The organism is Prevotella merdae (assembly GCF_900290275.1).
Classification (GTDB): domain Bacteria; phylum Bacteroidota; class Bacteroidia; order Bacteroidales; family Bacteroidaceae; genus Prevotella; species Prevotella merdae.
Genome location: NZ_LT985324.1, coordinates 944,386 through 1,002,056, shown reverse-complemented (window position 1 = coordinate 1,002,056; position 57,671 = coordinate 944,386). Strand labels below are relative to the sequence as shown.

General features: G+C 44.7%; 45 protein-coding genes and 1 pseudogene (1 of these 46 running past the window's edge). 23 read left to right on the top strand and 23 right to left on the bottom strand.

Annotated features, from left to right (window positions below):
• The 6 genes in view from atpB to C9991_RS10710 are tightly spaced (at most 55 nt apart) and all read left to right on the top strand, a layout consistent with a single transcriptional unit that may run on beyond the window.
• Window positions 1-137: the 3' end of a F0F1 ATP synthase subunit A gene (gene atpB, locus C9991_RS10735; RefSeq protein WP_106812504.1), read on the top strand. 919 nt of this gene lie to the left of the window's left edge; only the last 137 of its 1,056 coding nucleotides appear in the window; the start codon falls outside the window, past its left edge; its stop codon occupies window positions 135-137.
• Between the two features lie 55 nt (window positions 138-192).
• A complete protein-coding gene (gene atpE / locus C9991_RS10730) occupies window positions 193-435 on the top strand; it encodes an ATP synthase F0 subunit C (RefSeq protein WP_094879854.1) in 243 nt (80 codons plus the stop codon).
• 50 nt (window positions 436-485) lie between these two features.
• Window positions 486-1,004, top strand: a complete 519-nt coding sequence (atpF, locus tag C9991_RS10725; protein WP_106812503.1) for a F0F1 ATP synthase subunit B — start codon at window positions 486-488, stop codon at window positions 1,002-1,004.
• Window positions 1,005-1,013: 9 nt separating this feature from the next.
• Complete coding sequence (locus C9991_RS10720; RefSeq protein WP_106812502.1) at window positions 1,014-1,547, top strand: F0F1 ATP synthase subunit delta; 534 nt, start codon at window positions 1,014-1,016, stop codon at window positions 1,545-1,547.
• An 18-nt stretch (window positions 1,548-1,565) separates the two neighbouring features.
• A complete protein-coding gene (gene atpA, locus C9991_RS10715) occupies window positions 1,566-3,152 on the top strand; it encodes a F0F1 ATP synthase subunit alpha (RefSeq protein ID WP_106812501.1) in 1,587 nt (528 codons plus the stop codon).
• 6 nt (window positions 3,153-3,158) lie between these two features.
• Window positions 3,159-4,130 (top strand): F0F1 ATP synthase subunit gamma, encoded by a 972-nt coding sequence (locus C9991_RS10710; RefSeq protein WP_106812500.1) that lies wholly within the window; start codon window positions 3,159-3,161, stop codon window positions 4,128-4,130.
• A 68-nt stretch (window positions 4,131-4,198) separates the two neighbouring features.
• On the opposite strand, the gene C9991_RS10705 is transcribed toward C9991_RS10710, so the two are convergent.
• The 4 genes from C9991_RS10705 to C9991_RS10685 form a co-directional block, all read right to left on the bottom strand.
• A complete protein-coding gene (locus C9991_RS10705; RefSeq protein ID WP_232823312.1) occupies window positions 4,199-5,485 on the bottom strand; it encodes a serpin family protein in 1,287 nt (428 codons plus the stop codon).
• A 104-nt stretch (window positions 5,486-5,589) separates the two neighbouring features.
• Entirely contained in the window at window positions 5,590-5,847 is a 258-nt protein-coding gene (locus tag C9991_RS10700; protein ID WP_106812499.1) for a hypothetical protein, read from the bottom strand.
• A gap of 826 nt (window positions 5,848-6,673) precedes the next feature.
• Window positions 6,674-7,960: a Na+/H+ antiporter NhaC family protein gene (locus C9991_RS10690; RefSeq protein ID WP_106812497.1), complete on the bottom strand. Its 1,287-nt coding sequence runs from the start codon at window positions 7,958-7,960 to the stop codon at window positions 6,674-6,676.
• A gap of 36 nt (window positions 7,961-7,996) precedes the next feature.
• A complete protein-coding gene (locus C9991_RS10685; RefSeq protein ID WP_106812496.1) occupies window positions 7,997-9,058 on the bottom strand; it encodes a LacI family DNA-binding transcriptional regulator in 1,062 nt (353 codons plus the stop codon).
• A gap of 201 nt (window positions 9,059-9,259) precedes the next feature.
• On the opposite strand from C9991_RS10685, the gene C9991_RS10680 reads away from it, so the two are divergent.
• The 8 genes from C9991_RS10680 to C9991_RS10645 all read left to right on the top strand — a co-directional run bounded on the left by C9991_RS10680 (window position 9,260) and on the right by C9991_RS10645 (window position 21,698).
• Entirely contained in the window at window positions 9,260-12,784 is a 3,525-nt protein-coding gene (locus C9991_RS10680) for a sensor histidine kinase (protein ID WP_106812495.1), read from the top strand.
• A 156-nt stretch (window positions 12,785-12,940) separates the two neighbouring features.
• On the top strand, window positions 12,941-13,834 hold the full coding sequence (locus C9991_RS10675) for a serine O-acetyltransferase (protein WP_106812494.1): 894 nt from the start codon (window positions 12,941-12,943) through the stop codon (window positions 13,832-13,834).
• Window positions 13,835-13,870: 36 nt separating this feature from the next.
• Window positions 13,871-15,406, top strand: a complete 1,536-nt coding sequence (locus C9991_RS10670; protein WP_106812493.1) for a THUMP domain-containing protein — start codon at window positions 13,871-13,873, stop codon at window positions 15,404-15,406.
• Entirely contained in the window at window positions 15,396-17,618 is a 2,223-nt protein-coding gene (locus tag C9991_RS10665; RefSeq protein ID WP_106812492.1) for a S9 family peptidase, read from the top strand. Before C9991_RS10670 ends, C9991_RS10665 begins: the two co-directional genes overlap by 11 nt.
• A 114-nt stretch (window positions 17,619-17,732) precedes the next feature.
• The gene (gene purD, locus C9991_RS10660; protein ID WP_106812491.1) at window positions 17,733-19,001 is read left to right on the top strand and encodes a phosphoribosylamine--glycine ligase; all 1,269 of its coding nucleotides are present in this window, start codon (window positions 17,733-17,735) and stop codon (window positions 18,999-19,001) included.
• Between the two features lie 124 nt (window positions 19,002-19,125).
• Window positions 19,126-20,058 carry a hypothetical protein gene (locus C9991_RS10655; protein WP_232823311.1) on the top strand — a complete coding sequence of 311 codons (933 nt, stop codon included), beginning with the start codon at window positions 19,126-19,128 and terminating at the stop codon, window positions 20,056-20,058.
• The gene (locus C9991_RS10650; RefSeq protein ID WP_106812490.1) at window positions 20,043-20,495 is read left to right on the top strand and encodes a YqaA family protein; all 453 of its coding nucleotides are present in this window, start codon (window positions 20,043-20,045) and stop codon (window positions 20,493-20,495) included. The genes C9991_RS10655 and C9991_RS10650 overlap by 16 nt, the downstream gene beginning before the upstream one ends.
• A gap of 807 nt (window positions 20,496-21,302) precedes the next feature.
• Window positions 21,303-21,698: a hypothetical protein gene (locus tag C9991_RS10645; protein WP_198643788.1), complete on the top strand. Its 396-nt coding sequence runs from the start codon at window positions 21,303-21,305 to the stop codon at window positions 21,696-21,698.
• Between the two features lie 365 nt (window positions 21,699-22,063).
• On the opposite strand, the gene C9991_RS10635 is transcribed toward C9991_RS10645, so the two are convergent.
• The 14 genes from C9991_RS10635 to fusA2 form a co-directional block, all read right to left on the bottom strand.
• A complete protein-coding gene (locus C9991_RS10635; protein WP_106812487.1) occupies window positions 22,064-24,625 on the bottom strand; it encodes a TonB-dependent receptor in 2,562 nt (853 codons plus the stop codon).
• Window positions 24,619-25,506 carry a GLPGLI family protein gene (locus C9991_RS10630; RefSeq protein ID WP_106812486.1) on the bottom strand — a complete coding sequence of 296 codons (888 nt, stop codon included), beginning with the start codon at window positions 25,504-25,506 and terminating at the stop codon, window positions 24,619-24,621. The genes C9991_RS10635 and C9991_RS10630 overlap by 7 nt, the downstream gene beginning before the upstream one ends.
• 435 nt (window positions 25,507-25,941) lie before the next feature.
• Window positions 25,942-26,988 (bottom strand): beta-carotene 15,15'-monooxygenase, encoded by a 1,047-nt coding sequence (locus C9991_RS10625; RefSeq protein ID WP_106812485.1) that lies wholly within the window; start codon window positions 26,986-26,988, stop codon window positions 25,942-25,944.
• A gap of 138 nt (window positions 26,989-27,126) precedes the next feature.
• Window positions 27,127-29,070 carry a peptidase U32 family protein gene (locus C9991_RS10620; RefSeq protein WP_106812484.1) on the bottom strand — a complete coding sequence of 648 codons (1,944 nt, stop codon included), beginning with the start codon at window positions 29,068-29,070 and terminating at the stop codon, window positions 27,127-27,129.
• A gap of 18 nt (window positions 29,071-29,088) precedes the next feature.
• Window positions 29,089-30,006 (bottom strand): homoserine O-acetyltransferase MetA, encoded by a 918-nt coding sequence (gene metA, locus C9991_RS10615; RefSeq protein WP_106812483.1) that lies wholly within the window; start codon window positions 30,004-30,006, stop codon window positions 29,089-29,091.
• 67 nt (window positions 30,007-30,073) lie between these two features.
• Window positions 30,074-31,909, bottom strand: coding sequence for an SLC13 family permease (locus C9991_RS10610; RefSeq protein ID WP_106812482.1), 1,836 nt, complete (start codon window positions 31,907-31,909; stop codon window positions 30,074-30,076).
• A gap of 21 nt (window positions 31,910-31,930) precedes the next feature.
• Window positions 31,931-32,395: a peroxiredoxin gene (locus C9991_RS10605; RefSeq protein ID WP_106812481.1), complete on the bottom strand. Its 465-nt coding sequence runs from the start codon at window positions 32,393-32,395 to the stop codon at window positions 31,931-31,933.
• Between the two features lie 129 nt (window positions 32,396-32,524).
• The gene (locus C9991_RS10600) at window positions 32,525-33,700 is read right to left on the bottom strand and encodes a glycerate kinase family protein (protein WP_106812480.1); all 1,176 of its coding nucleotides are present in this window, start codon (window positions 33,698-33,700) and stop codon (window positions 32,525-32,527) included.
• Between the two features lie 106 nt (window positions 33,701-33,806).
• Window positions 33,807-35,441, bottom strand: coding sequence for an ABC-F family ATP-binding cassette domain-containing protein (locus C9991_RS10595; protein WP_106812479.1), 1,635 nt, complete (start codon window positions 35,439-35,441; stop codon window positions 33,807-33,809).
• A 428-nt stretch (window positions 35,442-35,869) separates the two neighbouring features.
• Window positions 35,870-37,156: a double zinc ribbon domain-containing protein gene (locus tag C9991_RS10590; protein WP_106812478.1), complete on the bottom strand. Its 1,287-nt coding sequence runs from the start codon at window positions 37,154-37,156 to the stop codon at window positions 35,870-35,872.
• A gap of 65 nt (window positions 37,157-37,221) precedes the next feature.
• Window positions 37,222-37,911 carry a glycoside hydrolase family 25 protein gene (locus C9991_RS10585; RefSeq protein ID WP_106812477.1) on the bottom strand — a complete coding sequence of 230 codons (690 nt, stop codon included), beginning with the start codon at window positions 37,909-37,911 and terminating at the stop codon, window positions 37,222-37,224.
• A gap of 299 nt (window positions 37,912-38,210) precedes the next feature.
• Entirely contained in the window at window positions 38,211-39,203 is a 993-nt protein-coding gene (locus tag C9991_RS10580; RefSeq protein ID WP_106812476.1) for an ISAon1 family transposase, read from the bottom strand.
• Window positions 39,169-39,558 (bottom strand): ISAon1 family transposase N-terminal region protein, encoded by a 390-nt coding sequence (locus C9991_RS10575; protein WP_106812475.1) that lies wholly within the window; start codon window positions 39,556-39,558, stop codon window positions 39,169-39,171. The genes C9991_RS10580 and C9991_RS10575 overlap by 35 nt, the downstream gene beginning before the upstream one ends.
• A 278-nt stretch (window positions 39,559-39,836) precedes the next feature.
• On the bottom strand, window positions 39,837-41,996 hold the full coding sequence (gene fusA2, locus C9991_RS10570) for an elongation factor G2 (RefSeq protein ID WP_106812474.1): 2,160 nt from the start codon (window positions 41,994-41,996) through the stop codon (window positions 39,837-39,839).
• 206 nt (window positions 41,997-42,202) lie between these two features.
• Between fusA2 and hemW the strand changes: the two genes are divergently transcribed.
• Window positions 42,203-43,330 carry a radical SAM family heme chaperone HemW gene (gene hemW / locus C9991_RS10565; protein WP_106812473.1) on the top strand — a complete coding sequence of 376 codons (1,128 nt, stop codon included), beginning with the start codon at window positions 42,203-42,205 and terminating at the stop codon, window positions 43,328-43,330.
• A gap of 703 nt (window positions 43,331-44,033) precedes the next feature.
• Here the strand turns inward: hemW and C9991_RS10560 are convergent.
• Complete coding sequence (locus tag C9991_RS10560; protein ID WP_106810849.1) at window positions 44,034-45,059, bottom strand: IS110 family RNA-guided transposase; 1,026 nt, start codon at window positions 45,057-45,059, stop codon at window positions 44,034-44,036.
• 758 nt (window positions 45,060-45,817) lie between these two features.
• Between C9991_RS10560 and C9991_RS10555 the strand changes: the two genes are divergently transcribed.
• Window positions 45,818-46,189, top strand: coding sequence for an N-acetylmuramoyl-L-alanine amidase (locus C9991_RS10555; RefSeq protein ID WP_106812472.1), 372 nt, complete (start codon window positions 45,818-45,820; stop codon window positions 46,187-46,189).
• 54 nt (window positions 46,190-46,243) lie between these two features.
• On the opposite strand, the gene C9991_RS10550 is transcribed toward C9991_RS10555, so the two are convergent.
• Both C9991_RS10550 and C9991_RS10545 read right to left on the bottom strand, forming a co-directional pair.
• On the bottom strand, window positions 46,244-47,125 hold the full coding sequence (locus C9991_RS10550) for a hypothetical protein (RefSeq protein WP_157949448.1): 882 nt from the start codon (window positions 47,123-47,125) through the stop codon (window positions 46,244-46,246).
• A gap of 428 nt (window positions 47,126-47,553) precedes the next feature.
• The gene (locus tag C9991_RS10545) at window positions 47,554-47,781 is read right to left on the bottom strand and encodes a DUF6722 family protein (protein WP_232823310.1); all 228 of its coding nucleotides are present in this window, start codon (window positions 47,779-47,781) and stop codon (window positions 47,554-47,556) included.
• A 382-nt stretch (window positions 47,782-48,163) separates the two neighbouring features.
• Here C9991_RS10545 and C9991_RS10540 point away from each other — a divergent pair, with 382 nt between their 5' ends.
• The 7 genes and pseudogenes from C9991_RS10540 to C9991_RS10510 all read left to right on the top strand — a co-directional run.
• Entirely contained in the window at window positions 48,164-48,934 is a 771-nt protein-coding gene (locus tag C9991_RS10540) for an RNA methyltransferase (protein ID WP_106812470.1), read from the top strand.
• Between the two features lie 40 nt (window positions 48,935-48,974).
• Window positions 48,975-49,811: a hypothetical protein gene (locus C9991_RS10535; protein WP_157949447.1), complete on the top strand. Its 837-nt coding sequence runs from the start codon at window positions 48,975-48,977 to the stop codon at window positions 49,809-49,811.
• Between the two features lie 17 nt (window positions 49,812-49,828).
• Window positions 49,829-50,914 carry a bifunctional histidinol-phosphatase/imidazoleglycerol-phosphate dehydratase HisB gene (hisB, locus tag C9991_RS10530; protein WP_106812468.1) on the top strand — a complete coding sequence of 362 codons (1,086 nt, stop codon included), beginning with the start codon at window positions 49,829-49,831 and terminating at the stop codon, window positions 50,912-50,914.
• A 5-nt stretch (window positions 50,915-50,919) separates the two neighbouring features.
• Complete coding sequence (locus C9991_RS10525) at window positions 50,920-51,300, top strand: 2-amino-4-hydroxy-6-hydroxymethyldihydropteridine diphosphokinase (RefSeq protein ID WP_106812467.1); 381 nt, start codon at window positions 50,920-50,922, stop codon at window positions 51,298-51,300.
• A gap of 138 nt (window positions 51,301-51,438) precedes the next feature.
• Window positions 51,439-52,848 (top strand): M64 family metallopeptidase, encoded by a 1,410-nt coding sequence (locus C9991_RS10520; RefSeq protein WP_106812466.1) that lies wholly within the window; start codon window positions 51,439-51,441, stop codon window positions 52,846-52,848.
• Window positions 52,849-53,409, top strand: coding sequence for a tetratricopeptide repeat protein (locus tag C9991_RS10515; RefSeq protein ID WP_106812465.1), 561 nt, complete (start codon window positions 52,849-52,851; stop codon window positions 53,407-53,409).
• Between the two features lie 51 nt (window positions 53,410-53,460).
• Window positions 53,461-54,792, top strand: a pseudogene (locus tag C9991_RS10510) (Clp protease N-terminal domain-containing protein); the annotation flags it as partial.
• A gap of 839 nt (window positions 54,793-55,631) precedes the next feature.
• On the opposite strand, the gene pyk reads toward C9991_RS10510, so the two are convergent.
• On the bottom strand, window positions 55,632-57,083 hold the full coding sequence (gene pyk, locus C9991_RS10505; RefSeq protein ID WP_106812463.1) for a pyruvate kinase: 1,452 nt from the start codon (window positions 57,081-57,083) through the stop codon (window positions 55,632-55,634).
• A gap of 108 nt (window positions 57,084-57,191) precedes the next feature.
• Complete coding sequence (locus C9991_RS10500) at window positions 57,192-57,650, bottom strand: hypothetical protein (protein ID WP_106812462.1); 459 nt, start codon at window positions 57,648-57,650, stop codon at window positions 57,192-57,194.
• Window positions 57,651-57,671 lie beyond the last annotated feature (21 nt).

Below are 57,671 nucleotides of genomic sequence, written 5' to 3'. Positions count from 1 at the left end.
ACCTCGTAAGTGCTATAATGATGCTCTTCATGAACTGTCTTGAAGTGCTTGTGGCATTCATTCAGGCTTATGTCTTCACTTTGTTGAGCGCCGTGTTCATCGGTCTTGCCCAGAAGGAAGAGGAGGCTGAGGCTTAATAAACAAATAGATTAAACAACAAAAAAAATAACAACTAAAAAATTTTAAACAACTATGATTATTTCATCACTTTTGGCTGCTGAAGGTCTGGCACAGCTGGGCTGCGGTCTTGGAGCAGGTATTGCAGTTATTGGCGCAGGTTTGGGTATTGGCAAGATTGGCGGTAGCGCCATGGATGCTATTGCACGTCAGCCTGAGGCTTCTGGCAAGATTCAGACAAACATGATTCTTACCTCTGCTTTCGTTGAGGGTTGTGCATTGTTCGCTATCGTAGCTTGTGCGTTCCTTATCAAGTAAGGTGTCGTGCTCTTACGTAATAGGAACACAGAGTTCGTAAAATATTGCAAATGGATTTTAGTACATTGCCATCAATATTAACTCCTGACCTTGGACTCCTCTTCTGGATGCTTCTGGCATTCTTAGTAGTGTTCTTCGTGCTCGCCAAGTTCGGCTTCCCCGCTATTATCGTTATGGTAGACAAGCGCAAGAAGTACATCGACGAGAGTCTGTCCAAGGCGCAGAAGGCTGCTTCCCAACTTGAGAATATCAAGCAGGAAAGTGAGTCTATGCTTCAGGAAGCACGAGAGAAGCAAGCCATTATTCTAAAAGAGGCTGCATCTACTCGTGAAGCTATCGTGGCACAGGCTCAGGAGAAAGCTCGTGAGGAAAGCGCCCGCATCATTAATGATGCTAAGGCAGAGATTGAAAGCCAGAAACAGGCTGCAATCAGCGAGATTCGCCAGCAGGTAGCTGCGTTGAGTGTTGAGATTTCGGAGAAGGTCTTGCGCCAGAAACTCGGCACTGATAAGGCACAGATGGATTATATTAACCAGATGCTTGATGAAGTTACAGCTAATAATAAATAAGTATAAGCTATGGATTTAGGATTAATATCGGTCAGATATGCGCGTGCCTTGCTAAAGGCTGGCATTGAGGCTAAGGAGGCAGACAAGGTGTATGCAGATATGCAGACTCTTGTCCATAGCTACTCCACAACGCCTGCACTGAGGGTTACGATAGATAATCCCATGCTCTCGAAGAAGCAGAAGGAGAGTCTGCTCCTCACGGCATCAGCTGGAGGAACGTGCGACTTAACGAAGCGTTTTGTAGCCCTTGTGCTTAAAGAAGACCGTGAGAGTATCATGCAATTCATTGCCAACTCGTTTGTTACTCTGTACAGAAAGCATAACAATCTAATCAGTGCTAAACTAACGACTGCTTGCCCCATCGACTCTAACACAGAGAAGAAGATGCGACAGTTGGTTGAGGGAAGGACAAATGGCACAGTTGAGTTCCAGACCGAGGTTAATCCTAATATAATAGGTGGATTCGTGCTCGAATATGACACCTATCGTATGGATGCCAGCGTGAAGAGACAGCTCAACACCATTCTGTCACAGCTTAATTAATTAACTTTAAAAAAGTATATGTCAGATAAAATAAAACCAAGCGAAGTGTCACAGGTGCTTCTCGAACAACTTCAAGGCATTAACAATAGCCAGAAGTTTGACGAGGTAGGAACCGTGCTTGAGGTCAGCGATGGTGTAGCTCGTATATATGGTCTGCGCAATGCTGAAGCCAACGAACTTCTCGAATTTGAGAATGGCACCATGGCAATCGTTATGAACCTTGAGGAGGACAACGTAGGTTGTGTGCTCCTTGGTTCTACTGAGGGCATTAAGGAGGGCATGGTTGTTAAGCGTACCAAGCGTATCGCTTCTATACGCGTAAACGACAATATGCTCGGACGTGTCATCAACCCTCTTGGTCAGGCAATTGACGGCAAGGGTGAGATAGACATGACTGGTGCTTTTGAGATGCCGCTTGACCGTAAGGCTCCAGGTGTTATCTATCGTCAGCCGGTTAAGGAGCCATTACAGACAGGCTTGAAATCGGTTGACTCGATGATTCCTATCGGTCGTGGTCAGCGTGAGCTTATTATTGGTGACCGTCAGACTGGTAAGACGGCTATTGCCGTAGATACCATTATCAATCAGAAGAGTTTCTACGAAGCAGGTAAGCCAGTTTACTGTATTTACGTAGCCATTGGTCAGAAGGCTTCTACTGTTGCAGCTCTTGTTGAGAACTTGAAGCAGCACGGCGCAATGCCTTACACAATAATTGTGGCTGCTACTGCTGCCGATCCTGCAGCTATGCAGTATTATGCACCATTTGCAGGTGCTGCTATTGGCGAATATTTCCGCGATCGTGGTTATTCGGCACTTGTAGTATACGATGACCTTTCTAAGCAGGCTGTTGCTTATCGTGAGGTATCTTTGATTCTTCGTCGTCCTTCAGGACGTGAGGCTTATCCTGGTGATGTGTTCTATTTGCATTCACGTTTGTTGGAGCGTGCAGCACGTATCAACGATCAGCAAGAGGTAGCCGAGCAGATGAACGACCTGCCAGAATGTATGAAGGGTCATGTAAAGGGTGGTGGTTCTTTGACAGCCCTTCCTATCATCGAGACTCAGGCTGGTGACGTTTCTGCCTATATTCCTACCAATGTAATTTCTATTACAGATGGTCAGATTTACCTTGAGAGTGACCTCTTTAACCAGGGTTTCCGTCCTGCTGTTAACGTTGGTATCTCGGTATCGCGTGTAGGTGGCTCGGCTCAGATAAAGAGTATGAAGAAGGTAGCTGGTACATTGAAGATAGATATGGCTCAGTATCGTGAGCTTGAGGCTTTCTCAAAGTTCTCAAGTGATATGGATGCCGTTACAGCCATGACTATCGACCGTGGTCGTAAGAACAACCAACTTCTTATCCAACCACAGTATAGTCCGATGCCAGTAGGTGAGCAGATTGCCATAATCTATTGTGGAACTCACGGTTTGATGCATAACGTGCCAGTAGAGAAGGTACGTGAGTGTCAGGAGACTTTCCTCGATAAGATGCGCTCACAGCATGCAGATGTCATAGATACTTTGGCAAGTGGTAAGATTGACGATTCGCTAACAGCTGTTCTCGAACAGACTATGGCTGATGTAGCAGGTCAGTATAAAAAGTAATAGCTTATGCCGTCGCTCAAAGAAATCAAAAACAGACTCACATCGGTCAACAGTACACGTAAGATTACGAGTGCTATGAAGATGGTGGCTTCTTCCAAGCTCCATCATGCCCAGCAGATGATTGAGAACATGCTTCCCTACGAGACGATGCTTGAGCATATCCTCAAGACTTTTCTCGCTTCAGAGGCAGATGCTACAACCGTATTCAATGTTGAGCGTCCTGTGAAGCGTGTAGCTTTGGTGGTATATGCTTCCAACAGTAGTTTGTGTGGAGGATTCAATGCAAATGTCATTCGTCTGCTTCAGCATATTGTTGACGAGTATTCTGAGAAATTGGGCAAGGACAATATTATTGTCTACCCAATAGGACGAAAGGTTGCTGAGAAGACGGCTAAAATGGGGCTTCATGTGGCTGGCGATTTTACTGGTCTTGCCGAAAAGCCAAACGTGAAGCAATGTATTGAAATAGCCCGTGAGATAGGGCAGAAGTTTGTAAGTGGTGAGATAGATCGTGTAGAGATGATTTATCATCATTTCAAGAGTGCAGGATCGCAGATACTTACTCGCAAGAACTTCCTTCCTATTGACATTACCGAGGAGTTGAAGCGCGACCGATCTCGCGACCTTAACTCTACGGTAACCTCAAAAGAGGCGCAAGAGTATCTTAAGAAAAAAGCTTCTGTACAGGAACAAAAGCAAGAGGATAATGTTCGTCCGCTCAACGATAACTTCATTGTTGAGCCTGACATGAATACAGTTCTCTCACAGCTTATCCCTAAGTACTTGCATTTGATGCTTTACACAGCTCTGCTCGACAGTATAGCCAGTGAGCATGCCGCTCGTATGGTAGCAATGCAGACAGCTACTGACAATGCCGACGAGATTCTTCGTGAGCTTAATCTTCAGTACAACAAAAGCCGTCAGCAGGCTATTACTAACGAATTGCTTGACATTGTGGGTGGTAGTGTTAACAGCTAAAACACACAACAGTATAAACAAAAATAGTGACAACCAATTGGTTGTCACTATTTTTGTTTAAATACTATTTATAGATTATCGCCTGTATATTGACCGATAAAGAATATAGCTCCGGTATGACGTTCGGTTATTAAGTAAACAAAGGGATGATCGGCATGAAATTCGACTCTTCGTGGTTGTTCAGATGGAAATGCCGACATCATCATTACACCAGCTGTAACTGCTGCAGCTTTTGTTCCTTCCTCGCTTACCTCAATCTTTGCCTTTTGGAGCATAGATGATATGAACATTGGTGTGTCGGATATCTTACTAAAGTCAGCCTGGCTTGATATAAACATAGAAGGCGCACCAAGGTTGGATATAGGTTTGTTGAGCTGAGTTTCGGTAGAGGTACTGAATCGAGGCAATTTCAAATCAACGATACACTTCTCCATCTTGTTATTCAACTCAGACAGTTTTTCAGCGTTAAGCTTTTCCATTATCTCGGTTGTTGACTTGCCGTTGTGTGGAAGAATAACCGTCATATTATATGTGCCGTTGCCATAAGGCAGGTTAATGGCAGAGAAATCCTCCTGTTCGACAAAGTCGAACTTAGCGTTTTGATGCATCATATCCACACGCTTTATATCACGTGTATAACCTTTAAATGGCTCTTTCTTGGTGTCGTTCTTGTCGAATTTCTTATCCCATGTACCATTGAAGTAGATGGCATTCATAATAACAGCGATAGCGTTTGGGTTAAGCTGATTTATGATTGAAGGAATCATACCATTAGTTTGTTTGTCACACCAATTGTTGATTCGTTTAAGAGCGTCGCCTGCAAAATTCATACTCTCAACTTGCGCGTTGTATGTTTGCGACATAGCCTGCTTATACTTATCCTTTATGCTTATTTGCTGGTTTACAGCGATGCAGTTGGCAATGTTTACAGTAGTCTGCTTGTCGAGAGTTGAAGCAGTATTGATAATTGCCTTGTAAGCCTCGTTCAAAGTTTCTAACGAAACATCGTTCATGCCCAATGTTTTCATTATCTCTGTCTGAGTGTTTCCTTCAGCACCATTGGCAAGCATACCCATAAGATATGCCACGCTTAGAGGAGACACAACTTTAGAGTCCATTCCAGCCTGAGTGCGGAACAGATTAAGTGCAAAAGTATTTCCTTTGTTCACAGCCGAAAGTTGTTCGTCAGACAGTATAAGATAGCTGTTATCCATATCTTCCATGTTTTGAATATTATCTGGCTTTACCACGACATTATCTTTTTGTACTTTGTTAGATGATGCACACGAAGTGATAGCTAAAGCCGTAAGACCTATCATAGTGGTAGTCTTTACACTGTTTTTATTAATCTTCATATCCTTATTATGTTTATATTATATCTATTGTTTGCTTTATAGTAAAATACGACAGCAGATATTTTATTGTATGATATGATAAGTAATTAACATTATTTTGTTTTCTACTCTTCCAGATTAGACAGGCTGCTTGCAAAACGATGCAAGAAATTGGATGAAGCCTCAACAGGTGCGAAGAAGAAGTACTTCATGCAATTCTTTACCGTCTTCATCATTGCTTTCGAGTTGTTGGCAAGGAAGATAGTTGATTTCTGACTTATCTTCCATTCCTCAATGTCAATACGTATTGGTTTCTCCAATGCTTCGATAGCTATTTTATGGGCACTTGGTTCCATCTTGTTCACGAAAGGAATCTCATCCATTTCAAATCCAAAGATATCAATAAGAACTGCATCTTATACATATTCCACTCCGCAGGCGACGCAATACAATTTGGTCTCAGCAACAACACTGTTATAGTAATAAAACAGTCAACATCTATTTTTATTTTTACTTTCTCTGCTGCACACCTGCTTTTTCTTCTGACAGCTCCTTTATCATATTTCCTCACATTCGCTTNTCAATAAGAATGCTTCCTTCAAGTTGCGCCATACGTGTTAGGTTTAGCTTGCGTAACCAATTTTCCAATTTAACAAAATCGATTTTGTCACCATCCACCCTAAGATAGATGCCAATTCGGAGTATTGTAGCAAAAGACAAACCGTATGTCATGGTACATTCTGTTGCTTGCACGATGATGTCAAGCATATTAAGAGTCTCTACAGAAGCATCTGTCGATTGAGGCTCATTTTCTCTTATGCGTTTAAGACGAGCATTAAGAAAGCCGTTGCACATATGTGAAAGGCCTGCATCAGGAAGCTGTACAGAAGGTCTTGACCCCGTGGTTTGAGACTTGATGCCATAGCCTTCTTCATCCAATATCTTCTTGTATTTAAGTATAATGTCTTGTGGGATAAGCGCCTCGTTCTCCTTGTTTTTAGCAATACCATCAAAGATGACACCAACAACATTGTGAATATTGGCAATATGAAATATCACCTCCCACTTAAACTTAGACATTGGCTCTATAACCTCGTTTTCGCCGAAAGCGCCAAGTCGCAACAGTCGTAGAAAGTTTCTCTTAATAATATTCATGTCGGTACATTATTATTAATGTGGTTTTCTTTTTTTTGCGCCTTTGCGCCAAACTTATGAGTATCTTCTAGGCAGACGCAATAAAATAGCAGACACAACGCATATGGCAAGTACGAAAGGGTAGTACAAGTAAGGAATTATGTTTACCGGATTAACCTTTGACAGTCCTGATGCCATCAGCATTTGTGCTCCATATGGTATAATAGCTTGCATGCAGCACGAGCATGTGTCAAGCAGACTGGCAGTCTTTCGACGGTCAAGTCCATACTTCTCGCCAATACGCTTTGCAATATTTCCAACAGATATTATGGCCACAGTATTGTTTGCTGTGCAGATGTCAATTACAGCCACCAGTAGACCTATTACAGCTTCGGCACCACGTTTGCCTTTTATGCGCGAAGATATAGATTCTATGATATATTCTACACCTCCCTTGCTTTTTACTATCTCGAACAAACCACCGGCAAGCATGGTTACAATAATAAGTTCGCCCATACCCATAATGCCGTCTCCCATAGAGTGCATCCAGTCAAATAAGTTAGTGGTTCCTGTTGCAATACCAACAATACCAGTTAATGAAATGCCTAAAACAAGTACAGTCATAACATCAAGCCCGGCTATTGCAGTTATAAGTACAGCAAAGTAGGGAATCACCTTCACAATATTGGCCCCATGAGTGCAAGTATTGGTATGCAGGTCGGTTCCTAAAAATGTGTATATGGCAAGAGTAATGATAGCAGCAGGCAAAGTGATGAAGAAGTTGACACGGAACTTGTCTTTCATACTGCATCCCTGCGAACTTGTGGCAGCTATCGTTGTATCAGAAATAAATGAAAGGTTGTCGCCAAAGAAAGCTCCGCCCACTACTATTGCAGTTAGAAGTGCAGAACTCATACCCGTAGATTGTGCAAGTCCTGCGGCAATAGGTACAAGGGCAACAATAGTGCCTACACTTGTACCTATCGACAGACTGATAAAACACGTTGCAAGAAACAATCCTGGCAACAACATATTGTCTGGAAGTATAGACAGCATAACGTTTACCGTAGCGTCTACAGCTCCTATCATTTTTGCGGCATTGGCAAAGGCTCCAGCAAGAATAAAGATCCACAACATCAGCATTATGTTGCGAGCGCTGGCACCACGGCTAAATGTGTCAATGCTGTTTTTAAGACCCTTGCCATATGCAGCCATGCCTACAGCATAGATACTTGATAGCATAAAGGCCACGCTGATGGGCATTTTATAGAAGTCGCCTGCCACTATAGATGTGACAAGATATATAAAAATAAACACCAGTAGCGGACTAAGTGCCAGAAATCCTTTCTTGTTGTTTGCCATAATTTATAAAGAGCTAATTTGTAAACGAATCACAGTCTACAACTGTGTACGTCGATAGAAGTCTACATTTTCTTTTGTGAGCAATTCTATAGGCATATAGTTTACTGGTTGCACCTTCTTGCGTAGCACGATAGCTTTAAACAAAGTGTCAACACAGCTATATCCTTGTTGATATCCATGCTGGGCGATAAGGAAAGAGATGCTGTCTTGACGCAGACATTCAGCATTCTTTGCAACCATGTCATATCCCATAATCTGTATGTCGCGAATATTGTTGCGCAGCAAGTACTCGCCTATAATATGAGCTTTAGAATTGAGCGTTATGCAATGGTGCACATCAGGATGCTTCTCAAAGAACTCCTTAATCATGCTGTCGTATTCGCTTCGTGTTCCTTTGAATGGGATGCAGAACTCTGTGATTTTGATATTAGGGAAGTGGTCGTGCATATAGTGACGAAATCCAACCTCTCTGTTTACCTGCTGCTTACTTGTAACGCGTCCGTCCTTTATTTGTTTAAATAGCATTATCTCCTTTTGGTTAGAAGCTATAAGCATAAGCATCTTTGCTGCGAAATAGCCACTACAGAAAGAATCTTGTCCAAAGAAAGACAGAGGCTTAAGGTCTGGCATATAAGAGTCGAGCATGATAAATGGAATCTGTAGCTCGTGCAGTTTGTCTGTGAATTCTCTTGTTACTTCGATTTCGGCAGGGACAATAATCACTCCATTAGGATTAGAACTAAGACATTCTTTGTATTTTTCGATGAAAGAAGCATTGTTGAATCGCTCGTAATACAGCAGTTTCACATCGATATGAAAGTCGCGTCTCACGTCAATTGCTTTTTTTACGCCTTGTTCTATTTCCTCCCAATAAGCTTCCGATTCATGTTGGGGTAGAAGCATATTGAATACATATGACTTGTTGTAAGCCAATGCGCTGGCATAGACATTCGGCTGATAATTCATCTCTTTTAGTGCTTCTTCAACCTTTTCTCTTGCTGGTTTTGAAACATTAGGACGGTTGTGCAGCACTCTGTCTACGGTACCTACAGAGACCCCTGCTCTTTCTGCGATGTCTTTAATTCTTATTTTCTCCATTTACTATTGACGAGGTTCACTTGGTTATTTTGATTAATTTTGCTTGCAAAGGTACGACAAAAACTTGAATTGTGTGAATGCACAGCCTATTTTTTGTGGCTTTAACATAAAAATATTTACATCTAATTATTGAGGTTGATGTTTTTTGTATATCTTTGTAATCATTAATTGCCAAGTACTTATTTTATATATATTGATATAATGGGTAAACACGTACAACCTTCACGTTATGTACATATACTTTTAATGTTGCTTTTGTTGGGCACATTTACTGCATGTGGACCTGATAATATCAGGCCAAAAGTAAACCGCCTTAACGACGCAGCCTATTCTTATCATTATCGCAGCCTTGATTCTACACAGCATTTTGCTTCTCAGGCTTTGGCTATGTCGGCTTCGTATCCTAATGGCAAGGCCGAAGCGCTTAACAATCTCGCTTTTGTAAATATAGTTAGGATGAATTATGCCAAGGCCGACACAATGCTTAACGAGGTGCTTCAAAACACAGACAATCAGCTTGAGTTGTTGGTTGCCAATGTACAGCTTATGCGATTGTGCCAACGCCGTTCCGAGAACAAGAACTTTTATCATTACACCCAACAGGCGCAAGAGTGTATGAGGCGTCTTCAAGAAGATGAGAACTTGCTTGATGCACGTCAGCAACGTCGTCTTGTATACGCAAAATCCGAATATTCCATAGTGTTTTCTACCTACCTTTATTATGTAGGCCAACATCTTAAATCTTCAGAGGTTTTGTCGGAGATTGACCCAGTCGGACCTATTGTTAAGGATACTGCCCAACTGCTTGCTTACTATTATAATATAGGTGCCGGAGGAGTGCTTAACGCACGTTCTCATGATGAACTTATGCAGTCGGAATTTGATTATCTTATGCGTTGCTATCTACTGTCGCGCCAATATAATTACAACTTTTGGGAGGCCAACTCCATGCAGGCTATAAGCGAACATCTACAAGTGTACAGCGATAGACGTAAGCTTATGCAAAACAACGTGCAAGAGATTGATTACTTAAATGTATATATGATGCCAGACAGTTTGCTGGCTGGTAACCTTGCCCAGCGTGCTCTTGAGATATTCGAGCAATATGGCGATGTTTATCAAACAGCAGGTGCATGGCGTACCTTGTCTGAGGCCTATCGCTCGATATCCGATTATCAATCGGCTTTAGTGTGTTTGGAGAATGCCTTAAAGCGAGATACAGCCATTAATGCGGCTCCTGATTTGGTGGCCTCTATACGTGAGCAGTTAAGCATAGTGTATGCTGCAATCGACAATAAGGCACAAAGCGACTATAATCGCAATATCTACCTTGACTTACAAGACTACTCTCGACAAGATCGATTCTTGGAGGCTCGTGCCGAACAACTTAATGTCTCATTACGACAGCTTGACATGATGATAGTTGCCGTTATAGTAATTATTGTCCTCATTGTGGTTATGCTCGTCTATTTTGGTTATTGGCGACACAAGCACAACAATGTACCTTCAATAGACGAATTAAGGAAGCCTCTTGACGAGTGGAAAAAGGATAGCCTGAAGCGAATAGAAAGCCTGAAGGATGCTGTTGAAGAAACAAAAGAGGACACATTAGTAAGTGCCAATAAACTAAACCGTCTTAGAGAGCGCAATATAGAACAACGCGCCAAGGTGTGGCTTGCCTCTACGGTAACGCCATTAATTAGTCGTATGCAACGCGAGATAGCAACCCTTAGATTGGTTGGACGTTCGGAAAAGCGTAAGGCATGTATGGACTACATAATGCAACTCTTAGACTCAATAGACGCAAGCAACAGACAATTGACTCATTGGATACAACTGAAGCAAGGCGATTTTCAACTACGTGTGGAGAGTTTCTGCCTTGCCCAACTGTTTGAGATGTTAAAGCAGAACTCTATGACATTCAGATTGCACGGAATTGATTTGGACGTAAAAAGTACCGATTCTGTCGTTAAGGCAGACCGCGTACTTACATTGTTCATGCTCAATACTATGGTTGAAAACGCTCGCCGTTATACTCCCTCTGGTGGTGTCGTTTCTGTTTCTTCTGTTGATACAGATGAATATGTGGAAATATCTATAGCCGATAACGGTTGTGGTATGACAGACGAGCAGGCGAGTGATGTTTTTAAGCATAAGTTGATAAACGACACTACCAATACAGACACAGAACATGGACATGGTTTTGGATTGATCAACTGCAAGGGAATTATCGAAAAGTATCGCAAGCTTAGTGCCATCTTTAAAGTATGTACCATTGGTGTAGAAAGCAAGATAGGTGTAGGTAGCCGATTCTATTTTCGCTTGCCAAAAGGAATTGTCCGTATAGCTATTGTTGCCATAATGCTTGCAGGAGGCTCGCAATTGTTTGCCAACAATATTGAAAAGAAAGAATTGGCCACAGCTCGTGCTAATGCTTTTGCCGATAGTGCATATTTCTCTAATGTAAAAGGAAATTACATGCGGACAATATCGTTTGCCGATAGCTGTTTGCATTACCTCAATCAATCGTATGCCATGGCGCATCCTGCTGCAACAAGAAAGTCAAAGTTGCTTCGGCTCAATGGCGATTATCCAGCAAAGGCAGCCGAACTGACATGGCTGCGTGATAGCGCGAAAGTTGATTTCAACATAATCCTCGATATTCGTAACGAGACAGCTGTGGCCGCTCTTGCCTTGCACAAATGGAACTTGTACAATTACAACAATACTGTTTACACTCAGCTGTTTAGAGAGGTTAGTGCCGACAACACTTTGGCATCGTATGTCTATACTATGCAGAAGGCCAACAACAACCGCAACATAGCCATTATTATGCTTGTTGCCTTGTTACTTGGCATATTCCCGGCATATTATCTTCTGTATTATCGTCAACGTATGCATCTGCATTTGTATATAGACCAAATCAACTCTATAAACAATGTGCTAAAGGATAAGCATACCACAACCGACTATAAATTGCATAAGATAGATGAGATATGGAAACTTAACGGGCAAGATGCCAAAAACGATGCTTTGTCGTATACAGCAAAAAAATGTCCAAAAGTGTTTTTGTCACTTTTTAATGAGATACGTTCTTGCCTTGAAGAGGATAATAAGCTTGTTGGCAAACTGGCAGACGCGCAAAATGATGCTTCCGATCAATTGCGCCGTGTAGAAATGGATAGTGACAGATTGTATGTGTCGTGTAATGTACTTGACAATTGCTTGTCGTCGTTGAAGCACGAAACCATGTATTATCCTTCACGCCTAAAACAATTAATTGCGTCAGAGGATTCGACGGTAGATGATAATGTTCTTGCCGAACTGGCTGAATATTACAAAACCCTGTATACAACTCTGATTTCGCATGCCGCAAATGTGTTGAATACCGCCGGTACGCTTGCTGCTCCAAATGTGTCCATCAACTTGCTGCTTGCCATTCTTCGTAAAAAGAATAAGGGCAAAAAACCAAAGATAGTAGAGCGTGAAACGGCCGACAACTATATAGATGTAGACATAATATTGGATTCATTGTACGCAATATCGCCTGTTGGCTTGTTCTCGTCGTTAACCCCAGATGTCGACTTCCTTGTTTGCTGTCAAATAATGCGCGACTTGGGAGAATATACCGGGGCGCGGGCATGTGGTATATCCGCACGTTCGGATAACGGTACATTGCTTGTTTCGCTTAAAATGCCAAGCGCCATATGGCAAGGTGTGCGTTAGCGATTAAATAAAAAGAAATGTAATAATTTGGACAATTATGTGCGATTTCTTGATTATTATTAGTAATTTTGTGCCATAAAAGTTAAGCTATAGCTTTTGTTGCCCCATTACCAATATAGACAGGGAGAAACTTATTGAAAATTCGAACAGAAACAAATGAGTGACAATAACTTAATGCAAACGCTCGCCACAACGGTGGACAAGTTGTCCAACCCCCAATCTTTTAAGGGGCTATTCCATCCGCATCGTGACGGCAATCCTTTACCTTCGGGGAAAATCCTCGAAGAGATAGTTATGTTGTTAAGGGCGATTCTTTTTCCTGGCTACTATGGCAATTCTTCGGTTAACATACATACGCTTCATTATCATATAGGTGTAGATGTGGAACGACTCTACCACTTGTTGAGTCAACAGATTCAGGCTGGATTATGTTTTATGGAATATAATGCTGACGATAAGTGCAATTGCAATATCAAGCAAATTGCCCACAAACTGTCGTCGCAACTTATTGAGCGACTACCAGCTATACGCGAGGTGTTAAGTACTGATGTAATTGCGGCTTTCAACGGCGACCCAGCTGCCGAAAGCACAAGTGAGGTAATATCTTGCTATCCTATAATCAAGACCTTGACCAACTATCGTGTAGCACATGAGCTGGCGTTGCTTGGTGTGCCTCTAATTCCAAGAATGCTGACAGAGCTTGCACATTCTGAAACAGGTATAGACATACATCCTAACGCAAGGATAGGAAAGTATTTCACAATAGACCATGGCACGGGTGTTGTGATAGGTGCAACATGTGTTATTGGTGATAATGTGAAAATATACCAGGGTGTTACGCTTGGCGCAAAGAGCTTTCCGCTTGATGCGGAAGGCAATCCTATAAAAGGAATTCCACGTCATCCAATTATCGGCAACAACGTTATTATATATGCCAATGCCACGGTTCTTGGACGTATAACAATTGGCAACGGGTGTGTAATAGGCGCAAACATGTGGGTTACTGAAGACATGCAGGCCGACACTATTAAACGATGTGAAACAACATAGCATTAGATAAAGAAAATAAAACAGTTTACTAAAAATATGAATGATTTTGAACTTATTGCCAAGACCTTTATGGGCCTGGAGCCCGTCCTGGCAAAAGAACTTACACAGATTGGTGCTAATAATGTGCAGATTGGTAGACGTATGGTTTCGTTTACCGGTGACAAGGAGATGATGTATCGCGCTAATTTCCAGCTTCATACTGCAATACGTATTCTTAAACCTATTGCCAAATTCAAGGCTGCTTCTGCCGATGATGTCTATGAAGAAATTAAGAAGATAGACTGGAGCCAGTATATCGAGAAGGGAAAAACATTCTCGGTTGACTCTGTTGTTTATTCGGAGGAGTTTAGAAATTCGCGCTTTGTGACATATAAGGTTAAGGATGCCATTGTCGACCAGTTCCGCGAGAAGACTGGCACACGTCCAAATATCTCAGTAAGCAACCCTGATATTCGTCTAAATATTCATATAGCCGAGACTGCCGCAACACTATCACTCGACTCAAGTGGCGAGTCGCTTCATCGTCGCGGCTATCGTCAGGAGTCTGTTGAGGCTCCTCTCAACGAGGTGCTTGCTGCCGGTATGATATTGATGACTGGTTGGAAGGGTGAGACCGATTTCATCGATCCGATGTGTGGCTCAGGTACATTGGCTATCGAGGCTGCGCTTATTGCACGCAACATGAGCCCGGGTGTATTCCGCAAGGAGTTTGCTTTTGAGAAGTGGCCCGACTTTGATGCCGAGTTGTTTGACACTATTTATAATGACGACTCTCAGGAGCGTGAGTTTACACACCATATATATGGCTACGACATTGATATGAAGGCTGTAAATACAGCTCGTCTTAATGTTCGTGCTGCTGGTCTTTCTAAGGACATTACTATCGATTGTGCCGACTTCAAGGACTTTACCAAGCCTGCCGAGAAGAGTATACTCGTTGTAAATCCTCCTTATGGCGAACGTATCTCGACACCTAACCTCCTTAATACATACAAGATGATTGGCGAGCGTCTTAAGCACGCCTTCATGGGCAACGAGGCATGGGTTCTAAGCTATCGTCAGGAGTGTTTCGAGGCTATTGGTCTTAAGCCTTCAATCAAGATACCTGTATTCAACGGTTCGCTCGAATGCGAGTTCCGCAAGTACAGCATCTTTGATGGCACCATGAAGGAGTTCCGTCAAGAGGGTGGTATCGTTAAGACAGAGGATGAGAAACGCCAGATGGCCGAGAAGCATCGCTTTAAGAAGAACCGTGAGTTTAAAAAACGTCTTGATGAGGATGCAGAGAATGCCGAGGCAGATATTCGCTCATTCAAGTTCCGTTCTTTTGAGCGTCGCAAGGATAACGACGATAGACGTGGCTCATTTGGTGGCAAGCGCTTTAACCGTGATGAGGAGAAATCGTTTGGAGGCAAGCGCTTCGATCGTGATGAGGAGAAATCATTCGGCAAGCGTGGTGGCAAGTCATTCGGACGTGGACGTGATGGAGAAAAATCGTTTGGCAAGGGATTTAAAGGCGACCGTAAGGGTGGCAGAGGTTTCAATAAAAAAGGTTTTGACGATGAAGATTAAGTATCTATCAACACTATTGTTTGGCTTGTTTGCGTCGCTAACTGTTAGCGCACAACAGCTAAAGGAGTTCACTCTCGAAGACTTGAACTTTGGTGGACATAACTATTACAACATGGTTCCTAAGTCTCGCTATTGCACATGGTGGGGCGACCAGCTTGTGCGCCTTGAAGGCAACGCTTGCTATATAGTGAACAAGACCAACGGCAAGGAGACAAAACTCTTTGACAAGAGCGAAATAAACCAATGGATTGCTCCTACACGTTCCATTAAGGTTAATTCGCTTGGTGGTGCCAAGTTCCCATATGCCGACAAGTCGGTTGTGGTATTGCGCGATGGAGCTAACATCTATACCGTTGACTTCAATAAGCATAGTCTTGTAAGCGAGACTGAGATTGCCGATGGCGACAATCTGCTTGAGAGCAACTACAAGAGTGGCGCTATGGCTATCCTTCGTGACAACAATCTTTACGTGCGTCGTGGTGTCAAGGAGTGGCAACTCTCTAAGGATGGTTCACGCGAGATTGTATACGGACAGAGTGTTCATCGCGACGAGTTTGGCATCCATAAAGGCACTTTCTTCAGCAACGACGGCACTAAGCTTGCCTTCTATCGTATGGACCAGTCGATGGTGGTTGACTATCCTCAGGTAACTATCCCAGAGATAGATTATTTCAATCATCCAGAAACTCAGACTTGCAGCGCCGTAGCTGCTCCTGACAAATATCCTATGACTGGTGAGACATCGCACGAGGTTACTGTTGGCGTGTTCGACTCGGCTACCGGCAAGACAATATATCTTAAGGCTGGCAATCCTAAGGACCGCTACTTCACCAATATCTCATGGAGCCCAGACGACAAGACGATATATATGTTCGAGCTTAATCGCGACCAGAACGACTGCCGTCTTGTTAGCTACAACGCTACTACAGGCGAAAAGACTGGCGAGCTATATCGCGAAACCGACGAGAAGTATGTTGAGCCACAGCATCCTATAATGTTCTTGCCATGGGACAACAGCCAGTTTATAATGCAGAGCCAGAAGGATGGTTACAACCACCTTTATCTTTGCACTCTTGGCAAGCATGGCAGCCGCATGGCCCACAACACAGAGTCGCTTGATATCAAGCAGCTTACATCTGGCAAGTGGGTTGTGATGGAAGTACTTGGCTTTAACGCCAAGCGCAAGAGCATCATCATTGCCTCTAACGAGATTAATCCAATCCAGCGCAACCTCTTTGCCGTTGATGTTAAGACAGGCAAGCGCACTCGTGTAGACGAGACTGGCAATGGTTGGCATAATGGATTGTTGAGTGAGAGCGGAGCATTTGTATTCGACAAATACTCTTCGCCTGATGTTCCCAACAATATCGCTATTGTGAATACCGAGAATGGCAAAAAGCTTAGCTACTTCCATGCTGAGGATCCTTGGAAGGGATACAATGTTCCTGAGTATTCGTGCGGAACTGTTAAGGCTGCTGACGGCGAAACCGACCTTTACTGGCGTATGGTGAAGCCTACTAACTTCGACCCTAAGAAGAAGTATCCTACTATAATATATGTATATGGTGGACCTCACGCTCATAATGTTGACGCTCGTTGGCATTACTCTTCACGCTCATGGGAGACATACATGGCACAGAATGGCTATCTGCTCTTTATTCTCGACAACCGTGGTTCGGAGAATCGTGGCAAGGCATTTGAGCAGGCTACATTCCGCCAGCTTGGTCAGGAGGAGATGAAGGACCAGATGAAAGGTGTGGAATACTTGAAGACTCTGCCTTATGTTGATGCCGACCGCATTGGTGTACATGGATGGAGCTTTGGTGGCTTTATGACTATCTCGCTTATGACCAACTATCCCGATGTGTTTAAGGTTGGTGTAGCTGGTGGTCCAGTTATCGATTGGCATTGGTACGAGGTGATGTATGGCGAACGCTATATGGATACTCCTCAGACAAATCCAGAGGGTTACAAGAAGACATCATTGCTATACAAGGCAAAGGACCTCAAGGGTAAGTTGCAGATTATCACAGGCTACAACGACGCAACTGTTGTACCTCAACATTGCCTCACATTCATCAAGGCATGTATTGCAGCTGGCACACAGCCCGACTTCTTTGTCTATCCTGGCGAACCGCACAACATGCGCGGACATCAGAGCACTCATTTGCACGAGCGCATAAGCCAGTATTTCTTCGATTATCTGAAGTAAGGCTTTTATAATTAATATCAATAAAAAAAACTCAAGCGGCACACACTCTACTCTCCTCCCTATGTGGAGGAGTAGGGGGTGGGGCTACTGTTTAACATAAAAACAATATAAGAGATGAAAGTTCTTTTGTTGGGAAGTGGCGGCAGAGAGCACGCCTTGGCATGGAAGATCGCCCAAAGCGACAAGTGTGAAAAACTATACATTGCTCCCGGTAATGCCGGAACAGCAGAGGTAGGCGAGAACGTTGACATCAAGGCTGATGATTTTGAAGCTTTGAAACAATTCTGCGTTGATAATGCCATTGATATGGTTGTTGTAGGCCCAGAGGATCCATTGGTTAAGGGTGTATATGACGATTTCTGCGACGACGAGCGCACAAAGAACATTCCTGTTATAGGTCCGTCAAAAGCTGGTGCTGTGCTTGAAGGCAGCAAGGACTTTGCCAAGCGTTTTATGATGCGCCACAATATCCCTACTGCTAAGTATGAGACATTCGACGGCACAACACTTGAGGAGGGACTTAAGTTCCTTGAAACTCTCAAGGCTCCTTATGTGCTTAAGGCCGACGGTTTGTGTGCTGGCAAGGGCGTGCTTATTGTTCCTACTCTTGAGGAGGCTAAGAAGGAGCTTAAGGATATGCTTGGCGGTATGTTTGGCAACGCTTCTGCCCGCGTGGTTATTGAGGAGTTCCTCAGCGGTATTGAATGTTCGGTATTTGTGTTGACCGACGGCAAGAACTATAAGATATTGCCAGAGGCTAAGGACTACAAGCGCATTGGCGAGCACGATACTGGCTTGAATACTGGTGGTATGGGTAGCGTTACTCCAGTACCTTTTGCCGATGAGGCTTGGATGAAGAAGGTAGACGATCGTATTATCCGTCCTACAGTAGAGGGATTGGCCCAGGAAGGCATCGACTATAAGGGCTTTATCTTCTTTGGTTTGATTAATGTTGAAGGCGAGCCTATGGTTATCGAGTATAACTGTCGTATGGGCGACCCAGAAACCGAGAGCGTTATGCTTCGCCTTAAGAGTGATATAGTAGACCTTTTTGAGGGCGTTGCCGCAGGCGACCTCGATAAGCGAGAGATAGAATTTGACCCACGTGCTGCTGTATGCGTTATGCTTGTAAGCGGTGGCTATCCAGAGGCTTACAAGAAGGGCTTTGTAATTAATGGTCTCGACAAGGTTGAAGGTTCTGTTGTATTCCACTCGGGTACAGCCCTTAAGGATGGCAATGTAGTAACCAATGGCGGTCGTGTTATTGCTGTAAGCTCTTATGGCAAGGATAAGGCCGAGGCTCTTGCAAAGTCGTTTGAGGAGGCTCGCAAGATAGAGTTCGAGGGCAAGTACTTCCGTCGTGATATTGGTCAGGACCTATAAGCGAGAGCTAATAGACATCTAATTGACAACCCATTATCTTGGGTGAAGTAATATAAATGTCGGGCTTACCACTAACACATGTTGGTGGAGCCTGACTATTTTTTTTAAATATAAACGGAAAATAATGATAGTAAAGCGATTTCAAAACCATGTGGCCGAAAGCCGTATAGCATTACCCTTAACAGGTGTTTATGCGTTTTTGGTATGTGCAGCAGGAGGATTGTTTGCCGATAAACTGTGGTTGCAGTTTGGCTTGCTTGCCATTTCCTCTTTCCTGATAATGTTGCTCAACAATTCAAATGCGCTCATACGTATCTATAGTCGTATGGTATCTTGTTCGTTTCTTGCTCTTGCTGTAATGTCGCATTTCTTGTTTGTTGACATTCGTTGCGGCATAGTGCAGTCATGTTTCATATCCTTCTATCTATTCCTGTTTAGCGCCTATCAGGATAATAGGGCTATTGGACGTGTGTTTTATGCTTTCATGATGCTTGGCATAGCAAGCGTGTTCTTTGTACAGATTCTTTATCTTGTGCCCGTAGCATGGATATTGTTGTGTACAAATATAATGATAAGAAACCTCAGAGCCTTTTTTGCTTCGATTTTAGGAATAGTAGTGCCTTATTGGTTTGTTGGTGCCTATTACATATATTGCGGACAAATGGATTACATTCCAAACCATTTCCAGGAACTCATTCAGTTTGACAGTATAATGGAATGGACCACTATGCCATTGTCGCATATTGTTACAGCCTCGTATGTAGCTATATTGTCGGTTATGGGTATGATTCATTTCCGCTTGAACAATTACAAGGACAAGATACGTACACGTATGTTGTTTGAGATTTTTTCTGTAATGGCTATATGTTCGATAGTGTTCATTATCTTGCAGCCTCAACATATCGACTTTCTGCTGGCGTTGCTCATAGTTAGCAGCTCGCCAATGATTGGACATTACATAGCGTTGACGAATACTCGCATTACCAACATCTCGTTTTATATAATATTGATACTTACAGTTATACTGACTTTTATAAATATATGGATGCCATTCTAAGTTGTCTTGTTGATTGGGGCTATTGGGGAATGTTGTTGTCGGCATTTCTTGCCGGAAGTTTCTTCCCGTTTAGTAGCGAGGCCGTTATGGTGGGTTTGCAAGCTGCAGGTTTAGAGCCGTTGCCATTGGTAATATATGGAACTATAGGCAATGTGCTTGGCTCGATGTTCAACTATGGAGTAGGACGCATGGGCCGACTTGATTGGATTGAGCGTTATCTGCACGTCAAGAAAGAAAGTCTTGATAAGGCACAGCGTTTTGTAGGCGGTCGTGGAGCCTGGATGGGATTCTTTGCCTTCTTGCCAATTCTTGGAAGTGCCATCACAATATTGCTCGGATTGATGAAGGCTAATATCGTTATCTCAATTACAAGTATTAGTATCGGAAAGTTACTGCGCTATTTGTTGTTGGTGTATGGAGCTTCGTTTGTAGTTTAAATTCATGCTTGTTCTGAATACAATTCATGCTTGTTCTGAATCTATGCCATCAGTTAAAACTTTTGCAATCGACATAAAATTTGGGCTGAATCTTCTCACGAGGTTTCAGCCCTTTTTGTTATCTTTGTTTTTCGAAAATGAAAAATAATTGGTTCATCCGATATTTTGAGTGATACAAGCTGGAGTTTATCGTGGAGGTTGGTACCTTGATGTTCGTGTAATGGACGTATAAATTATAGCTCGTATAATGAACGTATAATTTTACTTGTAGTTCTTTTGTATGTAGTTCCCACAGAACGCACAGACCACACAGAAGCCTACGGGCTTTAAGCTTTTCGAATCCACAGAATGGCCTACGCTTCGCGATGCAAGAATCCACAGAAATGATTGCTTGCGCCACCATAGGCAGCGGACCATGCTTAACCTCGGCGATGCTACACAAGCAATCAATTCTGTGCCTTCTGTCGTATGACGCGCAGCGTCTATACGCTCTGTGGATTCCAAAACCTTAGGTCCTAGGCTTCTGTGTGGTCTGTGCGTTCTGTGGGAACTACAAGCAAAGGAGACACAAGTACAAGAGCCTCTCCCCGATAAAACTGCAATTTACAATTCTATCACTCCAAATATCGGATGAACCAAATAATTTCGCTATACTGATAACCGAAGGTTTTCGTTAAGCCAGATGAGCAGAGCTAAGTTTACTTAAGCTCTGCCATGGCGAGAAAACATGCCATGAAATGGAACGATCTAAACTTAAACCAAAGGTCAAGTAGATTACAGATGACGATGTGGAGTCTAATTGAGGAAATGAATAGAGATTCATCTGATTCTTCTGATAATCAGTTAACTCAGAAAAATCCTTATTCGAAAAAACAAGCTGAAATGAATAGAGATTCATCTGATTCTTCTGATAATCAGTTAACTCAGAAAAATCCGTATTCGGAAAATCAAGAGGAAATGAATAGAGATTCTTCTGATAATCAGATAAATCAGAAAAATCCTTATTCGAAAAAACAAGAGGAAATGAATAGAGATTCATCTGATTCTTCTGATAATCAGTTAAATCAGAAAAATCCGTATTCGAAAAAACAAGAGGAAATGAATAGAGATTCATCTGATTCTTCTGATAATCAGTTAAATCAGAAAAATCCGTATTCGGAAAAAATGCTCCATTACCCGAAAATATTCCTCCCAAAGGAGTGAGTTTCTCAGATTTAATCTGTATCTTCGCCATGTCATATCAGAGTTTTGCTTGTTTCCTTTTCGCAACATCAAGATAAGTGAAAATAGTGTTACGGAATTGGGGTAAGAAAGAACAATAATTTTGCAAGAACAATGCTTTATTATGGAAGAAGATAAAATAAGAAACCTGCAAGTTCTTTTTAATATATCCCTACCCAACGATTGGCAATCGTTATCCGACATCCAACACCACTTTTTCCAGCTCGTCATCGTGTCACCCAAAAATCTTCGTCAAAGAGTTTTGCTATTTTCTGATGTCTTGCCATCAGCATTGTTTGGGTGTAAATCTCCTTGTTCAGAGGTAGCCATTATCATAGGCCTTTTTCTTAATATTTAAACCGTAGCGAAATCATAAACTCACGACCACGCAGCGGTACGCGGTAGTATTGAAAATTGGCTCTTTGATAAAGCGAAACTTCGTAGTCTTTGCGGTTAAACAGATTGTTGATATTTGCGCTTGCAGACCAGCGAGAATTGAAATCGTAGCGCATACCGGCATTCAAAAAACTGTTAACAGAGTAATGGTTACGGACTATTTCGAAGACCGATTGCGAAAAGTCGGCATACAGCCGGAGTTTACTGATAGGATAGAAATCCATTGTTAAGGAATAATAGGCATTTTTCAGCAGATTGTCAGTTGCGGAGAAGACATCAGGCTTTTTCCAACTGATATTTCCTGCCATGGTGAGTTTGGGCTGGAACCATGTCAGTCCGCTCCATTGCGCCGTGACCGAAGCATGCAAGGCATGATAGCGCAGATAATCTTCCACCTCGTTTTGAGACACAAACTCCTTATTATATGAATAATTGGTCTGTCCGCTCAAATTGATGTGGGCATCGCGAAAGTTCTTACGACATGATAGTGCCATGCTCCATGTAGTTTTCGTGCGGTCGTTCCACACTGGAACAAAGAGCGTATAATCGGGCATATAAATACTTTTGAGATAATGGTCGGAAGTACTGCGCGTCCAGCCGACATAAACATTCCACGAAAAGAGCGTGATGGTGTTCAGATACGACAGACGGAGATTCGCCAACGCGACACGCTGCACCGAAAGGCTGTCAATGCCTGTCGTAAATGTACGATAGTTGTTCATCATCGTTCCATTGAACCAAGGATCGGCGTTTGAAGCATTTTGGTTATAGGCTACCGAGGTTTCCATTCGCAATAGATAACTAATTTGTTGAGTGAAATCGAGCGAAGGAGAGAAAAGAACTTTTTGGTCTTTTTCTTTTCGCCAGCCACAGCGGTAAATGGTATATTCCACAGGAAGAAGTAGTTCGACGTTTCCACCGCTCCACTGAATTTGATACGATGGTTCGAGTGTGTGCAGCCAATAGGACGAAGTAGCCGTCTGTTGGGTATCGTGTAGTCGGTTGTGCTTGTATTCTATAATGTAACCCAACGTCAAGGGATTGCCCGCTATATCGAAAGCCGTGGAAAGCCGGTGGCGCATAAACCAATGATTCAGATAATAGCTCTGCCGTTTGTATTCGTTATCTGCTGTCCAATAATCAGAAAGTCGCTCGCGCGTCTGATAGGTACGCACAATGGAAGCCAAACTATAGACACGACTTGGAGTGGTCAGGTTGACATTGGCGACATTCTGAATAAAATAAGGTTTGCGATGTATGTCCTCTCCCAAAGAGCCTAAATTGGTTACATTTTGATTATAGGAGCTGACATCCTGCCATTGCCCCGAAAGAATGTTCTCCACGTACACCTTCTTGCCATTCAATTCGTAACGCACCTGTCCTTTTACTACATCTTCACAGCTCTTTTGCCTATTGTTTTCGTAAATACTGATTGTGTCGGCCGCATAATACTCGCATCGGGTGCTATCCTCACGGTTTTCTCCTTCGTGGTTGTAAAGCAGATTGAAACGTAAAGTGGAATAAGGAGTGAAAGCGTGCATATAATTCAGTCCGGCAAAATAGGAACGGTTGTTCAAGTAATAAATAGGTGAAATGGGTGGACGGCGGGTTGTAGTAGAATAGAGGAAAGGAGCAGGCAATTGCTCTTGTGCATAAATGCCCGTAAAGTTCGACATGCCATTTTGCAAGCTGCGCAATGAGGCACCTCTGTTGTTTAAGGCTCCGGTAAATAATACTTGATTCTTCTTTGCCACTTGAATCCCTGTCAGACTACCGTCCCATATAGCAGGCGTTCCTCCGGCTCCCACTTCTGCGTCACCAAAAGGACGCATTTTATAGTTCTTTTTTAACCTTATATTGAGTGTCGCATGATTACTATGAATTTTTCCTTCCAAGGCACGGATGGGCTGATTATTTTCCATAACCTGAATCGTAGATACGGCCTCAGCTGGCATATTCTGAGTGGCTTGGTTATATTGATCACCCATAAGGTCTAATCCCTCAATGTTCAGTTTATTGATGCTGCTACCCTGATACAGAATTTGTCCTGAAGTCGTCACTTCAATACCCGGCATGCGTTTTAGCACATCCTCAATGCTATAGTCCTCTTTCTGACGAAAAGACTCTACATAATAGTCAAGCGTATCTTTTTTACGAGTTATAGGGGCCTCTTTCACTACAACTTCATCAAGCTCATAAGGCTTTTTTTCTAACTGAACGGTATATTGATATTTATCCTTTTGAACTGAAATAATTTGTGTGGCATAGCCCATTTTCGAGAATGTCAGTTTATTTACATTCTTCTTGTATTGCAAATGAAATTGTCCGTTGCTTTGGGTGATACCATAAGCCAGTAAAGAATCCGTGGCACTTAATGCCTTACATAATACATTAGCAATGCCGATGCCTTCTGTATTCGTAACAATACCCTTAAAAACGACTTCTGTTTCCTGCGCCCATACAGACAAAGGAAACAGAAATAGCATAAATAATATTTTAAAATTCTTTACCATTGTAATTCAAGCATATTACTGGGACGTTTCGGGTTGTTTGCTTCCGGAGTAACCATTTGGCCATTCTTTTCGACCCTTACCTTGTAAATCTCAATACTCAGATTATCAAAATCCTCAATATCATTCCGATAACCGGTCAGGGCATTCTCGCGTGTGGTTACAATCAAATCTTTGATATACCTTTTTTTATAAAGATACATGTCACTGTATTGAGGCATCTTTCCGACCCCGTTATTCGTAAAAATCCAATTGCGACCTTCATCATGGATTTCCATGATCAGCCCAGGCAATCCTGTAAAAAGATAAGGTCCGTAAGGAAGTGCTATCGTTTCGGTGTACCATGCAATATAATTTCGACCGGCAAAAGAACAAGTGGCCTTTTTACAAGCTCTTTGATTTATTATAGAGTCCCCGGATACCAATTGCCAGTCCATTTGAGGCGTTGGGTAAGTGTACTCGTAGCTTCGCAATACATCGTAAGTCTGCACCGTGGTTTTTTGTTCTTCTAAATCAGTTAGCGTAACAAAGAAAAAAGTCCATTTTTTAATAGCTTGCATCCATTCTTCACGAGCCTTTTGGTCCTTTTTATTTTGTTTGCTACTGGCTAAATAGTCATTTATTGAATCGAATGCCAATCGATTATAATCACTAAAAAGTAAGTGCTTATCTGAAACCATCAATACTGTTTGCGCTTCAGTATAATCATCCAACTTGGTAGAATCTTTGCGGAACTTTAATTCATAAAATACTCCCAACTTGGCATGATCAACAACACTCCTCTTTGATTTCTCATAAAAATCGCCACTCTCACTATATAGCCTTTGAGCCTTAATCGTGGTCGAACATAATAATATCGTAATAAATAAAACAAGGAATCTCATTCTATTATTAATTATAATTTTAATGAATTATTTCTGCAAAATTAGTATATTTCTCTTAAAACGCCAACTATTCATATCTTATATTTTATAGATGAACACAAAACGTTCCATAAAAACATCTGATAACCTGAGTTCGGGATAAGAAAGCCTTGCTCTAATTGGCTTAATAAGGCGTAGATAATAAATATATTCGATTTTTGCTTAGAGGTTAATGTATTTCTGCTTAGAGGCTAATGTATCTTTGCTTAGAGGCAAATGTATCTATGCTTGCTATCAAATGAATCTTTGCTTGCTATCAAATGAATCTATGCTTGCTATCAAATGAACCTTTGCTTGCTGTAAAATGAAAATATGGTTGCATTCAAAGGCATTTTAAAATAAATCCCCACTACCAGTCTCTTGCTTGAGATAAGCTGGTAGTGGGGATTGCTTTTCTTATTCATTTATTGTGCCGCATTTCTTGCATATTCCCTTTTTCTTCATCTTGGCGCCACACTTGCCGCAAGAATACTTGTAATAGTTATTGTGTACATAATGCTTAATGGCATAAACAAAATAGGCAATAAGCAGCAAGTAGCCTATATAATATAAGGTGGTTATGCTGTAGATGATGTAATTGCCTGCGCAAACGGCTCCCAAGCCACATAGATAGAGTGTGGCATGCGATGCTGACAGTTTATGAAGCACATCGTCCACGGTGGCTATCATTATTATTACTATCGACCATACCGAAATGAGAAATACTGATATAATCGTTGGCACAGCAAACGGATTAAGCGAGGGATGATAGTAGAAGTGTCGCCATGTTTCGGGTGCAAACATCTGTATACTCGAATAGAATGTTGCTGCTGTGGCCACGGTTAGGGCAAGCAGAGTGGGGTAGAACGAGTCTATATCGTTGAAATGTACCGCCTTTACATGTTTCTGCCTTATGCTGTGTACCAGGTAGCTCATAGCTATTACGCTTATGATGATAAGGAACACAAGCAAATGGGTGTCTGAGAAGGTGGAGATAAACTGCGATATGGGATCGTCGGGCACGACATTTGGCAAAAGCTTGCTTTCGTGTATCCATCCGAAGGTATATTGGTCGCGCGCCAGTTGCACCCAAACCGAATCTACCGGATCGTTCTTTAGCAAACGTATGTCTACAACTACAAGTCGATTGCCTTTCTTTACAAAGAAGGAGTCGGTAGGCAGACCGTTCAGCAATTCTTCGGGTTGTTGGCGAAGCAAAGCCAGCGAGTCGGCCTTTACCATGAAGTTATAGTTCTGCGCATAATGATGACTTTGGTAGAATGCGCTCATGTTGTCGTATGTAGTAGAGTCTGAGTCGGCCACCTGATTGTCTGCATACGTAGCCGACGGTTTTGCCACATATGCGTCATGATGACGTACTGTGGTATGATAGCAGCTTGTAAGTGTAAGGATTACTACAATTACAGCTACTACTCTCGACATTATTTTCTTGACTTCTCTCATACGATTTTCTACTATTGTCCGTTAAATTCCATCCATCGTAGATGGATTAACTTCTTCTTAACTTCCTCTTAACTTCTTCTTAACTTCCTCTTAACTTCCCCTTAACTTCTTCTTAACTTCCTCGTTGGGTTTATAGACTTAGTCTTGTGCATAAACCTCCATTTGGCATTTTGCACAGTTAAATACCAGTTTCACCTGTCTTCCGTCCGATGATTCCAGCAACAGAGGCTCCTTCCATGTAGGCTGTTTGCCTCCGCGTTTTACGCAGTATCCCATAGCATATCTCAGACAATATCGACATGTCATCAGAGGCGTGTTAGCATGTGGTGTGCCATATGTCTTTGTACCAGGACGAGCGCCATCAGTCAGCTCGAATGCGGCTGCTGCGTGCTTTACGCCATGCTCCTCGTAGAAAGCTTCGGCACGATGGTTAGCCACGTTGGCTGCATTTATCTTGCTTGCGTCAATATATTGAGCCTTGGCATCGTTGTTATTGGGCTTGCAATTCGTGTTTATTTGTCGGGCTGTTGTGTTTGGCGTGTCTATAGGTTGTTGCTCTATCTTTGCCAACACCTCGCGTCGTAAGGTAGCAAGCTTGCTTGAAGGTATAAACAGATTGCCAACACCATTAGTAAGCTTTGTCTTTCGTGGGCGGAACAGAGTGTTGCCCATCTTCTCGAGTTGTCGGATTATGTTCTCGCTCTGAGGTTTCTGGGCCTCTTGCAATGGCTCGTCAAGCACAACAAAAGCCTTGCGTCCTGCCTCGTCCTCAGCATCAAGTACAATCTTTCCGCAATCAACACCAATGTTCAGGTCTATATCAAGCTTTCGTTCAGCCGTCTTGCTTTCCATAGCACGCTCAAACACGATGTCGTTGTTACGATAAAGAGCCATTCCTGCTTTCAATTCCTCGGGCATAGATAGAGGAAATAGGCGGTTGTTCTCGACACGGTTTACGCGGAAGCCATGCAACTTATGGTCGGGTGTGAAGAAGCACAATCCGTCGCCATTGGCAAATATGGCTGTACCCGCCACATTGAACGAACCGCGTCTTATCTCCTTAACATATCCTACATATTCGCCCATAGCCTTAGGAGTGTCAAACGATGAGATGTCTTCGCGACGCCCATCAAGGAAGTAATGTGTAAAGCCACGGTTGAAGGTCTTGTCTAAGTTGGGCGTAAATGTATATTCCACCCTTCCTTTAGAGCTGCGGCAATACTGTTCGGGATGTTTCGCTATTATGCTGTTGAGATGTTGGCTGTATGCAGCCACCACATTCTTTACATAAGCGGCATCCTTCAGTCGGCCCTCAATCTTTAATGATGTGGCTCCTGCTGCTATGATGTCTTCCAGTCGGTCCAACTGGTTCATATCCTTAAGCGACAGCAAATGGCTTGCCTTGCGTATTGTGTTTCCGCTACTGTCTTTCAAGTCGAAAGCCAATCGGCAGAACTGAGCACACTCGCCACGGTTGGCGCTACGACCGAAACAATGGTGCGAGGCATAGCATGCTCCCGAATAACTTACACACAAAGCTCCATGCACAAACACCTCAAGCTCGGTATTAGGCACAGCCTTGTGTATTTGCTTTATCTCGTCTATAGACAGCTCGCGTGCCAATACCACACGGCTAAACCCAATGCTTGTTAGCCAAGCTGCTTTATCTGCCGAGCGATTGTCTGTCTGAGTACTTGCATGCAACTCAGGCATTCTCGATCCTTGCATCTCGGGCTCGGCTGCTATTTCTTTCATCATTTCCACCACAGCCATGTCTTGCACAAGGATAGCATCCACGCCAGCCTTTACTATGTGTCGCAATAGCTGTTTGGCATTGGCAAGCTCGTGCTCGTATACTATGGTGTTTACGGTTACGTACACCTTTGCTCCAAACTGATGGGCATAGGCTGCAAGTTGGGTTATGTCTTCTATACTGTTGCCCGCAGCCTGTCGCGCACCAAACTCATTTGCGCCTATGTATACAGCATCGGCGCCATGGTCAATGGCAATAATGCCTTGCTCAAGGTTTTTGGCAGGAGCAAGGAGTTCGATAGGGCGGGGTAGGTTGTTGCTTGAATTCATAATGTATGAAACTTGTTTTTATCCAATCTCCTCAATGTTATACGGAGTCTCCTGATAAATGTAATAGTTTATCCAGTTGCTGAACAACAGATTGGCATGCGCTCTCCACGTAACGTTTGGAGCCTTTTGCGGGTCGTTGTCTCTATAGTAGTTCTTTGGCATGTCCACGTCGTCGCGCTTGCCAAGGTCTCTACGATATTCGCTGTCAAGAGTGTAAGGCGAGTACTCCATATGTCCGGTAACAAATATCTGGCGTCCGCCTCGGGCCATAACTATGCTTACACCACTCTCGGGCGATTCTGCCACAATCTCAAGTTCGTTATGTTTCTCAATATCCTCGCGTCTAACCTCTGTATGTCGGCTATGAGGCATATAGAACACGTCGTCGAATCCGCGGAACAGAGGAATCTGTGGTTGTAGCGTGTGTTGCTGGAAGATGCCGAACATCTTCTTAGGCAACTGATATTTTGGCACGCCATAATGATAGTACAATCCAGCCTGTGCAGCCCAGCAAATGTACATGGTGCTCGTAACGTGTGTGTTGGCCCATGCGAATATCTTGGATATTTCGTTCCAATACTCCACATCCTCAAACTCCAGATGCTCGATAGGCGCTCCAGTTATAATCATACCATCAAACTTCTCCTTCTCCAGCACATCAAAGTCCTTGTAGAACATCATCATGTGCTCTATCGGAGTGTTCTTGGATGTATGACTCTTAAGCTTCATAAAGTAGATCTCCATCTGAAGCGGCGTGTTGGACAACAGGCGCACAAGGTCGGTCTCTGTTGTTATCTTCAGAGGCATAAGGTTAAGTATCACGATACGTAGCGGACGAATGTCCTGGCTCGTAGCGCGCGAGTCGTCCATCACAAATATGTTTTCCTTTTTAAGGAGTTCTATTGCGGGGAGTTTATCTGGTAATCTTAATGGCATATGTTAATTAACTTGTTATTTTTTTATTCCATGCAAAGTTACGCATTTATATTTGCATAGCGCATATTTAGAATGGGAAAATAAGAGGCAGCACACCTATCATTACCAATCCCATAATTATCTGCAACGGCAATCCCACCTTGATGTAGTCCATAAACGAGTAGCCGCCTGCCTGCATCACGAGCGCGTTGGGAGGAGTAGAGAATGGCGATGCAAAGCACATGCTTGCTCCAAGCGTAACGGCAAAGAGCATAGGGTAGGGGCTTACGCCTATTGCCGCAGCCGAGGTCAGGGCTATGGGCGACATAAGTACAGCTGTGGCTGTATTGCTGATGAACATCGTAAGGAGAGACGTGGTGAAATAGATGCCCGCAAGCAAGGCATACGGACTTGCCTGCCCCAGATTGTCGGCCAGCAAACTTGCCACCATTGCCGAGGCTCCTGTCTTCTCCAGAGCTACCGACATAGGCAACATGGCCGCGATAAGCACAATGCTCTCCCAGTTTATTGTCTTGTAGGCTGCCTCTACCGAGCGTATACAACCCGTTATTACCATAAGCAATCCGGCTATCATAACGGCCGTAACGGGAGCTACGGGGATGAAGTCGAACACCATAGTCAATATCATTAGCAACATTATGGCTGCTGCAAGCGGAGCTTTATAGTCGAGTGTAACGCGCGACGCCTCGTCTAACGGCTGCCCCATAACCACAATACCGTCGGCAACATCGGCTATTCGCGAGATGTTCTTCCATTTGCCTTGTATCAGAATTATGTCGCCCTGACGGAATTTCATGTCGGCAATTCCTTCTGTTATATAGTTGTCGCCACGGCGCACGCCAAGCGCGTTAACGTTATAAAGGCGTCGCAATCCGGTTTCCTTTAGAGTCTTGCCGCACAATCTTGAGTTGTGCATTAACACCACCTCGGCAATACCTATGTCGTAGAATGCCAATTGCTCGCTGGTCTTGTCCAGCTTCATGTCGGCAGCAAACTTTGTTGCTTGTTCTGGGTCGCCACTTACGTATACTATATCGTTCTCTACAAGCTTGGTGTCTGGTCCGGCAAGTCGTTGTTCCACCTCTTTCATTAGTGGCGAACGTGGCTGCTTTATGCGTCTAACCTCAAGTACGGTAAGTCCGTAGCGATGATGAATGTCCAGTTCGGCAAGTGTCTTCTCGTAGGCAATCGACTGCTTGCCTACGGTAAATACCGACAGATTGCCTTTGAGATTATACTCCTCCATCAGGTCGTCGAGCGACTTGCCACGTTTTTTGCCTTGCTCGCCGTCGGCTGCTTGCTTGCTGCCGTTAAGCAATCGCTTGCTAAGGGGCAACAGCACCACGATACCAACTATAATGCACACAATACCAACGGGCAGAAAACTGAAGAACTTCAATGGTTCGAAGCCATAATCGGTAAGAGCTTCCTGTATTACAAGGTTGGGCGGCGTACCAATAAGCGTAAGCATGCCGCCCATGCTGCTTGCAAAGGCAAGGGGCATAAGCAAGCGACTTGCGCGCATCTTTGCCTTCTGCGCCAAGCTTACCACGATAGGCATCATAAGAGCCACCGTACCCGTATTGCTAACAAAGGCTCCAATAACGGCTGTAACAACCATCAGCAATAGGAACAAGCCCAGTTCGCTGTCGCCTGCAAGGGTCATCAGCTTGCCTGATGCTTTCTTGGCAAGTCCGGTCTGTACAATAGCGCCTCCCACTACAAACAATCCCACCATCATTATCACCACCGAGTTGGAAAATCCCGACAGGGCTTCTTGCGGCGTGAGTATTCCGGTGAGCAGTAGGGCGACAAGGGCGCATAGCGCAACGAGGTCGGAGCGAACTTTGCCCATGGCGAAGAACACAGCCGAAAGGGCGAGAATAATGAGAGTAATTGTCATAATTATTAGTAATGTGGTTTATTATTCTGCTTTAATGGCATTCAGTATTTGCTCCGCATGAATCTTTGTCTTTATTTCCTTCGGAGTAAAAATTCTTTCTATTATGCCTTCCTCGTTTACCAGATATGTTGTGCGCAGAATGCCAACGGTCTTTCTGCCACAAGTCACCTTCTCGCCCCAACATCCAAGCGCCTGCAACAGAGTAGTCTCGGTGTCGGCAATAAGCGGAAACTCCAGCCCTTTGGCTTCGGCAAACTTCTTCTGCAGAGCCTGCTTGTCCTTGCTCACGCCAATAATATCGTATCCTGCTGCAGCCAGCTCGTCCTTATGTGCTTGTAGCGAGCAAGCCTCGGCTGTGCATCCGCTGGTGTTGGCCTTAGGATAACTGTAAAGCACAATCTTGCGACCGCGATAGTCGCTTGCCTTAATCTCGCGTCCGTCCTGGTCTATGCCAAGTATCTCTGGTATTCTTTCTCCAATTTCCATAGTTTTCTTTTTTTATATGGTTTATTATATAGCTAATTTAAATTCCACACTCTTTACAGATACACGTATTCTAAGCAACATGCCAAACGTTATCATTACAGCCATGATGATGTACGACTGTTCGTTCTATTAATCCTTGTTCGTTTTATTAATATTTCGGTTTGTCCTAATTATCTGCAAATATATAAAAAATATGGCAGATAAGAAAGCGGTTATATTCTTTTTTGCCACGTCTGGTTGCATAAGTACAGATAGCGGACGGTTGTCGTTCTCGTTAATGCTCCTCACAAGGTCAAAGTTCTTTGCCAGTTCTCCCGTTCTGTCGTCTATGGCGCCCGACAGCAGCCATACCGGCACACCCGCTTTCTTGCAACGCTTAAGCACACCATGCGGAACCTTGCCCATCATGGTTTGTTGGTCCGATTTGCCCTCGCCAGTAATTACAAGGTCGGCATCCTTTATTGCCACGTCAAAGTTGGCAAGGTCAAGCACAATGTCTATGCCAGAGTTTAGCTCGGCATTAAGATAGGCAAGGAGAGCATAGCCCAAACCGCCTGCCGCGCCTGCTCCAGGGTGGTTTGCAAGTTCGGGTGTGGCAAGTCCTGCTTGTTCGGTTTCTTTGGCAAAGGTTCGCAGCTGCTCGTCAAGCCACAACACTTGCTCTTTTGTGGCTCCCTTTTGTGGCGCAAATACGTGTGCAGCCCCGTTATCGCCGTATAGTGGATTGTTTACGTCGCATGCCACAATCAACTTGCATTTTTGCACAAGACATTCGTGACCTTTTTGCATAAGGTTTCCGTGGTCATTATGATAAATATTCTTGTGGTTCTTTTTCTCAAGACAACCCTTATCCCTTAGTGCTTCAACCATTCCGCGCCCGCCATCGCAAGTGGCACTTCCGCCAATGCCCATTACAATCTTTTGGCATCCTCGCTTTAAGGCGTCGGCCACCATTTCACCCACGCCATAGGTAGTGGTTTTAGTAGGGTCGCGTTGGTCTATAGGCACAAGCATCAGCCCGCTTGCCGTAGCCATTTCCATATAGGCAGTCTTGCCGTCCATAGACATGGCATATTCAGCCTTAAGCTTCGTCATAAGCGGTCCGTGTACATCTATTGACACGCTCTGCGTAGGCAATATCTGCTGTACGCATTTCACCAATCCTTCGCCACCATCGCTCAACGCAATCTCAACAACATTTGCCCCTGGCAATACCGTTCGTATTCCTTTTGAGGCAGCCTTACAGGCCTCGTGTGCCGAGATGCAGCCCTTGAAGGAGTCGAAGGCTACAACAACCTTTTTCATATCGTACCTCCTACATTTCACTTAGCAATTGGATTTTTCACTTTTCCCTTTTCACATTTCACTTTTCACTTAGCAATTGGATTTTTCACTTTTCCCTCTTCACTTTTCACTTTTTTTCTAGTTCCTGCAGACTCTCCATTTTCTTCGATTCCAGGAACTCGTAGATTCCGCACAAGTGTTCGCGCACCTTGCCATGTCCAAACTCGTACACCTTGCTTACAAGTCCGTCGAGGAAGTCGCGGTCGTGGCTTACCACTATCAAGGTGCCGTCAAAGTCCATAAGTGCCTGCTTCAGCACGTCCTTAGTCTTTAGGTCGAGGTGATTGGTAGGCTCGTCGAGTATCAGTAGGTTTACGGGTTCCAACAGCAGCTTTAGTATAGCAAGACGTGTGCGTTCGCCTCCCGACAACACCTTAACCTTCTTAGTAGAGTCCTCGCCACCAAACATAAATGCGCCCAGCAGATCGCGTATCTTGTTGCGAATCTCGCCCTTGGCCACGTCGTCGATGGTCTGGAAAACGGTCAACTCGCCATCCAGTAACGAAGCCTGGTTCTGCGCAAAATATCCTATCTGTACGTTATGTCCCAGCTCCAGTTTGCCCTGGTTATGCAACTGTCCCATGATGCATTTCACGAGAGTCGACTTACCCTCGCCGTTTCTGCCAACAAAGGCAATCTTGTCGCCACGCTCCACAGTAAGGTTCACGCCGCCGAATATCTGCTTGCCGTCGAAAGCCATGGCCACGTCGCTCAACTGAACGGGGTAGGCTCCGCTTCGCGGACTTGGCGGGAATTTAAGTCTTAGGTGACTTGTGTCCTCCTCGTCTACCTCAATCAGCTCCAGTTTCTCAAGCATCTTCACGCGGCTTTGCACCTGAAAGGTCTTAGAGTAGGTGCCCTTGAATCGCTCGATAAAGTCCTTTGTCTCGGCAATCATCTTCTGCTGCTCCTCATACTTCTTCATCTGTTGTTCGCGTCGTTCCTTGCGCAGTTCCAGATACTGGCTGTATGTAGTCTTGTAGTCGTAAATGCGGCCCATGGTCACCTCGATGGTTCGTGTGGTGATGTTGTCCACAAACTTACGGTCGTGACTAATTACTACCACAGCCTTTGAGCTGTTGATGATAAAGTCCTCAAGCCATCCTATCGACTCGATGTCCAGGTGGTTGGTAGGCTCGTCGAGCAGAAGCACGTCGGGCGATTTAAGCAGCAGCTTGGCCAGTTCTATTCGCATGTGCCAACCTCCCGAGAACTCGCTTGTAGGGCGATTGAAGTCCTTACGCTCGAATCCCAAGCCCAGCAACGTCTTCTCCACGTCCTCCTCAAAGTGTGTCATGTCTATGGCATAGAATTTCTCTGATAAGCTCGACACCTTCTCTATCAGCTGCATGTATTCGTCGCTCTCGTAGTCGGTACGTGTTGTAAGCTCATTGTTTATGCGGTCTATCTCGGCCTGAATCTCGTGCAGATGAGCAAATGCCTGGCACGTCTCGTCGAACACGGTACGTCCGTCTTCGGTCATAAGGTGCTGGGGCAGATAGGCCACTACACAATCCTTAGGAGCCGAAACCGAGCCGCGTGTAGGCTTGCGCACGCCTGCTATAATTTTCAGCAACGTGCTCTTGCCAGCTCCATTCTTGCCCATAAGTGCTATACGGTCCTTCTCGTTTATTTGGAAGGAAATGTCCTTGAATAGGGTGGTTCCGCCAAACTCGACGGTAAGTCCATCAACTGTAATCATATTGTTCTGTGATTGTCGTTTTTGATTTTTATGCAAAGATAATGCAAATCGAATGCAGAATATCAAGCTTGCTTGAATATTTTGCTGAGATGCAGCTTATCTTCTGCAAAGATACTAATAAAATCACAAATAATCTCCATTACCTTTGTCGCATCAATCATTAAAATACTAATATTATGGCTTATTCTGACGGAACGCATGTTTGTTTAGAGTGTGGCGACATTTGGCGCGAATAATAATATTTCTTGAATTCAGCATGAACAATAAGGGGATTTATTCCTCGGGTTCAGCATGAACAATAGGGCGATTGAGTACATAGATTTATAATAATAAAATGCCCTATTTATCATAATGGTGATTACGATTATTTAAAAATAGCCCGTTAGCTGATTATGTTTAATCAGCCAACGAGCTATAATTATTTTGTTTTATTCAGCAAGTCTTATCATGTTGAAGTCTGATATTCTGCCTTCATTATTCAATGTAGATGTAATTTTATATCTTACCTCAGTTGCGTTGTCGTCTTGACCAACAATGGTTTGAATTGCCGAGAAAGCCACCGAGTATTCGTATTGGTTGGCTCCCACATTCTTTTTGTTTATTGTGTAGTCGCCAAGCGATTTCCAAGCCATCGACTTCACATCGCTCTTGTAGATTTTATGCATAAACGTTACTACGTCGCTTCTTGTGGCGTTGGTTTTTCCAAGGAAATTGGTCAACAACGGATTAACGAAACTTGTCAAGGCTTCCTCGTCCTTGTCGCCCAAACTCTTTAAGAATCCGCCGTAGATGCTGTTTACCATCAGACGTTCCTCGGGCTGTATTGTCTTCGAATTCAGCGAGTTAATCATCTGATTGGCATCCTCAACATGCTCTCCGTCAGAATGTTGCTCGATATAAAGTTCTAATGCCTCAACCGTGTTCTGCTGTTGGGCGGTCTGCCAGTCTATCGAGTCAATTTTATGTATTGCTATTGCCTTGTACGGAGAATCTGGATGCTGTGCGATATAGTCTTCAAGCGCGCTCTTCGAGTTGCTTATCATCACGTTTGTCCAGTCCTGCTGCGTCTTCTTTATCAAGTCGAGATGCGACTGAATGCTGTCAAGATGAGCTTCTGGAGCATCCGAATACTGATCAAGATACGATTGTAGAACCTGCGGATCGTTGCTTGCCATGGCATAGTTGTAAGCCTGCAACTCCTTGTCCGACTGTATACTATAGTAGAAGTAGCAGCCTATGCCTATAACCACGGCCACTATAGCCACCACGGCACCAATAATAATCTTGTTGTTGCGCGAAGAATTTCGTGGAGTCTTCAAGTTCTCGTCGTTCGCCTCTTCAGGATTGTTGACGCCAACGGGTTGCTCATTATAAGCGCTTGCCGAACGTTCGTTGTTCTTAACGCCCTTAGATTCCTTATTGTCAGCTGCCAATGATACTTGTTTTTCAGCCTCCTTAGGCTCCACATTCTCAACCTCCGTAGTTTTTTCCGTTTCCTGAGTATTTACGGCATTATTATTTTCTACAATTGGCGTTTTGTCTGCCACCGGTCTCTTATAATGACATTGTGGACATTCAGACAGTTCGGAGAAATAAACTTTTCCGCACTTCGGACACTCAACCACCTTACCTGCTATGGCCACGCCGCAGGAAGGGCAAAATGGAGCCTTGTCACTAATCTCGTGACCACACTCCGGACATTTTATAATTGCCATTAGTATTTAAAATTTTTTTTTATGTTTTTCTTTTTTTTATCCTTCTCTACCCTATTCTTGCTCGCCTACCTATGGTGTCGCATAAAGCGCAGCTCGCGCAGACCATGACGACCCATAAATCGGCTCTTGTCCACATATCCCCTTATGCCGTCGATATGGCCCTTACCAGTATATTGCCACAGCAGATAGTCGTTATCGTCGATCAAGACAGGCTCATTGGCCGAATATTGTGCTATCATAAGCTTGTAGCCATTAAGTTTGCCGGCAAGATAGCGATTGTAGAAATTGGTGCCTGTATAAACCAATGGTTTCTGATGATAAGCCACCTCAACCATGTCCAGAAACTTCAGCAGCGAGTCGCAGAAAGCCTCTGTTCCCAATCCTTGTTTCACCTCTACATCAATCATTGGTATAAGGTCTTGCTGATGTGGGCGGCATTGGGCCTTGAAGTTCTCAAGCTGTTTGGTCAGATCAGTCTTAGGACGAAAGAAGTGGTACGACCCTACCTTCAAGCCATACTTGTGTGCCAGTTCTATGTTCTGTTCGTACATGTGGTCTATACGGTCTCCGCCCTCGGTAGCCTTAAGATAAACATAAGCCATCTTCGAGTTGTCGCCTATAGCCTCCCAAAAAACCTCGCCTTGATAATGGCTAAGATCTATGCCATGCACATGAGAGCAAGTGTCCTCACATTGCACATTATAATTTTGAGCATACGACGGGGTGAAGAATATTAGGCCCAAAAGAGCCATCATAATTTTACATATATTTCTTTTCATATATGCAAAGTTACTGCAAAAAGAAGAAAGAACAAAGGATTTAAATATTTTTTGTATTGCAAAGGTTAAGTGAAGAGTGAAGAATCTAATGGTGGAAGTGAAGAACGAAGAGTGAAGAACGAAGAATCCAATAGTTTGGGAAACTGTAGGAGGGTATGGCATCCTTGCCATGCCCACTAAATCGGCAGGATAATCATGGCAGAGTGGGTACGGCAAGGATGCCATACCCTCCTACTATATCTTAAAAAACAGGTTCTTCTGGGGTCAGTGGAAATTTAGTGGGGATAAGCATAAATCTTTGCAAGTCGATACAGAAAGAACTTTTCATCAACGATACCCCTTAGTGATGCTCTGAAGGCTTTGATTTTCGCATTAAAGGATTCAGCTGCAGCATTAGATGATCTATTTTTATAAAAGTTAAGAATATCATCGTAATGTTCATAGAATGTTGCAGCAATAACATTGAAAGAACGGAAGCCAGCTTCTTCCACTTTGTTGTACCATTTAGCCATAGAAAGTCTTGCGGCATCCTTAACAGTATTTTTTGAGAAAATCATTCTCAAAGAATGCGAGAGTCCATAAGCTGTCTTCAAATCTGGATATTCTCTAAATAGGATCTCTGCTCTCTTGCTTTGTGACAGCGTCCATTTCTCTCCTGATTTGAAAAGAAGATACCTACTCCTTGCTAGCAATTCCTTTCTCGTATCTCCGTTCTCATATCGAAAAGGCACGTATTCGCGTCCTTCAAGTTTTGCATTCTCCATGTCGTCATTGGCCTCTTGTATAGCATCCCAACGATGCTTAATGCGCATTTCTTGCACAGCATCGCAAGCAAGCTTCTGTATGTGAAATCTATCAATTACTCTCATTGCTTTTGGAAAGCATGTGCGAACAATCTTTCTCATGGAGTCTGACAAATCTAATGTAACCTCCTCAACGATATTCAGAAGTGCTTCCGGTATATGCTTCAAGGCATTGATAACGTCCTCTGACTTAACACCCTTGACAATTGCAACCAGACATTGATCTTTTCCGTGTCTGTCCCTGTTGGTGACGATTGTGCGCAATTCACCGTTAGACATAGAGGTCTCGTCTATTGCCAAATTACGACCTACGTTGTCAGGAAAGACAAGCCATTCATCGGCATGTTCTAGTTCTGACCAGGTACGATAGTCACTCAAGACATCCTTGTATTGTTTATCCAACGTATTGGAGTTTACATGGTAGTATCGCTCAAGCGTACGGCAGGTCGTCGGGGATATGTCCATACGTCTCTTTTAAAAAAGCCGCAAACTCTTTCGAGTAGCGGGTTCCTGATTCGGTAACACTAATACGGTCGACAAATGTTTCTCCTGTTTCTTTGTTTTTCCATCTACGACGACGAAGTACAAGAATCACTTTATGGTCACGAATCGGAAAATCAGTTATGCGTACAGCATCCATAAAACCTTTGGATTCGTAGTCATCAGATTTTTGGAGATAAGCATTCATACGCTCGTCTAGATAGATGGTCATACTCATTGAGTCAATATCAGACTCATCTGTTTCTATCTTGACGATATCGAAATTGTCCAGTATTTCTTTGGGAAGAACTATACGGGCTAATTGTTCAAGCATGTTCATAATGCAAAGATACAAAATACTATGAAACAAAAAAAACATCCACAGTACTTTTCCACTGAGCCTTCTTCTGTTCTTATGTCTGTCAAAAAAACCTGTCCTTATGTTCTTCTGTCTTTAAACACCCGTTCTCATGTCTTCACAACAAAAAGACGGTTCGAAACAAGTACTCCCTATTCCGAACCGTCTGTCTACCAATGTCTATTATATTCATGAGCGAAGCGAGTTATCTTCCGATAAATTCCGATAACTTCTTTCGCTTGCGAATTTTAAGTATACAATTATTCCTCTTCTGTTGTCTCTGCGGCATGCTCCTCGATAAGCTTCTGCTGCAAATCGTTAGGAACAAGCTCGTAGCTTGCAAACTTGGTTGTAAACGAGGCTCTACCGCCCGTCAAGCTACTCAACGAGATAGAGTAGTTGCTCAGTTCCTTCAAAGGAATCTTAGCCTGAAGCTTCTGATAACCAGCCTCGCTGTCCATACCCATAATCAAGGCGCGGCGTCCCTGAAGGTCGCTCATCACGTCGCCCATATAGTCGGAAGGCACATAAACCTCGAGGTCGTATATAGGCTCAAGAATCTTAGGACCAGCCTCCTTGAATGCTGCCGAGAACGCGTTGCGTGCCGCAAGCATGAACGAGAGCTCGTTAGAGTCAACCGGGTGCATCTTGCCGTCGTAAACAATCACTCTTACGTCGCGTGCATAGCTGCCCGTAAGCGGACCATGCTCCATGCGGTCCATAATACCCTTCAATATGGCAGGCATAAAGCGTGTGTCGATAGCTCCGCCAACAACCGAGTTGATGAAGACCAGCTTGCCGCCCCATTCAAGGCTAACCTCTTCCCTACCCTTGATGTTGATCTTGAATTCCTGACCGTTGATCTTGTAAGATGTCGGGTCGGGCATTCCCTCAGCATAAGGCTCTATAATGAGATGCACCTCTCCAAACTGTCCGGCACCACCCGACTGTTTCTTGTGTCTGTACTCGGCACGTGCCATCTTTGTAATGGTTTCGCGATAAGGAATGCGTGTAGGCTCAAACTTAACCTGCAGCTTCTCGTTGTTCTCCAGGCGCCACTTCAGGGTTCTCAGGTGGAATTCGCCTTGGCCTCTAACGATGGTCTGTCTCAGCTCCTTGCTCTGTTCTACCAGCCATGTTGGGTCTTCCTGGTGCATTCTCAGCAACGCAGCCATCAGTTTCTCGGTTTCTGCGGTATTAACGGCCTTAATAGCGCGAGAGAACTTCGGGTTAGGATATTTGATGAAGTCGAAACGCCATTCGCAATCCTTTCCGTTTAGGGTGTTTCCTGTCTTTACATCTTTCAGCTTAACTGTGCAGCCGATGTCGCCTGCAACAAGCTCGTCCACCGGAATGCGGTTAGCTCCGGCACAAGCATAGATTTGGCCGATACGCTCCTTCGAGCCGCGGTCAGAGTTGGTCAGGTCGTCGCCCGACTTAATCTTGCCGCTCATAACCTTAAAGTAGCTTACCTCGCCAATATGTGGTTCCAAACCAGTCTTGAAGAAGTATACAGACTCCGGACCGTTCGAATCAGGGGTGATTTCCTCGCCGCGTGTGTTGTGAAGCTTAGGCATCTCGCTTACGAAAGGTACAACGTTGCCCAAGAATTCCATCAGTCGTCTTACGCCCATGTCCTTGCCTGCGCAAACGCAGAACACGGGGAAGATAGAGCGTGTAACAAGTCCCTTGCGAATGCCCTCGCGCAACTCGTCCTCTGTAAGAGTCTCCTCCTCAAAGAATTTCTCCATCAGAGTTTCGTCGTTCTCGGCAGCTGCCTCTACCAGAGTCTTGTGCAGCTCCAGGGCCTTCTCCTTTTCCTCCTCAGGGATGTCCACTATGGTAGGCATACCTCCATCAGGACTCCAAGTGTACATCTTCATCAGCAGCACGTCGATGATGGCGTTGAATCCGGCGCCCGTGCTCACAGGATATTGAATCTGCACGCACTTCGAACCATAAATCGACTGCATGTTGGCAATAATGTTGTCAAAGTCGCACTTGTCCGAATCCAGCTGGTTGATGAGGAAGATTACAGGCTTGTGAAGTTTCTCCGTATAACGGAAGTTGTTTTGTGTGCCAACCTCAGGGCCATATTGTCCGTTTATCAGGATAACGGCCTGGTCGGTTACGTTCAGGGCTGTGATGGCTCCACTAATAAAATCATCGCTACCCGGACAGTCTATAATATTCAATTTCTTGTTGTTCCATTCTACATGGAAAACGGTAGGAAATACCGAATAGCCATATTCGTGCTCCACTGGGAAGTAGTCGCTCACAGTATTGTGTGCTTCTACCGTTCCACGGCGCTTGATTATTCCGCTACCGAAAAGCATAGACTCGGCAAGGGTGGTCTTGCCGCTACCCGCACTGCCAAGAAGGGCAATGTTCTTAATCTCATTTGTTTGATAGACCCTCATAAAATTCAGGTTTTAAATGGTTAATATTAATTGTTCATGGCGGATTGACTTTGGGGTGGGTGTCTATCCGACTACTAAGTTAGACATTTGGCAACACAATACCAAAGAAAACGATTGATTTATGATAAGATTTTAAACTTTATTAGTAATTTTGCAATACAAATAATCCACCAGAAGTGGTTTCCACCTTATATAATGACAAGCAAATGAAAAAAGGCATTTACATACACATCCCCTTTTGCAAGAGCCGTTGCGTGTATTGCGGATTCTACAGCACCACACGTGCCGAGCTTAGCAAGCGCTACACCCAGGCCCTCTTGCGCGAGATGGACCTCCGAAGTAAGTCCGAGGCCAGTCTTAGCCACCATAATACCGACACCATCTATCTAGGTGGCGGCACCCCCTCGGTTCTACACATCTCCGACATGGAGCAGATATTGCGACATGTGCAGCAAGTGTATCCGGGCGACGTGCGCGAGATTACTGTGGAGATGAATCCCGACGACGTTACGCCCCAATACGTCTCGGCCCTAAGGTCGTTGGGCGTCAACCGTATCAGCATGGGCGTGCAGAGCTTCGACGACAAGCGCCTACATTTCCTTCGCCGCCGCCATTCGGCACGCCAGGCTATGGAGGCTTGTCAAACCATTCGCCAGGCAGGAATCGATAATATCAGCATCGACTTGATGTTTGGATTCCCCGACGAGAACATCGACGACTGGACGCGCGACATAACGACGGCCCTCAGCCTTGAGCCCAACCACATCTCGGCCTATTGTCTGATGTACGAGGAGGGCACCCCACTCTATCGCATGCTGCAAGACGGCAAGGTAAAGCAGATTGACGAGGATACCTATCTGCTGATGTACTCCACGTTGATCGACCTTCTTGCCGCGCATGGCTACGAACATTACGAGATAAGCAATTTTGCCAAGCCTGGCTATCGCTCTATCCACAACAGCAGCTACTGGCGCGACGTGCCCTACATGGGCTTTGGAGCCTCGGCCCACTCGTACAACGGCAAGCGCAGATCGTGGAATATCGACAATCTGCAACAATACATGTTGTCGATTGAGGGCGGTTCGTTGCCTGCCGAGCACGAGGAGATTGATGCCGACACCCATTACAACGACCTCGTTACTACAGCCATGCGAACCGTCGAGGGACTTGACCTCGAAGCCCTCTCCGACGAGCACAAACGCTACGCTCTACAGTCTGCAACCGATAGTTTAAACAACGGCACTATCGAGCTGTGTAACAACCACTTGCGACTGACAAGAAAAGGCCTGTTTGTGAGCGATACGGTTATGAGCGACTTGATGCTTGTTAAGTGAAAAGTGAAGAGTGAAAAGTGAAGAATCCAATAGTTTATTAAGTGAAAAGGGAAAAGTGAAGAATCCAATAGTTTATTAAGTGAAGAGTGAAGAGTGAAGAGTGAAGAATCCAATAGTTAAGTGAAGAGTGAAAAGTGAAGAATCCAATAGTTAAGTGAAGAGTGAAGAGTGAAAAATCCTTGTGTTAAGGGAAAAGAGAGGCTCGTCCGATATTTGGAGTGATTTAATTATGAACCTATAAGTAGCGGAGGTCTCCGGCCTCCGCAGCACCAAGTCGAATACAAATCATCATTACTAAGTAACAGTTCAGAATAATCTTTACATATAGTAGGAGGGTATGGCATCCTTGCCATACCCACTAAATTGGCTGTACAATCATGGCAGAGTGGGTATGGCAGGGATGCCATACCATTCGGTTTGCACTATCTTTATACCCTTCATTTCTGTGGATTCTTGCCTCGCGAAGCGTAGGCCATTCTGTGGATTCCAAAATCTTAAACCCGTAGGCTTCTGTGCATTCTGCTTTCTATGTTAAAATCCAAATGTTTTGACCATTATTTTCATTTTAAGCTGAGATTTTATATTCTGGGGTATAAAGCTGGCGGTTTCTGGCCATGGCAGTGACCAAATGCACGAGTTTGTTCTTCACATTGTNTTCTGCTTTCTATGTTAAAATCCAAATGTTTTGACCATTATTTTCATTTTAAGCTGAGATTTTATATTCTGGGGTATAAAGCTGGCGGTTTCTGGCCATGGCAGTGACCAAATGCACGAGTTTGTTCTTCACATTGTTCAGTGCAACCTGCTTCTTCTTTCCACGTTCCACGAGACGCATATAGTACCTTGCAATAACAGGATTGAAGTTCACGGCAGCCAGTGCAGCCTGCGTCAGCATGGACTTTATCTGACGGTTCGCCATATAGTGCACACGAGGATCTGAATGCACGCTGGTGCCCGAATCCTTGCCGAATGGGGCTATGCCGTAGTAGCAGGCAATCTTCCTTGAATCGTAGTTGAAACGACGGAAGTTGTCGGTGTATACCATCAGACAGACAGCATTCTGCGTTCCTATACCAGGCACCGAGGTCACGATGGTGAACACCTCGGTGAGTTCCTCGTCTGACTTGATGAGCTCGGCGATTCGCTTGTCTATTTTCTCTACTTCCTTGTTGAGTTCAGACACGATATGCCTTCCGCTCTGCGAGATCATTGTCTTGACAGGAGACTTCTCCATTGTGAGTTTCTTCTCGCCTCTGCGCACTTGAAAGCTGCATCTGTGTCTTATAACCATCTGACGATACAGAAACAGTTCGCGCAGTTGTGCAAGTGACTCGCTAAGTGGCTCGTACATAATGGCTCTGTCGTAATTCCTCATTGCGTATTCGGCAATCATCGAGGCGTCGGCGCGGTCCGACTTCAATCGTCTGAGACCTGATGCATCCTTGATGCTCTTGGCATTCTCAAGCCACATGTCGTAGCCTTTACCATAGAGAAAGTTGCACAGTCCCTTGCTGTAGTCGCCCGTATTCTCTCCACAGAAGAGCCACAGGGAAGAGTCGATGCCGTAGGAATTCTGCTCCACCCACTTGACCAGTTGCTTGTAGCCAGACACAGTTGTCTTGAACTCGTTAAACATTCGTGCAGCTGTTTCTGTCAGTCCATCTGCAAAAATGATAGCCACATCAACTTTTTCTTTCGAAAAATCAACTCCAATAAATAAATTCTTCATATCTTTGTACGATTTTAGTTATGTAGAATTGTTCAATAGTTGTATGGACTAACACTCTAACAAGGCTCAGAGCCGATAACTTTCTATCTGGTCTTTGCAACTATGTCGATGAGGTCCGAAACAGAACATAGTCTTCAGACTTGTGCGATCTTTGGTTTACCTCTTCGACAGACCGATTCTACCTTTTTACAACAAAGGTACGAAACTGTCTTTAGCAATCATAGTTTTACCTTGATTATTTAGCCTAATTGCTTTCTTCTGCAAACTTAGAGTGTGGTCTGTGTATTCTGTGGGAACTACATACAAAAGAACTACAAGTAAAATTATGCCCATCGTTTGACGCAAGCATTCATTTCTGTGGATTCTTGCATCGCGAAGCGTAGGCCATTCTGTGGATTCGAAAAACCTTAATCCCGTAGGCTTCTGTGTGGTCTGTGCATTCTGTGGGAACTACATACAAAAGAACTACAAGTAAAATTATACGTTCATTATACGAATATCAAGATGCCAACCTCCACGATAAGCCCCAGTTTGTATCACTCCAAATATCGGAAGAACCGAAAAAAAAGACTCATAGATCATATAATGGTCTATGAGTCTTGTAAATTTAAGATAAACAACTATCCTCACAGACAATCGTTTTAGACCATCCTCACGGATGAACCCATTTTTTATCAAACTGTTATTACCATGTGAACGCCAAAGTTAATATAAAAATTTAATCTGAACAAATTTTTACTTGTTTTTTTACACAATTTATGCGAAAAATTGATTTAATAATAATCCATTGTTCCGCCACTCGCGAGGGCATGGACTTTCGGGCTGCCGACATCGACCGCTGGCATCGTCAGCAAGTTTTCAAATCTATTGGCTATCATTTCGTGGCGTATCGAGATGGCAGCGTGCATGCAGGAAGACCAATTGCCGAGGTGGGCGCACATTGCAAGGGACACAACGCCACGTCGATTGGCGTTTGCTACATCGGTGGCCTCGATGCCGACGGCAAGCGACCGAAAGACACTCGAACAGAGTATCAAAAGAAAGCTCTCAAGGCTCTGCTAACCCTATTGAAGCTTCGCTTCCCAAACGCAGAAATAAGAGGACACCGTGACTATGCAGCAAAGGATTGACCATCGTTTGACGCGACCGCAGAATACAAGGATTTGTAATCAGTCATTTTGACCTTACTTCTGCACAAACACCTTGCGCGTAGTGCCGTCGCTTAGTTTTTCTATATTGATGCCGCTCACAGGAGCAGAGACACGCTGCCCGTCGGGAGTATAGCGCTCTACGACTTTGACATTGCGCTTGCCGTCGACGCCCACGATTTCGGTCGAGCTGCCATTGGAGAGAATGAGTTGCACGCAAGCGGCATATGGAAGCTCGTTAGAGCTTAGCCGATATAGCTTATAGCCTTCGTCTTTTATCAACTCACCCCAAACCAGAAAGCCGTTGGTCAAATCATTGGTACGACCCACTGCTACATAGTTCTCATTAGTTTCATTCATAAAAAGATGTATCGGATCAAACGTATATCCGAACATTATAGCGTTGGGCTCCTCAGGAATGACATAATTCCATGTACATTCCACCTCATTGAACAAAAATGAATCAGCATTATAGTCCTTGACACCTGACCTTCCCATCAGGTTCCACCCATCATCGTCTAATTCATAGAATATTATGCTGGGTGAATTACCCAAGGTCGAACCCACCGCAAATGATATACCTACTATCTTGTAACCGGCATAGGGCTTGAGCATCTCGGGAGTGAGGCGTCCCATGACCTCGGCTGACAAGTTATTTCCGATGCCTACATCTATATAGCGAGTGTCGGCACCCTGGACAAAGAGATGTTTCTGCTTAGACAGATAGCTATCGTCGTCCATGGCCTTGCATACTGGTGCCGACTGGATACGCTGAGTCTTAAATAGCGCGGGGTCGATGTCCACTATCTCCGAATCAATCCTTTTGGGCAGCTCTTTGTGCGACTTGCAAACGGTCTGCGCACCAGCTGTCAACGATAACAATGTAATGAATACTGACGTGAGTAAATTTCTTTTCATATAGACTAACTTTTTATGTATACTTGTGCATGGTTGTAGCATGGATATACCCCCAAACACACTTTTGACGGTACAAAGGTACACAAATAATGTAAAATATCGATAGAGTAGCAGTCATTTTCAGTCATTAGTCATTTAGTCATTTTCGATTTCTGATTATATAGTAGCGGAGGTCTCTGGCCTCCGCAGCACCAAGTAGAATACAAATCATCATTAATAGTTTGTATCATTGATTGCTGCGGAGGCCGGAGACCTCCGCTACTATATAAACTTGTTACATTATAAAAATAAAACTATCATTTTGATGGCTAATATTACATCAAGTTGTTTTGTCTTAACCATCTCTTTCCTTTGTTGGTAAGGCAAAAGATTAAGAAAAGGATGCATGGCACCCCAAAAAATAGAAATGCTAAATATACCCCCATAGTCTATTTCTCCTTATTATTTGTTTTATTATTATTTTTACTCTGAATATTTTCCTTCTTATTGGTTAATATCAAACCGACAATCAGACAAAGTACTGACAATATTAACCCCACAATATATATAAGGATTTTGTTGTCAAAGTCCTTAAACATAGATGCGATAACGACACCTGTCAGTATGTATTTTGACACATCTAAAAAATATGCCCCAAGTTTTTCTACCCACACCATAGTTTTATCTATTTTATGTGCAGACAAAAATAAAGAAAACATTTGATATCTACAAGTTTTTTTTATTTCTTTAGCAAAAAATGTGTTTGATATATCCAGTAGTCTTGAACCATGGCATAGCTCATTACTATGGCGAAACAGAACTTGGTGTAAGTAGACACCAAAAGCGTGATTTTATTGTATTTTTAATTCTTATCCCTACCTGTTTTGTGGATTAACAAAAATACTGTATCTTTGCACTATCCCTTAGAAATGGGGACTGGAAATCATTCTTTAAGGTCAAGGTACAAGAAGGCTTTAAGTACAAGGACTGAAGGCTTTAAGTACAAGGACAAGGAAGCTTTAAGCACAAGGAACAAGAAGAAAAAAACTGTAGATTTTTATGATAAGCAAGAACAAGATTAAATACATTCACTCGCTCAACCTGAAGAAGAACCGCGACGCCCAGGACGTTTTTGTGGCCGAGGGCTCGAAGATTGTGGGCGACATTCTGGCGCGTGGCAACTCGAAAGTGGAGTTGCTGGTGGCGCAACCGGAATGGCTGGAACAGAACGCGGAGCTGCTGAGGGACGTGAGATGCGAGATTGTGGAGGTATCGTACGACGAGCTGGCTAAGGTCAGCTTCCTGTGTCATCCGCAGCAGGTGATGGCCGTGTTCAAGAAGTTTGACGGCAGTATGGACGCCAGCTGCCTGGACAAGAAGCTTACGCTTGTGCTTGACGGCGTGCAAGATCCGGGCAACCTGGGCACCATCATACGCATAGCCGACTGGTTTGGCATAGAGGATATTGTGTGCAGCATGGACACGGTGGACGTGTACAACCCGAAGGTGGTGCAGGCCACGATGGGAAGCATAGCCCGCGTGAGGGTGGAATATAGGGAGCTGGAGAGCTTCTTCGACTCGCTGCCCGCAACGGTTCCCGTGTACGGCACCTTGCTTGAGGGCGAGAACATCTATAAAGTACCCCACTCTGCCAACGGCATTATCGTGATGGGAAACGAGGGCAAGGGAATATCGCAACCTATACGCAAGAGGATTAGCAAGGCTCTGCGCATTCCTAACTATCCCGAGAATAGAGAGACGGCCGACAGCCTGAACGTGGCTGTGGCTACGGCTATTATTTGCTCGGAATTCAGACGACCATTCAATTAATACTAAAATGATAAACGATATTTTTAAAAACAGGAGTTGTTTGGGATGCCTTAGCGCTTCCCTGGGTGTTTACAGCACCAATTTCGCTAAGATATTGCGTAGTACGTGGATTTGGGTGCTTGCGTTGTCTGTAGTATTGGGATTGGCAACCTTCGTGTCGCCCTTGGCTGTACTGGGGGCTAATAGCGTGGGCCAGTTTGCCGGCACGATAGCTGCGGGCTGTCTGGTGGCCGTAGCGAGTGTGGTGTTAGACTCGGTTGTCAAGTCGAACGTGGTAGTAATGCTAAACGACGAGAAGCGTGGCGTGGCATTCAAGAAGATGCTCAAGGTAGACGTGTTCTCGATAGTGCTGTTTGCCGTATGCCTGATGGTGTTTGCAGGCTCCACCTATCTGCTGATGTCGATTGAGAGCGTGAGGACTCTGCCCGCCTCCACCTTCACGGTAATGTTGCTGGCCGTTTATCTGTGCCTGTTTATGCTGCTCGCGCTATTGGCGTCGCCATACATCTATTCGGTATCAAAGTACATATTTAATAAGGATACCAAATTCAAGAATCTCGTGGGTAGCGATTACGCCAAGGGCTACAAGAAACTGGGCTTCGTGTTCTCGATATTGCTGCTGCTGATACTTGTGGGTGCCATGGTATGCGCCTTCTTGTGCCTTCCGGGCATAGTAACCAACGCGGCCTCGAACATCGACACGATGGGCGTGATGCAAGGCGACGAGTCGGGCATTCCTGCTTATTTCGGATGGCTCAACTTCCTTGCCACAACCATTTCCACCTTCATCATGCAATACGTGTATCTGTGGGGCGTGTTCGTGTTTGTGTACGCCTACGGCAACGTGGAGGCAAGCGTGAGCAACCCTAAAGAATAACTTTAAAATAAACTAATATGGAAGAAACAAAACAGCAGAGACTTTTGTTTATAGACCGTGATGGCACAATTGTGGAAGAACCCTACGACGAGCAGGTAGACTCGTTTGAGAAACTGAAATTTGTTAAGGACGTGATTAAGAACCTCACGTTTATACAGCAACATACCGACTTTAAGCTGGTGATGGTAAGCAATCAGGACGGTCTGGGTACAGACGCCTTCCCGGAGTCGGACTTCTATCCCATACACAACTTTATTATGCAGACTCTGGAGGGCGAGGGCATCGTGTTTAGCGCCCAGCATATAGACCGACATTTCCCAGAGGACAACTCGCCCATGCGCAAGCCGGGTACGGGAATGCTGAAAGAATACATGGACAACCCGATGTATGATATTGCGGGATCGTACGTGATAGGCGACAGAGAGACCGACGCGCAACTGGCTGCCAACCTGGGCTGCAAGGCTCTGATATTGGGCAAGAACGGAATGACGTGGAACAAGATTTCGGAACTGTTGTTTGCGGGCGAGCGTAGGGCAAAGATTAGTCGCATGACCAAGGAGACCGACATTGCCATAGAGATAAACATGGACGGCACGGGAAAATGCAAGATTGACACCGGACTGGGTTTCTTCGACCATATGCTTGAGCAGATTGGCCGACACGGAATGATGGACCTGGACATCTCTTGCAAGGGCGACCTGAACGTGGACGAGCATCATACTATAGAGGATACGGCCATCGTGCTGGGACAATGTATTGACAAGTGTCTGGGCTCGAAACGAGGCATTGAGCGCTACGGATATTGCTTGCCTATGGACGACTGCCTGTGCCAGGTGGCGCTGGACTTTGGTGGACGCGCTTGGCTAAACTGGGATGTGGAATTCCATCGCGAGAAGATTGGCGATGTGCCTACCGAGATGTTCATGCACTTCTTCAAGAGCTTGAGCGACGCGGCACACATGAACCTCGACATCTCGGCTCGCGGAACCAACGAGCACCACAAGATTGAGGGCATATTCAAGGCGCTGGCAAGGGCTTTGAAGATGGCTGTAAAGCGCGACGTTATGCACTTTGAGATTCCTACAACCAAAGGCACTCTGTAAGGGTTATGCATGATATTCTTATTGCTATAGGCACGAATGTTATTGCCGACAGAATCCGGTTTGTAGAGGAATGTCTTGAGCAAAGATTCGAGAACGTAAGGTTCACGCATATCATACCCACAGAGCCAATAGGCGAGCGGTTTAAGGGCAAGCAATTCTTTAATGCCGTGATGGCGGGCAATACCAACTTGGCTATGAGCGAGGTTGAGGAGCAGCTGAAGCTTATTGAACAATTGGCGGGTAACACTCTGGACAAGCGCAATATGGGCGTGGTGGAGGCCGATATCGACTTGCTGATGTACGACGACGTGAAACTGCATGAGAAGGATTGGCAAAGATCTTACATCAAGGAATTGGTGGAGAGGATAAAGGAGATGAAGAGTTAAAGGAGGAGTTAAGGAGTTAAGAAGTTAAAGGAGTTAAGCCGAATGCTTTTTCTTAGAAGTTAAGAAGTTAAGGAGTTAAGCCGAATGCTTTTTTTCTTAGGAGTTAAGGCAGAGGCTAACGGGTAAAAAATAAAAAATATGAAGAAGAATATATTATCGCTATTCATGATGTTGGCGTCGGGCCTGGGCGCAAATGCCGCGGCTGACGTAGACTTTGAGCAGAATTTTTGTGATTCCACTCTGCGTATAGATTACACATTTCTGGGCAACGCTACCACGCAAAGCATAGCCGTAGACAAGCTGAACATGATGCCAAGATGGTACGGCAAGCATGCGCATCTGGACGAGCTGCCGGTGGAGGGCAACGGACAGATTACGGTTCGCAAGCATGGAACGTCAGAGGTTATTTACCGCAACTCGTTCTCTACGCTCTTCCAGGAATGGCAGTCGTACGACGAGGCAAAGAACAACGTGAAATCGTTTGAGAACGTGTTTCTGGTGCCCATGCCGCGCGATACGGTGGACATAACCGTAGACCTGCGCAACAACCGACACGAGGTGGTGGGATCGCTAACACATACCGTGGCACCAAAGGACGTGCTGATAAGGCACATCGGATTTGGCAACACCACGCCATACGTAACTCTGCAGCAGGCTAAGGATACAACCAAATGCATCCACATAGCTTATGTGGCCGAGGGCTACCAGCCAGGCGAGATGGCAACATTTGTGGAGGACGCCAAGATTGCCACAGAGGCCCTGTTCGAGCACGAGCCATTCAGCTCCATGCGCGACAGATTTAATATCGTGGCTGTAGAGTCGCCATCGGTAGACAGCGGAACAAGTGAGCCGTCGAAGGGCGTGTGGAGAAATACGGTTCTGGGAAGCCATTTCGACACATTCTATTCCAACCGCTACCTCACAACGCTCAACCTTAAATCGTTGCACGATGTGCTGGCTGGCGTGCCCTACGAGCACATCATCGTGCTTGTAAACACAAGCGAGTATGGCGGAGGCGGAATACTCAACTCGTACAACCTCTCGATGACCCACCATCCGCAATATCGCCAGGTGGTTGTGCACGAGTTTGGCCACAGCTTTGCTGGTCTGGCCGACGAGTACGCCTACGAGGCCGAGCAGATACCGATGTATCCGCACGACGTGGAGCCTTGGGAGAAGAACATCACAACCCTTGTAGACTTCCATAACAAGTGGGAGAACCTGATTGAGCCAGGAACTCCAGTTCCTACGCCTATGCCAGGGGATAAAAGTGAAAAGGGAAAAGTGAAAAGTGAAAAATCTAAGGCGAATGGAAAAAGGGAAAAGGGAAAAGGGAAAAGTGAAAAATCTAAGGCGAAGGCTAAAAGTGGAAAGAGAAAAGGGGAAAGTGAAAAATCTGAGGTTGGCGCCTACGAAGGAGCTGGCTACAGCCTAAAGGGCGTTTATCGTCCCTACCCCGACTGCCGTATGCGCAGCAATCAGCACAAGGACTTTTGTCCGGCTTGCCAGAAGGCCCTGCGCGACCTGATAAACTTCTACACAGAGTAAATGCCAAGGCTTATTCTTACGATAATAATGATGATGTGTCTCATGACGCCAAGCTTTGCAGATATTCGCAAAGACGCCTCGAGCCAGTTGCTGACAAGGGCGATAGAATATTTTCAGAGCGGCAAATATCATGAGGCACTTCTTCTGTTTCAGAGGCTGGACAACAAGTACAAGCTTAATGCGCGCTTTCAAGGCTACATAGGCGTGTGCTATTTCTACGATGGCGATTACAAAAAGTCTGTGGCCGTATTGGGCAAGATTTCGCCCAACCTGCAGCTGTTTGCCCCTCAAGAAAGGGCCGTTTACCTGTATTGCATGGCCGAGAGCAACTTCAGACTGGGGCATTATCGCAAGGCGCTACCCTTGTTTGAGAGCCACATACTGTTGTGCCACAACAACGAGAAGGGCGACTCCCTAATGCGCATTGGCCTTTGTTATCTGGCCCTGGACAAGACCAACATAGCCGACGAATACCTTAACGAGGCGACATTATACTACAGAAAGTTTAATGATGCCACGAAATTGGAGCAAATGGCACATTATTTGCAAGACTTAAAATAAAAACGTCTGGTTAGACAGGCGTACTTAGAAGTTAAAGCCAATATATATATAATGACGAATCAATTTTCAACTAAAGTTTCCACAATCCTTGCATTCAGCAGAGAGGAGGCGTTGCGCATGTCGTGCACACACGTAATGCCGGAACACCTATTGTTAGGTATGTTGAGAGACAGACAGAATCCTCTCCTTGATTTGCTGTTACGCTCGGATATTGACGCAAATGACATAAAGACAGAGCTCGAGAATAGTGTAAACAACAACAAGGAGGCCGAGGGCGAAGGCTCAATAGCCACACCTGCACTTGACGAGAAAGCAAGCAATATCCTGAAGCTGTCGATACTTGAGGCGCGTCTGCAACACTCGCAGATGGTAAACGTGGAGCACGTGATACTGGCCATTCTGCACGACCAGACAATAAACGGAGCCAAGCAGGTGCTGGAGAGCAAGGGATTGAACTATAACACAGCTATGAAACATCTTATGCAAACAACATCGAAACCGCAAAACGGAATAGGCATTTCGGAGGAGGAAGACGAAAATATAATATCGGGCAACAACACCCAGGGCAACAAGAAGAGTTCGGGCACAAAGACTACTGTGGCCGACCGAGGAGGCAAGACGCCTGTGCTCGACAAATTTGCCACCGACCTGACCGGGGCGGCTGCCGAGGGCAAGCTGGACCCCGTTGTGGGCAGAGAGAAGGAGATAAAGCGCGTGACCGAGATCTTGTGCCGACGCAAGAAGAACAACCCTATTCTTATTGGCGAGCCGGGTGTGGGCAAGAGTGCCATTGTTGAGGGACTGGCGCAGCTTATCGCCCAACGCCACACCTCGCCCCTACTCTTCAACAAGCGCATACTTCGTCTGGACATGACGTCTATCGTGGCCGGCACAAAGTATCGCGGACAGTTTGAGGAGCGCATTGAGGCCTTGCTGCGCGAGCTTGAGGAGAATCCGGACATTATCGTGTTTATAGACGAGATTCACACCATTATTGGTGCCGGCAGCACGCCAGGCTCTATGGACGCGGCCAACATAATGAAACCGGCTCTGGCACGCGGACTTATACAATGCATCGGAGCCACAACTCTTGACGAGTATCGCAACTCTATAGAGAAGGACGGAGCCCTGGAGCGCAGATTCCAGCGCGTTATGGTGGAGCCTTCTACGGCCGAGGAGACGCTCGAGATTTTGCACAACATCAAGGAACGCTACGAGGACCATCATCACGTGCATTATACCGAAGAGGCCCTTAAGGCTTGTGTGGATCTGACGGCAAGATACATAACCGAGCGCCAATTCCCCGACAAGGCAATCGACGCCCTCGACGAGGTGGGATCGTGCGTGCATCTGCAACATGCCGAATTGCCGCCAGCCATAGTGGNATCGAACCTGGTGACAGTCTGGTTGTGGACAAGAAGGACGATGAGGAGAAACTGGGGATAGAGAAGCTAAGTGAAAAGTGAAAAGTGAGAAGTGAAAAATCCAATAGTTAAGTGAAGCTTAGGAATCACGGTTCGGAGATTATTTCGTGTTCCTAATTGATTATTGTTAACATTATCTTTAGGTACAAAGAATTAAGGTTCATCAGAGAAATGGAGTGATAGAAGTGTAAATTGCAGTTTATCAGGGAGAGGCTCTTGTACTTGTATCTCCTTTGCTTGTAGTTCCCACAGAATACACAGACCACACAGAAGCCTACGGGCTTAAACTTTTGGAATCCACAGAGCGTATAGACACTGCGCGTCATACGACAGAAGGCACAGAATTGATTGTTTGTGTAGCGTCGCCGAGGTTAAGCATGGTTCGCTGCCTATAGCAGCGCAAGCATTCATTTCTGTGGATTCTTGCATCGCGAAGCGTAGGCCATTCTGTGAATTCGAAAAACCTTAATCCCGTAGGCTTCTGTGTAGTCTGTGCATTCTGTGGGAACTACATACAAAAGAACTACAAGTAAAATTATACGTCCATTATATGAATATCAAGATGCCAACCTCCACGATAACCCCCAGTTTGTATCACTCCAAATATCGGAAGAACCTTTTTGTTGAGACATAAGAACAAGCGAACATAGTTATAGCGAACACGAATTATCATAAATTATCCATGAATTAATCCACAAATTAATCATTATAATTTAAAGATAAAAAAGAATCGGACCTCCATTTACGTCCTGTTGGATGTGAATGAAGGTCCGATTTGTTTTTGTATGTTATAAAGAATTATTCGCTCTTTTGCGGCAAGTGGAACTCGTACGACTTGTCGAATACCTGGCTCACCTTGTTAATCTCAAGGAACGTTGTGCCAGTAGGATTGCCCAAACCGAAGCTTCCGCTAAGGTAAGCAATCTTGTCGTCGAGCGTGATGTAGCCCTTTTGGCGAAGCATGCGCAAGGCAGCCGTAAACATGTATTCGGCCGTAGCCTGCTCCTTCTGATGGATAGGAATAACGCCATAGCTGAGGTTGAGCCAACGTTGAGTCTTCTCCTTGTAGCAGATGGCCAGAACCGGATTAGGACCACGGAAGGCAGCCAAGTGGCGAACAGTCTCGCCCGTAAGCGAGTCGGTAATAATGCCAGCCACACCCAATCGGCGTGTAGAGTCGATAGCCGAATGAGCCAGGAACTCGCGCTGGGTGCAATTGTCGCTAAGCGGAACCTCCCACTCGCCCATCGCATTACGGTCTTTCTCGGCCTGCTCGGCAATGGCAGCCATAGTCTTAACGGCCTCAAGCGGATACTTGCCACTTGCAGTCTCGCCCGAAAGCATCAAGGCATCCGTGTACGAGTAGATGGCGTTGGCAATATCGGTAACCTCGGCACGTGTAGGACGCGGATTCTTAATCATGGTGTGCAACATCTGAGTAGCCACAATCACAGGCTTCTTCTTCATCACACACTTGCGTATAATCTGGCGCTGGATGCCCGGAATGCGCTCGATAGGCACCTCGATGCCCAGGTCGCCACGCGCAATCATAATGCCGTACGAAGCGTCGATAATCTCGTCGATATTGTCGACACCCTCCTGATTCTCAATCTTCGAGATAATCTTGATGTCGCTATTGTGCTCGTCAAGAATCTTCTGAATAGCCAGCACGTCGTCGGCCGAACGCACAAACGAGTGGGCTATAAAGTCAATATCCTCGTCTATGGCAAGCAGAATGTTTTGATGGTCCTTCTCGGTAATAGCCGGCAAGGCAATATGCTCGCCTGGCACATTTACGCTCTTGTGGGCGCCAAGCACGCCATCGTTTTGCACTTGAGCCACAAGCATAGGTCCAACATTCTCGACAACAAGCATGTCGAGCTCGCCGTCATCAAACAGAACATGGTCGCCAACCTTAACATCCTTGGCAAAGTCTACGTACGAAACGTTGACAATATCGTGTGTGGTAATCATTTCGGGACGGCCGAAAATTTTAACCATCTCGCCAGTCTTATATTCTATAGGAGTCTCGACGTCGGTTGTGCGCACCTCAGGACCTTTAGTGTCAATCATAAGGGCTATGTGTGGAGATACAGTACGTACGTTACGCACAATTGTGCGTATTCCGTCTGGTGTGGCATGTGCTGTATTCATACGCACTACGTTCATGCCTGCAAAGAAGAGCTTGCGGATAAAATCGACATCACAACGGCGGTCACTAATGGATGCAACAATCTTTGTCTGTTTCATTGTAAAAAAATATATATTATGTGTTTTTTCTAATTATCTGCAAAGATAATCAAAAATGGGCACATAATTATCTACTAAATATAAAAATATTATTAAAGATGTAATTAATTACCACATGTCAGCCACACGCTCGTGCGGAACGAGAGTTATTTCGGTTGGAATCTTTACCCATTTACGGCTAACCACGATTTTCAGTCGGCTGCCACCAGTCTGTCGCAAGGTGTAGGTATTCTGCTTAGGGTCGTAGGTAAGCGTGGCTGTAAGGTCCTCCGATCCATAATCGTTTATTATGTCGAGCTTGGCCTTGTTGGTTCCGTCGAGCTTGGCCGATGTAATGAGCCACTTGCGCGAATCGCGGCTTGCCCCAAAATATCCCGGCACGTTGCCGAAAATGTCCTGACCAGGCACTTTAATATCGTTGTCGTACAGGTTGATGTCAAGATAAACCATATACTCCTTATTATATATATAGGTATGGAATGGCTTGGCGGCTGCAGACTTGGCGTCTTGGGCAAAAGCCACAATCGAAATGGCAACGCAGATGATTGCAAAAAAAAATCTTCTCATATAATACTAATATTTAATGGT

Bases quoted from the DNA above. Each gene is read 5' to 3' on its own strand.
- C9991_RS10500 (WP_106812462.1), bottom strand. From the start codon at position 57,650: ATGAGAAGATTTTTTTTTGCAATCATCTGCGTTGCCATTTCGATTGTG.
- C9991_RS10705 (WP_232823312.1), bottom strand. From the start codon at position 5,485: ATGAAGATTAATAAAAACAGTGTAAAGACTACCACTATGATAGGTCTT.
- C9991_RS10605 (WP_106812481.1), bottom strand. From the start codon at position 32,395: ATGGAAATTGGAGAAAGAATACCAGAGATACTTGGCATAGACCAGGAC.
- C9991_RS10575 (WP_106812475.1), bottom strand. From the start codon at position 39,558: ATGAACATGCTTGAACAATTAGCCCGTATAGTTCTTCCCAAAGAAATA.
- C9991_RS10655 (WP_232823311.1), top strand. From the start codon at position 19,126: ATGATAGTAAAGCGATTTCAAAACCATGTGGCCGAAAGCCGTATAGCA.
- C9991_RS10675 (WP_106812494.1), top strand. From the start codon at position 12,941: ATGAGTGACAATAACTTAATGCAAACGCTCGCCACAACGGTGGACAAG.
- C9991_RS10700 (WP_106812499.1), bottom strand. From the start codon at position 5,847: ATGGATGAGATTCCTTTCGTGAACAAGATGGAACCAAGTGCCCATAAA.
- fusA2 (WP_106812474.1), bottom strand. From the start codon at position 41,996: ATGAGGGTCTATCAAACAAATGAGATTAAGAACATTGCCCTTCTTGGC.
- C9991_RS10555 (WP_106812472.1), top strand. From the start codon at position 45,818: ATGCGAAAAATTGATTTAATAATAATCCATTGTTCCGCCACTCGCGAG.
- hemW (WP_106812473.1), top strand. From the start codon at position 42,203: ATGAAAAAAGGCATTTACATACACATCCCCTTTTGCAAGAGCCGTTGC.
- C9991_RS10610 (WP_106812482.1), bottom strand. From the start codon at position 31,909: ATGACAATTACTCTCATTATTCTCGCCCTTTCGGCTGTGTTCTTCGCC.
- C9991_RS10690 (WP_106812497.1), bottom strand. From the start codon at position 7,960: ATGGCAAACAACAAGAAAGGATTTCTGGCACTTAGTCCGCTACTGGTG.
- C9991_RS10545 (WP_232823310.1), bottom strand. From the start codon at position 47,781: ATGGTGTGGGTAGAAAAACTTGGGGCATATTTTTTAGATGTGTCAAAA.
- atpF (WP_106812503.1), top strand. From the start codon at position 486: ATGGATTTTAGTACATTGCCATCAATATTAACTCCTGACCTTGGACTC.
- C9991_RS10590 (WP_106812478.1), bottom strand. From the start codon at position 37,156: ATGGCAATTATAAAATGTCCGGAGTGTGGTCACGAGATTAGTGACAAG.
- hisB (WP_106812468.1), top strand. From the start codon at position 49,829: ATGGAAGAAACAAAACAGCAGAGACTTTTGTTTATAGACCGTGATGGC.
- purD (WP_106812491.1), top strand. From the start codon at position 17,733: ATGAAAGTTCTTTTGTTGGGAAGTGGCGGCAGAGAGCACGCCTTGGCA.
- metA (WP_106812483.1), bottom strand. From the start codon at position 30,006: ATGCCATTAAGATTACCAGATAAACTCCCCGCAATAGAACTCCTTAAA.
- C9991_RS10645 (WP_198643788.1), top strand. From the start codon at position 21,303: ATGAATAGAGATTCATCTGATTCTTCTGATAATCAGTTAACTCAGAAA.
- C9991_RS10635 (WP_106812487.1), bottom strand. From the start codon at position 24,625: ATGGTAAAGAATTTTAAAATATTATTTATGCTATTTCTGTTTCCTTTG.
- C9991_RS10560 (WP_106810849.1), bottom strand. From the start codon at position 45,059: ATGAAGAATTTATTTATTGGAGTTGATTTTTCGAAAGAAAAAGTTGAT.
- C9991_RS10520 (WP_106812466.1), top strand. From the start codon at position 51,439: ATGAAGAAGAATATATTATCGCTATTCATGATGTTGGCGTCGGGCCTG.
- C9991_RS10685 (WP_106812496.1), bottom strand. From the start codon at position 9,058: ATGGAGAAAATAAGAATTAAAGACATCGCAGAAAGAGCAGGGGTCTCT.
- C9991_RS10585 (WP_106812477.1), bottom strand. From the start codon at position 37,911: ATGATGGCTCTTTTGGGCCTAATATTCTTCACCCCGTCGTATGCTCAA.
- C9991_RS10620 (WP_106812484.1), bottom strand. From the start codon at position 29,070: ATGAATTCAAGCAACAACCTACCCCGCCCTATCGAACTCCTTGCTCCT.
- C9991_RS10540 (WP_106812470.1), top strand. From the start codon at position 48,164: ATGATAAGCAAGAACAAGATTAAATACATTCACTCGCTCAACCTGAAG.
- C9991_RS10665 (WP_106812492.1), top strand. From the start codon at position 15,396: ATGAAGATTAAGTATCTATCAACACTATTGTTTGGCTTGTTTGCGTCG.
- pyk (WP_106812463.1), bottom strand. From the start codon at position 57,083: ATGAAACAGACAAAGATTGTTGCATCCATTAGTGACCGCCGTTGTGAT.
- C9991_RS10680 (WP_106812495.1), top strand. From the start codon at position 9,260: ATGGGTAAACACGTACAACCTTCACGTTATGTACATATACTTTTAATG.
- C9991_RS10580 (WP_106812476.1), bottom strand. From the start codon at position 39,203: ATGGACATATCCCCGACGACCTGCCGTACGCTTGAGCGATACTACCAT.
- C9991_RS10720 (WP_106812502.1), top strand. From the start codon at position 1,014: ATGGATTTAGGATTAATATCGGTCAGATATGCGCGTGCCTTGCTAAAG.
- C9991_RS10710 (WP_106812500.1), top strand. From the start codon at position 3,159: ATGCCGTCGCTCAAAGAAATCAAAAACAGACTCACATCGGTCAACAGT.
- C9991_RS10525 (WP_106812467.1), top strand. From the start codon at position 50,920: ATGCATGATATTCTTATTGCTATAGGCACGAATGTTATTGCCGACAGA.
- atpA (WP_106812501.1), top strand. From the start codon at position 1,566: ATGTCAGATAAAATAAAACCAAGCGAAGTGTCACAGGTGCTTCTCGAA.
- C9991_RS10595 (WP_106812479.1), bottom strand. From the start codon at position 35,441: ATGATTACAGTTGATGGACTTACCGTCGAGTTTGGCGGAACCACCCTA.
- atpE (WP_094879854.1), top strand. From the start codon at position 193: ATGATTATTTCATCACTTTTGGCTGCTGAAGGTCTGGCACAGCTGGGC.
- C9991_RS10515 (WP_106812465.1), top strand. From the start codon at position 52,849: ATGCCAAGGCTTATTCTTACGATAATAATGATGATGTGTCTCATGACG.
- C9991_RS10600 (WP_106812480.1), bottom strand. From the start codon at position 33,700: ATGAAAAAGGTTGTTGTAGCCTTCGACTCCTTCAAGGGCTGCATCTCG.
- C9991_RS10625 (WP_106812485.1), bottom strand. From the start codon at position 26,988: ATGAGAGAAGTCAAGAAAATAATGTCGAGAGTAGTAGCTGTAATTGTA.
- C9991_RS10630 (WP_106812486.1), bottom strand. From the start codon at position 25,506: ATGAGATTCCTTGTTTTATTTATTACGATATTATTATGTTCGACCACG.
- C9991_RS10670 (WP_106812493.1), top strand. From the start codon at position 13,871: ATGAATGATTTTGAACTTATTGCCAAGACCTTTATGGGCCTGGAGCCC.
- C9991_RS10650 (WP_106812490.1), top strand. From the start codon at position 20,043: ATGGATGCCATTCTAAGTTGTCTTGTTGATTGGGGCTATTGGGGAATG.
- C9991_RS10550 (WP_157949448.1), bottom strand. From the start codon at position 47,125: ATGAAAAGAAATTTACTCACGTCAGTATTCATTACATTGTTATCGTTG.